The following is a 57,268-nucleotide window of genomic DNA, read 5'->3' as shown; positions in this document are numbered from 1 at the left end:
AGCCATTTACAGATAATTCTATCCTTACAGACCAACATATACGCTTTATTCCAGATTGTACTATGAGCGTTGCTGAGCATATTTTTTTGTAATTCCATTCCCAAAACAAATGCTTTATTAGGTATTCCTTCAATACTCTTATCATTCATTGAATCACCTTTGACCTCAAATGCCCTTAAGGTTTCTTCAGGTATAAAATCGATAATAAATCCCGTTTGAAAAATTTTCTCTTCTTTAATGTCACTGGTCAAAAACTCAATATAGTCTTTTTGGTATTCCATTAAGACCAATGGCAACATTACCGAAAATTTACCGTGATCTAGAGGGTAAAATACACTCCCCCTTTTCGTAAATGGTTTTCTTTTCGAATAACTTGCTTGGCTTTCGTTAACTTCTTGTAGGTATAGTTCAGCTATGCTTAAATCGAAATATGCCGCAATTCTTGAAAGATTTTTGATAGGAATATTGGCATCTCTTTTTTCATAAAGCTGTATGGTTCTAAGGCTAACACCAATTTCTTTGGCCAAATCTGATTGACTCATGTTTTTTTTACGTCGTAATTGTTTAATCGCGTACATATAATTACTATATTGTGTAAAATTTTTACGCATAAAAATTCTTGCGCAGCAAAAAATCACATTTCTGTAATTGAATTACAATCAAATATAGAAAATAGGATTTGACCCCATCAAAATAGTTTTAAAACGTAAACACATTTAAAATGGGTTCGATTAAAAATTTTGACTTTGTGATCAATAGTGAGAACATATTTTTGGATAAGGATTATGGAAAACCAATTAGCGAAAGGCTTTCTATAATTTTAAGAAGAAATACATCAAAGAAAGATTATGCTGATATTGCCATAAGAAGTAACGTCAGCTTTTCGACCATTCGTGATGTTATATATAGAACAAATAGCCTAACAAAAGTAAATGCAAAGGCAATTTCACTGTTAATTCATGCTGCGTACGAAAACTCTATTGCGCATAAATTGCAGGCCGAAGGTGATATACTTTTTTTGGACAATCTTTTAAAGGTCTAACCGCAATAACCAATCTGTTTGTTTATCCGTACCTACAAAAAAGGTGTGCGTACCAAATTTCCTGAAACCATGCTTTTGATAAAATCTGATTGCTGATTTATTATGTTCCCATACACCCAACCAAACATATTCTTTGTTATCTTTTTTGGCGAGTTCCAATACTGTTTTTAATATCCAAGTGCCTACAGACTTTCCCTGATATTTTTCTATAACATAAATACGTTCAAGTTCGATTGATTTAATATCCCTGATATCCGTCTGCGCCTTACTTTGATTTATTTTGAAATAGCCGACAAGCAGCTTCTCATCAAACACAAAATAAAATCTTGAATACTTATTGCTCAGTTCTTGGAGCAGCTTTTCTCTGTTGAAAGCGGATTCAACATAATTTTGAAAATCTTCAGCATTATTGTCTTTTTCAAAAGCGGTGGCAAAAGTGCTTTTGGAAATTTTTATCAGATTATCTAAATCCATGACTGTACACCTACGACAAGCAAGGGTCATTTCAAAATTTTACTTTGCTAAAAATATTGAAAAAAAAAAGAGCCCAACAATATTGCAGGCTCTTGAAAATCGTAATTTTTACTGAATTTAAAGCATAAACAGCTTTTTAATCAAAAACATAAATCCTGTAAAAAAGTCGTTTCTGTAAATTTGAACATTTTCGTCCAATGAAGTTTGGTTTGATTTGGGTGCCATGGTATAAATTTTTATGATGTTAACGGGGGTGACTGCGTAATTATGATACTAACTTACTTATATTTTATAGCTGGATAAAAAGTTTGTTGTGTAACCTTAATTTTCTGTTGTAAACAGACTCATCGGTATTTATCACAGTTTCATTTCTGGAATGTCACCATCTACTATCAAAGTTCCTTCAGTGGCATCAATTATTTCACTAACAGAAATTCCGGGAGCTCTTTCCAAAAGTGCAAACCCCTTTGGTGTAACTTCCATTACAGCGAGATTGGTCACTATCTTTTTAACACAGCCCACTCCAGTTAATGGCAAAGTACATTCTTTGAGCAATTTTGAAACTCCCGCTTTGTTCGTATGCATCATTGCAACAATTATATTCTCCGCAGATGCGACCAAATCCATTGCACCTCCCATTCCTTTGACCATTTTGCCAGGAATCTTCCAATTGGCGATATCTCCATTTTCTGAAACTTCCATAGCACCTAAAATGGTCAAGTCCACATGTTTTCCACGAATCATCCCAAAACTCATGGCCGAATCAAAAAAAGATGCTCCGGGAAGCGTGGTTATGGTTTGTTTTCCCGCGTTTATAATATCTGCATCTTCTTCACCTTCAAACGGAAATGGACCCATGCCCAATACACCGTTTTCACTTTGGAACTCAACACTTATATCGTCCCTTACAAAATTTGCCACAAGTGTAGGTATACCAATGCCCAAGTTTACATAGTAACCATCTTTGACTTCTTTTGCAATTCGCCTTGCTATTCCGTTTTTATCCAACATAATTTTAATGTAGCAATTTTTTAATTTGAAAATGTATCAATTCTTATCATTAAGGTTTTTCTTGCTGGTACTTACAATTTTGTACAAAATCAAACTTAGTTCTTCCGTTTCTTCAAAACATCTTCAAAAGGACAGTTTTTCCATTTTTCGCACAGAACCAACCATTATTTAGTTTCTTCAAGTTCTTTTAAAGCCACTTTAAGCTTGTGTATAAATCAATTCTACTTTCAGCATTTTGGGCTTCATGAATATTTGCGCCTACACTCGTTCCTGATTTTAATAATTGGTTAGCTGTTACAAACTTTCTTTTCTCTTCTAAAAGTTCACAGAATTCAATAATCGCCAATGGGAACCCAATTGATTTATCGCCTGCTACATCACCTTTTTTCATCATTGGTATATTGATTCATTCTCAAATTAAGAGCGAATGCGAACAGTACGCTGTTCAATTCTTTTTTCATAATTCTTGCCTTGAAAGATGCGCTGTACAAATATTCCGGGTATGTGAATTTCATTGGGGTCCAAACTACCTGCGGGGAGCAATTCCTCAACTTCGGCCACTGTGATTTTGGCAGCTCCGCACATAGATGGGTTAAAATTACGTGCCGTACCTTTAAATATAAGATTTCCGGCTTCATCGCCCTTCCATGCTTTTACAAATGAAAAGTCTGCTTCAAAGGCAGATTCCAACACATACATTTTTCCGTTAAATTCTCTTGTTTCCTTACCTTCGGCCACTTCGGTTCCGTATCCGGCAGGGGTATAAAATGCTGGAAAACCTGCTTGCGCAGCTCTGCACTTCTCGGCCAAGGTGCCTTGGGGGGTAAGTTCCACTTCTAGCTCACCACTTAACATCTGGCGTTCAAATTCATCGTTTTCTCCCACGTAGGAAGATATCATCTTTTTTATTTGGTGCTTTTGCAAGAGCAGTCCAAGACCAAAATCATCTACCCCAGCATTATTGGAAATACATGTTATATCTTTTATTCCCAATCTTACCAATTCTGAAATAGCATTTTCAGGAATGCCACATAAACCAAATCCGCCCAGCATAAATGTCATTCCATCGGCAACGCCATCAAGAGCTTTTTTTACATCAGGCACTATTTTTTTAATCATTTTTTTTGTTTCTGATTGTTTGAAATTACGATATAAATAAAAAATCCCCAAGGTATAAATACATCTTGGGGAAAAGTTTTTTGTTTAAATCTAAAAACTAGAAGCCCAGGTCTTTTAAGTCGTCCTCAGTATCCAAATCATCTTTTAGGTCTTGAAGTACTTTTGTACAATCAACGTTTATGGATAGATTTTCAGGCTCTTCAAAAGCTTCTTTTGAGACTCCTAATTCTTCGTTCTCATAATTCTTCTTCATATACATGGCCCAAATAGGCAAGGCCATAGAAGCTCCCTGACCATATGCAAGTCTATTAAAATGTATTGCCCTATCTTCTCCTCCTACCCAAACGCCTGTAACCAAATTAGGAACCATCCCCATAAACCAACCATCACTTTGGTTTTGAGTTGTCCCGGTCTTACCAGCGATTGGATTGGTAAGTTCGTATGGATAACCTGTTATTATTTCTTTGTAAACTGTTTGGTTTTTTGCAAATGAATGTCTAAGTCGGCCTCCTGAACCATATTGTGTAACTCCTTCCATTAAGTTTACGGTGGCATAGGCAACGTCTTTGCTGAGTACATCTTTTGTTTCGGGCGTATATTCAAATAGCACTGTGCCGTTTTTATCTTCTATCCGTGTTACCATAACAGGCTTTACATAAACACCCTGATTGGCAAAAGTTCCGTAGGCCCCAACCATTTCATATACATTCAATTCCGGTGTTCCCAGCGCGATAGCAGGTACTTCAAGAATATCCCTTGTCAATCCCATATTCTTGGCTATGGCCACAACAGATCCCGGCCCTACCTTATCTATCAATTGAGCAGTGACAGTATTGACAGAATTGGCCAACGCACTTTTTAACGTTAAATTTTCGCCAGAATACTTTCCGTCAGAATTCTTAGGGCACCAAGCCTCAATGTTTCCATGTTTTAAAGGTTCGATACAATATTGATTGTCCGGCAGTGAATCACAAGGGGAATAGCGCAACTGATCAATTGCAGCAGCGTATACAAATGGTTTAAAGGTAGATCCCGCCTGTCTTGCACCTTGAATTACGTTATCATATTGAAAATGTTTGTAATCCACACCGCCTACCCACGCTTTTACATGACCGGTCTGTGGTTCCATCGACATCATTGCGGTTCTTAAAAAGGTTTTATAATAACGAATTGAATCCATTGGAGTCAATATGGTATCTTTTTCATAAGAATTGCTGTTCCAGTCAAAAACCGTCATTTCGGTCTTCTCAAGAAATGAATTCCTAATCTCCTTCTCTGAAATCCCTTCTCGTTCCATGGTCTTCCATCTTGGGGAGTTCTTCATAGCACGTTCCATAATAATGTCGATTTCAGATGTTTCTAAATCCAAGAATGGGGCGGTTTTGTTTCTGTCCGGCGTATTTTGATGAAAAAATTCCGTCTGCAAATTTTTCATATGTGCCTCTACCGCATCCTCTGCATTTTTTTGCATCCTGGAGTCCACAGTGGTATATACTTTTAATCCATCTAAATAAATATTGTATTTCTCACCGTCCAGTTTGGGGTTTTCATCGACCCAATTTTTTAAGAATCGCTGTAGGTACATTCTAAAATATGTGGCCAATCCTTCTTTATGGGATTCTGGATTGAAATTGATATCCATTTTTAGCTTTTGAAGCGAATCCTTTTCTTCTTGAGTGATATAATCATATTTTGCCATCTGGCCCAAAACGGTATTTCTACGGTTCAGTACCAACTCTTCCCTTCTGATGGGATTGTACAATGATGAATTCTTGAGCATCCCTACCAAGACAGCAGATTCTTCTATTTTTAAATCCGAAGGTTCTTTTCCAAAATATATTCTGGCTGCGGATCTTATGCCATCTGCCGCATATCCAAAATCATAGATATTAAGATACATTGCCACAATTTCCTCTTTGGTGTAATTGCGCTCTAATCTTGTGGCTATGACCCATTCTTTTATTTTTTGAGTATAACGTTGCCACCCTCTTGCAGCTTGTCCGGTAAATAACTGTTTTGCCAATTGCTGTGAAATTGTGCTCGCCCCTCCTTTTGTGCCTAAAAAAGCTAAAGCACGTACTGTCCCCCTGGCATCAATCCCTGAGTGGTCATAATATCGGGCATCCTCGGTAGCCACCAATGCGTTCACCAGGTTCTCCGGTAGATTTTGATATGCTATTGGAGTTCTGTTATCGTTTAAATAAAGTTTTCCCAAGGTTTCTCCATCAGATGAAATAAATTCTGTGGCTAAATTTGTTTCAGGGTTTTCCAAACGCTCAAAGGTTGGCATTGTGCCAAAAGCACCCCAAGAGGCCAATAAGAAAATTAATATGACAAATAAAACACCTGATCCGAAGAGAATCCAAAACCATTTGATATACGGGAAAAAGCTCTTCTCCTTTTTTTGCTTCGCTTTAGCCATTTTATTGGGTACTTTTTTCAATTTCTAATCCAACATCGGTTATACCATCTAAAATATGGATGCCATCTACATCTCCGTTCTTTCGCATTGCGTGTACAATATTTACTTTATATACGCCTGTATCGCGAAAAACGATTTTTTCTTGATACCACAATTTGTTCTCCTTAATGCTACCAAAACCTTTTCCCAACCATTCGCCACTTGGTTTGGCCATCTTATACTCCAAAGTGTCTTTTGTTGTATTGCCATCTGGATATTCCAATTCGGTTATTAGAAAAAGATTGTTGAACTGAAATGTATTATCGTTCCTAATGTTGATGAACATATTATGGGGCTGAACGGAATCCAATTCTGAAAAATTAAAGGTTAGGGCATTGTCCATTGTCCATTGTCCATTGTCGATAGCTGTATAGTCAGAGAAGACCATAGTATTATTACATGAAATGAAAGTTATGGATAAAACTAAAGCAGTAAAGAGTTTATTGTGCATTGGAAGAAGCTTTGGGTTTATTTTTTCTTCGCTTTTTTTTGTTCCTGCCTCTTTTTTTGGGTCTATCAAATCTAGTAAGGCTATCTTGGCCTACAACGTTCTCAAAAACCATTTTTTCTTCATCTATAATATCTTGGGCGTAATCCTCAAGACTGGCTACTTTTTCATTTTTTCTGTTCATTGACAGAATTTCCAATACCTGTTCTTTTCCAAGTGCATGCCAATTGGCAGGTTCATTTTTATAGGAGAACCATAGTGTTTGCTTAAAAATATCGGCTTTTTGACAGAAAGCAATGCCTTTGTCCGTCAATAGTTTGCTGTCTTGTGGCGGAAAGTCTTTTAATGCTTCCAAATACATATCCAGTTCATAGTTTAAGCAACATTTGAGTTTTCCACATTGTCCTGCCAATTTCTGTGGATTCAGTGCTAGCTGTTGGTATCTAGCGGACGCTGTACTTACGGACCTAAAATCCGTTAACCATGTGGAACAACAAAGTTCGCGACCGCATGAGCCTATACCGCCCAAACGTTGTGCCTCTTGTCTATAGCCTATCTGGCGCATGTCTATGCGAATACCAAACGCTTTTGCCATGTCCTTGATCAATTGCCTGAAATCGACACGTTCTTCTGCGGTATAATAAAATGTAGCTTTGGAGCCATCGCCTTGAAACTCAACATCGCTTAGTTTCATTTGTAGTTTAAGCGAAATGGCTATTTCCCTGGAACGTTTTTGAATTTCCGCTTCTTTGTCCCGACATTTTTGCCAAACATCGATATCACGTTGTGAAGCTTTTCTATAAATTTTAGGAATAGTGCCATCGTCCGGTGCAACTTTCTTTTTCCTCATTTGCACCTTTACAAGCTCTCCGGTAAGAGTCACTATTCCAATATCGTGACCTGATTTAGCCTGTGTAGCTACAACATCTCCTATGGCCAAAGGAATGTCGTCCACATTCTTAAAAAACTCTTTTCTACTGTTCTTGAATCGTACCTCAATGCAATCAAAAGGTTTTTGACCGTTGGGTAGCGACATATTGGAAAGCCAATCGAAAACTGTTAGCTTATTACAACCATCTGTGCCGCAAGTACCATTGTTCTTGCACCCACGCGGTTGTCCATCCTTGCCGGTTGAACAACTGCTACATCCCATATTTTGTATCTTGATTTAAAGAAATGACAATCATTTCTTTAAAAAGGGTTCATAAATAACTAATTGTAAATATAGCACAATTTGTCACAGAAGCGAAATGCTACTTTTTGTACTTCAGCACTTGGGAGCGCCCTTTTTTAAAAATTTTATTGCTTGCTTTTTGGCCTTTTCGGAGCCGTTTTTGTTCTTCAAAAGGGAGATTATGTACTTTTTGGCATTCCAACGAACAACAATCGTTCATGGCTTCGGCACATGCTTTGCATTGAATAAAAAGTAAGTGACAGGCTTCGTTGGCGCAGTTGACGTGGTTGTCACAAGGTTTCCCACATTGGTGGCAGTTTGAAATGACATCATCTGATATTCTTTCACTTCTTCTATGATCAAATACAAAGTTCTTTCCCAAAAATTTGTTCTCAAGATTTTTGTCGTTTACCTGTCGGGTATATTCTATGATGCCCCCTTCCAATTGATAAACATTTTTAAACCCTTTGTGCTTGTAATATGCACTGGCTTTTTCGCACCGTATACCTCCGGTACAATACATTACCAATTTTTTATCTTCTTTATGATTTTTTAAATCTTGTTCAATGATGTCCAAGGAATCCCTAAAAGTGTCCACATCCGGCGTTATGGCATTTTTAAAATGCCCTATTTCGCTCTCATAATGGTTGCGCATATCGACCAGAACCACATTTGGGTCTTCAATAAGCTCATTGAACTTTTCTGCTCCAACATGAATGCCTTTATTGGTGACATCAAAGGTGGTATCGTTTAGACCATCTGCAACAATTTTCTCACGGACCTTGACCTTTAGCTTCAAAAATGACTTGTTATCTTGTTGAATGGCAATGTTAAGTCGAACATTTTTCAAAAAGGTTATGCTGTCCAGATGTTGTTTGAATTTTTTAAAATTGTCCGCAGGAACTGAAAGTTGGGCATTGATACCTTCATGGGCAACATAAATTCTACCGAGAACATCGAGCTCGTTCCAGGCAATAAACAAGTGGTTTCTGAAAACTTCAGGGTTTCCCAGGTGTGCGTATTTGTAGAAAGAGATGGTCAGTCGGTCCTTACCGGCATCCTCTATTAATTTCTCCCTTTCTTTCGCACTTAATGTATTGTACAGTTGCATGCTATACCAATAGTTAAGTTTAAAGAACAGTTTATTTGATAAAATTTGTGCAAAGGTAAAAAAATCCTCCCCCTCTAAAAGGAAAGGACTCCATATATATGGAGTCCTTTCAATCACATTTTCTTTTTCATAGCGCAAGTTATGTTTTTGCGCTGTGGTCGCAAGCCCATTGGAACAACTTGCCGTATATTCAATTGAGTCAGTATTTTTTAAGATACTGTATTTTAAAAAGGTTGCGTCCGCTTTGCGGCATGAAGAAAGAAATGGTAATTTAGCCTTCCTAATATTCAGAACAATGAGCAACGAAAAAGAAGCAAAATTAAAAGCCTTAAAACTTACACTTGATAAATTGGACAAAACTTATGGCAAAGGTGCTGTCATGAAAATGGGAGATAGTGTGGTCGAAGATGTTGAGGTCATACCTTCAGGGTCATTGGGACTTGATATTGCTTTAGGGGTAGGTGGTTATCCGCGGGGCAGGGTCATTGAAATATATGGTCCGGAATCATCGGGTAAAACAACATTGACCTTACATGCAATTGCTGAAGCTCAAAAAAATGGAGGTATCGCTGCTTTTATTGATGCTGAACATGCTTTTGACCGCTTTTATGCCAAGAAATTAGGGGTAGACATAGATAATCTAATTATATCACAACCTGATCATGGTGAACAGGCACTTGAAATCACGGAGAATCTTATCCGTTCTGGTGCAATTGACATTGTTATTGTTGATTCTGTTGCTGCACTTACTCCCAAAAGTGAAATAGAAGGGGAAATGGGGGATTCTAAAATGGGGCTGCATGCCCGTCTAATGTCACAAGCATTGCGAAAATTGACTTCTACCATAAGCAAGACCAATTGTACCGTAGTCTTTATTAACCAGTTGCGTGAAAAAATAGGTGTCATGTTTGGAAACCCAGAAACAACAACCGGTGGGAATGCCCTAAAATTTTATGCTTCCGTTCGGTTGGATATTAGGCGTTCAACCCAGATCAAAGACACTGATGGAGCTGTTTTGGGTAACAAAACAAGGGTTAAAGTTGTAAAAAACAAGGTTGCACCTCCATTTAAAACTGCGGAATTCGATATTATGTATGGAGAAGGAATCTCTAAAATAGGTGAGATTCTGGATTTAGGAGTTGCTTACGAAATCGTCAAGAAAAGTGGTTCTTGGTTCAGTTATGGAGATACCAAACTTGGTCAGGGCAGAGATGCTGTAAAAGCACTCCTTTCGGATAATCCAGAGCTTTCCGAAGAATTGGAGGCTAAAATAAGGGAAGCCATAGCGGCAGTCAATTCGTAGCTTACATTTATTCTCTATTTTTTTGGCACTAGGTTATGATAACCTAACGCAACCCTTGTCAATACTGTTCATCTAAGAGTAAAAAAACCTTATAAATGATGAAAAAGGGAATTGTACTACTGTTCTTTTCTTTGATGTGTACTTTGTTCTATTCCTGTGACTTGGATGATGACGATGCGCAGAACTTTCATTTTACGACTTTAACAGTATTGGAAGCTGATGTTCCGGAGTCTTTTGAATTAAACGAAACATATGATATTGAAGTTACCTATTTGAGACCAAATAGCTGTACTTTCTTTGAGGGATTTGATGTTACCAATACTGCGGAGACTGATCGCGACATTGTAGCAATCGGTTCTGTACTGACAGATGAAACTGCCTGTACACAAGCAGTTGAGGAAGTGGTAGCGATTTTTAAGTTCAACGTAATCTTCACTGGAGAATATACATTTCGGTTTTATGCCGGGAACGATGAAAATGATAACGCTTCGTATTTGGAATATACGATACCTGTGGTTACCGAAGAATCCACAAACTAATTATCAACAATCCAAAAATTAACCAACATTTGGATCTTGAAGAACTGATACATAATTGTAAAAAAGGGAAAAGAAAGGCACAGGCCGAACTGTACCGAAAGTACTCAGGTATCCTTTTTGGAATGTGTCTTAAGTACTCCCGCAATAAAACTGAAGCAGAAGACAATTTGCATGATAGTTTTATGACAATTTTCAATAAAATAGATCAGTTCAACTTTAATGGTTCTTTTGAAGGTTGGATTAAACGGATTACTGTCAATACGGTTCTTCAAAAATACCGAAAGGAACAGCATCTTAATGTGGTTTCTGAAAATACAGTTGAAGAAATGGATGTGGATACCGATCAAGTGGATGTTAGTTTGTCGACGCTGTTGGGTTACATTCAAGAGCTGCCAAATAAATATAGGCTAACCTTTAATCTATATGTTTTGGATGGTTATAGCCATAAAGAAATAAGTGAGATGTTGGGGACATCCGCTGGAACTTCAAAATCAAATTTGGCAAGGGCTAAAATGATTTTGAGGGAAAAAATTAAAAAAGAAAATATAAACATTGCTTAAATGGGGAAAAAGAATTTAGAGCAAGTGTTCAAAGAAACTTTTATAGATTTTCAGGATATTCCAGAAGATAAAGTCTGGCAATCCATTGAGGCTTCTTTGGACAAAAAGGAAAAGAAAAGAATACTTCCTATTTGGTGGAAATTGGGAGGTGTCGCTGCTGTATTGGCCATTCTATTCTATATCATCAATCCTTTTGGTGGTATAGATGATAATTCTCAGATAATTATAACAAATACAGAAACCAAAGATACTATTGAAAAAAAGGAAAGCACGGAAAAAGGAGGTCTCGAAAATGAGCTAAAGCTAGAGGTAAATAATGAGCAAGAACTGACCGAAATCAAAAAAGATGACAATAAAGGGGATCCTGTTGAAAATTCTTCATCAAATACTCAGAATGATGCAGCAAATTCATTGAACAAAAATCAAAGTATTAAGGTCAATGAGCAAATTACTGCGACCAGCACAAATCAAAAAAGACAGGGTTTCGAAAAAGATAATGCCCTAAAAAATAAAAAAGAGGGAGCTGTTGCTTTTACAAATAATCCAGACGTCAAGAAAACCAAAGTTGAGGAAAATCCTGCTGGTTTTACTCCCGATAAAAATAAATCCACGTCCATTGCATCTGTTGATGAAAGTGAAAAAAATGAATCTTCAAACGATATTCCGCAAAACAAAAAATTGAAATCAGGGGTATCTATTGAAAATACAACGCAAGAAGATGCTGTTGCGCAAGTTGAGGAAAAAGAAGAAAAAGGGAAAGAAGAAAAAGGGAAAGAAGAAAAAGAGATAGTGGAGAAAAAATCGATTTTTGATGTAATCGAGGAACAAGAACAAGAAGCCGTAGTTGAGAATACAAAGAGAAAGTGGTCCATAGGTCCTTCCGTTGCACCTGTATATTTTAGTGCAACTGGGGAAGGTTCGCCCATACATTCCAATTTTTCCTCCAATCCAAAATCCGGCAATGTCAATCTAAGCTATGGTTTGACCGTAGCTTACGATATTGGAAAAAAGCTAAAGGTGCGCTCAGGTATCCATAAAGTCGATTTTGGCTATGAAACCAACAACATTTCAGCTTCCTCTTCTTTAGAGGGTTCTACCAATGCACTAATCGATAACATTGATTATAATCTTACTTCAAGGAATTTAGTTTTGGACAACAAAAGTAGTGCAAGCAATTCTCTTGCGAGCAGAGATCCGATTGCTGCAGAATTTTCTGATAATGTTAATCCTGCCGTAGATGGCAGCCTTGTACAGCAACTAGGTTATATAGAAGTGCCTTTTGAGTTAAGCTACGCTATAGTGGATAAGAAGTTGGGCGTAAATATAATTGGCGGCGTCAGTTCCCTATTCCTTTTAGATGGCAATAACTCGATCTCGGTCGAAGCAGATAATTTAGTAACCGAAGTAGGAGAGGCAAATAATGCGAATTCCATAAACTTTAGTACAAATGTTGGAGTGGGCCTCAACTATGAATTTTCACCCAAAGTACAGTTTAATATTGAACCTGTTTTTAAATATCAATTAAACACATTTTCTGAAACTGCCGGAACATTCAGGCCTTTTGCTGTAGGTGTCTACAGTGGTATAAGTTTTAGATTCTAGTTATATAAAGGTGTTGGTTAGGAAGGTTGCCCCTTTTGGCAATCGATTGAGCGCCCCGTTATAGGCGGGGCGTTTTCTTATTAACAAAATATTCTAACGCTTCCTCTAATAACTCTGATTTCTTCCGAACCGTAATAATAAGTAAAAATTCATTAATTTGAGACGATACTTTATGTCCCATGGTCTCAAAAGACAATCATTTTGAAGATATTCTTATTTATTTTTCCAAATCTTTAATGGGAAAAAAGAACGAAGAAGACATTCTATGGGACTTAGCCAAAAACTGTATTTCAAAATTGGGCTTTGTAGATTGTGTTATTTACCTTATTGATCAAAATAGAAATCTTCTTATACAAAAGTCTGCCTATGGCCCTAAGAACCCTAAGGACAACAAGCTGTATAATCCTGTTGAAATTGCTCTAGGACAAGGAATTACAGGACATGTAGCCCTTTCTGGAAAGGCAGAAATAATAAATGATACTTCAAAAGACAACCGGTATATTGTAGATGATGATATAAGGCTATCTGAAATTTGTGTTCCTATTATATTTGAAAATATAGTTTACGGAGTTATAGATTGTGAACATCCCGAAAAAAGTTTTTTTACGGATCAGCACCTAAAGATGTTATCGGCAATTGCCTCTATTTGTGCCATAAAAATCAAAAGTGTAAGAGACAATAAAGCACTTTTGGAAAAACAAGAAAATCTTCTAAAAATAAAAGAAGAAATGGTAGAGCTGAAGCTCAAGGTTTTAAATTCACAGCTAAATCCGCATTTTCTGTTTAATGCTCTTAATGCCATTCAATATTTTGTAGCATCTGAAAAGAAGCAATCAGCATTGGAATATTTGTCTGTTTTTAGCAAGCTTATACGGTATTATTTAAAAAGTCTTAAAAGCGATACTGTAAGTCTTAAAGAAGAAGTACAAATGTTGCACAATTACTTAAAATTACAAAAACTCCGTTATCATAATAGATTTGAATATGTAATTACCATTAAAGATGATTTAAACAAAATAGATGCGGTAATCCCCGCATTTGTAATACAGACACTTTTTGAGAACATTATTGAATATGCTATGCTCAATCAACATAAAAACGAAAAATTAAACATTGTTTTTAATATGTTAAAAAATAGCGTGCTATTAAAAGTTGAATATCAATATAGTGAAGATTCTTCTGCTAATAAATACAAACCCGAATACCGACAACGTATTATTCAATGGGAGGATCAGATTAAGTTGCTTAATTCCATTAAAGATTATACTATAGAAAAAAAAGTTTCACTAAATATGAACGACAATGTACAATTTGGTGAAATAATATTAAAGCTTCCTGATTTATCATAAGCATGTATTCTTCGTTAAAGATTGTTTTGTTTCTTATTTCTTTCTTGTTAGGGTCATTGACCCAGGTACAGACAGAAAATAGGCTTTCTTACCTACAGAGGGGAATTAATTTTTCTATGTTAGAAAATCATTATAGAAGCTTACCAATCCAGAATGTTCTAAAAGTGCCATCGTACGGCTTTGAAGAAATTAAAGGATTTTCTGAAAAGGTTTACCTAGGTGACACTATTGCCTTTAAGGTTTTTGAATTGGAGGATGATAATCTGTCAATTAATGAAATATTAAAAAAATCCGAAGAATTTAAGCCAGCTTCATATTTTACAGGAAAAACAAACCCTAAGAATATTTATTGGATCGAACTTGATTTTCGAGATAATCTTGACTCCATAAAGAATAGTTCTATATTGAACCTAAAGTTTACTTCTTTTGATTATGGGATTCTTTTTCTTAAAAAAAAGGAAGCAATTGAAATGACAGCAATTGGTCTTTTCAACAAACAATCTACGAGTAAAAGAATTATGTTAAAAAATTACCTTTCACAGAGAGAAATAGTGAAAGGGAACCTAATAAATAATCAATATTTATATTTAAAGGTAAAGCGTGTAACCTTTAATGAAAAAATCCATAACTGGAAGTTCAGCTTTACACCAAACGTAATTCCGAATGGATATACCATAAATGATTTTAAGAATCTTTTCCCGTACTATTTTTTTGCAGGCCTTTGTTTATTGATGTGGCTTTCGACACTAAGTTCTTTCTTCTTTTTAAGAAAAAAAGAGTTCTTATTCTATTCTTTTTATGTTTTTACTCTCTTTATTTATGTTACAGGAGATATTTTTGGGATATATGATTATTTCTTTAGTGGGTATGGTATAGTTCAGCACTGGTTCTCACAAAGTTTTATACTTTTTGCCAATATTGCATATGCTTTTTTCTTTATGCACTACATACGAACTAAAAAGGATTATCCGTTGCTTCATTTTCTAATGAAGACAATAATAGCACTGCATATTTTAGTATTGGGAATTATGTTCATTTTCTATTCTCAATCCTATTTAGATGGTCTGAATTATATAGTAGGTACTTTAATGAAGATTGTTTATTTTTTATCCATAATTGTTATGGTGTACATTATCGTGAAAGCTAAAAATCCTTTGGCATATTTTGTGGGCTTCGCATCAATAGCTTTCCTGATAGGCACTTTGGCACACGTATATTTGGCAAGTCCGGATGACGGATTGCTACTCAATAGCCGATATTTTTTATTAATAGGTTGTTCTGTTGAAATAATAATATTTGCCTTTGGCCTAAATTATAAAGTTAATTTGGAGTTTCAGGAAAACCTATCATTGCAGAAAAAAGCTTCAATTGAAAAAGCAAAAGCATTAAGAGCACAATTGAATCCCCACTTTATTTTTAATTCATTGAATGCAATTCAACATTTAGTGACTTTAAATGACAAAAAATCCACGCTTAAATACATTTCCAAATTTGGCAACCTTATTCGTAGTGTTCTTGAGAGTTCGATAGAAACGAACGCCATGCTCAACGAGGAAATAAAAATGATAGAAGATTATTTGGAACTCGAATCCCTTCGTTTTGACAATGCTTTTTCCTATAAAATCAACATCGACGAAAATTTGGATTTGAATACTATTGAAATCCCCTTTATGATTTTACAACCTTTTGTGGAAAATGCCATAATCCACGGCTTATTGCCCAAAAAGAACGGTCCCAAGCAACTTATCATAAATTTTAAAGAGGAAAACGGTTTTGTAGTATGTGAGATCGATGATAATGGAGTAGGAAGACGACACGTAAAAAAAGAAAAAAGAAGCTATCAAAAAGAAAAAAAATCCAGAGGCTTGGAAATTACCAAACAGCGCTTGGCCTCCTTGAACAAACACCAAGATGCGATCAAAATCTTGGACAAATATATAGATGGTAAATCATCCGGCACTAAGGTCACAATTAAAATTCCTTTGTAGTCATTCAATGCATTAGAGGCCCGGAATTTTAAGGTATTTTTAGCTAGTAAGATTTTTATAGATAATCTTTCTAACCTCCTCGCGAAGTGTAGATTTGTCCTCCTCTGCCAAAATACCAGTCTCAAAAAATTGATGTACCGTAGCGCGCACTCTTCCAGGTCCACCACTTAAAAAAGTAAAGGAAAATCGTTTCTTATTATCGTGAAAGGTGATGGGAACTATTGGGATCTTGTGCGCAATCGCCATTTTAAACGCTCCATCCTTAAATTCATCAAGGATAATATTCTCTTCTGGCACACCTCCTTCCGGAAAAATACAAATACTTAGGCCCTGATCCAATCTTCTTTGTGCTCTCCTGTAAACTCCCGTTCTACTTTTTATATTTTCCCTATCAACCAAAATACAAACACGCTTATAAAAAAATCCAAAAATAGGAATCTTCACCAACTCTTTTTTACCTACAAATACAAACGGATTACTGCTTACCATAAGCATCAACATAATATCCAACATACTGGTATGGTTGGCGACCAACATATAGCTCTTTCCCTTTATCAATTGCTGTTCCCTGGTTATTTTTGGAAAACAGCCCATACCGTACAGTATTGTCCTTGCCCAGATGTTCCTGGCCAACCAAAAAAATTGGGGATAGGTTTTTTCAGAAAGGGTGGTCAATAAGAGAAAGGGGAAGAAAATTAAAATAGGTACTGTTACAAGTATATAAAACCAAATTCTATACAGAATATACCCCAGTTTCCGAAGTAATTTTAGCATAACTTCAAAAGTAAGAATTTGCACTTGTATTTTTTTAATTCTTTTACCTTTGCGTTTCTATATAAATACAGCATGGCAAGAATTCTTACTGGCATTCAAAGTACGGGAACCCCGCATCTGGGAAATATACTGGGGGCAATTATTCCTGCTATTAAGATGGCTCAAGATCCAGACAATGAGTCCTTTTTGTTCATTGCGGATATGCATTCCCTGACCCAAATCAAAAATGGCCAGGAATTAAGAAATAACACTTATGCCACAGCGGCCACTTGGCTTGCCTTTGGACTGGATATTGAAAAAACTATTTTTTATCGCCAAAGCGATGTCCCCCAAGTTACCGAACTTGCTTGGTACCTCAGCTGTTTTTTCCCTTATCAAAGACTGACACTGGCACATTCTTTTAAGGACAAAGCAGAGAGGCTGGAAGATGTTAATTCTGGTCTATTTACCTATCCCATGCTCATGGCTGCGGATATTTTGCTGTACGACGCACAAATAGTTCCTGTAGGGAAAGATCAACTGCAGCATTTGGAAATGACAAGGGACGTTGCCGCTAGATTTCATCACCAATTTGGAGAAACCTTCGTACTCCCTGAAGCAAAAGTCCAAGAAGAGACCATGTATGTTCCGGGAACGGACGGAGAAAAAATGAGCAAAAGCAAGGGGAACATTATCAACCTCTTCCAACCTGATAAAAAATTACGTAAACAACTTATGGGTATCGTTACGGACAGTACACCCATGGAAGACCCAAAAGACCCATCTAACGACAATGTCTTTTCCCTGTACAAAATTCTTGCATCTGAAGAGCAAATAGAGGAAATGAGTGCAAATTATTTAGCTGGAAACTATGGCTACGGACATGCGAAACAGGCCTTACATGAAGTTATCCTGAATAAGTTTGATGAACCTCGTGAAAAGTTTGAATACTACATGAACCACCTCAACGAAGTGGATGAAGCATTGGCAGTTGGAGCGGAAAAGGCCAAACAAGTCGCCAATGAGGTTTTGGATAGGGTACGGCGTAAATTGGGATACTAAAAATGTCGCCAATAAAAGGTTAAAAACGACAGAGTTATTTCAATTGAATGCTAAATATTGTAACTTTTAGATTAAGGTATAAAAGTTGCGAATGGGCAGAAATGGTTTTTTCTTTATTTTCATTATGTTTCTTGTTTCATCAGTTGATGCACAAGAAAACCCTAGATTCAAAAACATCATTAATAAACTATCCTCTTACACTACAAAACACGGCCCCGAAAAAGTTTATGCACATATAGATAAGGAGTTTTACAACCAAGGAGATACTATTTGGTTCAAAATTTATTTGGTTGACGGCATTTCACATCTCTCAAGTGATAAAAGTAATGTGGTTTATGTTGAGCTTTTAGATTCAGAGGACAACATAGTTGTTCAACGAAAGCTTTTTGTAGAAGATATGGATGCTAACGGTGATATTGTGATTCCCGAGACCTTGAAAGATGGTAAGTATAAGCTTCGTGCCTACTCTAAATATATGCTCAACGAAAATGAGCCTATTTTGTTTTCAAAACATATTCTTATTGCCAATATTGAAAATGATTCTGAGATAAAAAACGTATCCCCAAAAGCACAGGAGAAACCTATTGTCCAGTTTTTCCCGGAAGGAGGGAATCTTGTGTCAGGAATAAATACAAATTTGGCCATAAAAACTACAAATACAGAAGGTGTTGGAATCCCTATTAAGGGAAAAATTTTAAATCAAAACAATAAGGTAATATCTCTTTTTGAAAGTTCCGATTATGGCCTGGGCTCTTTATCTTTCAAACCAGAATTAGGAGAAACCTATTATGCGTATGTTACTGTAGATGGCAAAGAACATGAATTTTCGATTCCAATACCACTAAAAGAGGGTTATGTCCTAAATGCTAAAAACAATGGTGAGCATTTGTTGTTAAAAATCAGCACAAATCATAAAATAGGACTTAAGGGGGCCTTATTGATAGGTCACTTAAGAGGTCAAACCTTTTTCAAAAGAATTCTGGAATCCAACGAGGCGACCTATTCTGTTAAAATACTTACAGAAAACATTGAGGACGGTGTCGCCCACTTCACCCTCTTTACGCCAGAAGCTGAACCTGTTTGCGAAAGACTTCTCTTTATAAACCATCCCAAAAATGATGCTGTATTGTCAGTCAAAACAAATTCCAAAACATATGCTTTTCGGGAAAAAATTGAAGTTGAGTTAGATTTAAAAGATAAAGAAGGAAATCCTTTGTATGGAAATCTTTCTTCAAGTATTAGCAGGAACACAAATCAATCTTTGAGACAAAATACAAATATTACGAGCTGGTTGTTATTAAACTCAGAAATAGGAAATACCTTTTTAGATACAGATCAGTTACTCAAAGATATCAATACCTCCAAAAAACACCTTTTGGACCTATTAATGTTAACAAATGGTTGGCGAAGATTTGTTTGGAAAGAACTTTTAAAAAATAAAGTTAGCAAAGAACTATCCTACAAGCCCGAAAAAGGACTAATGATAACGGGCAAGACCACCAGTTTTACTAATAAATACAACTCTAAAGCATCGTCGGTTACTCTCAGTATTTTTGAGGATCCTTTTTTTCAAGGAGAAAATTCTACCAATTTACAAGGGCAATTTAGTTTTGGACCTTTCATTTTTTATGATACTATAAACGCATTTGTTGAGGCAAAGCCATTAAAGCATTCTAGAAAAACAAAAGATAATGAACTTGCCATTCAGCTTGACCGAACGTATCAAAAAATCCAATTAAAAGAAAAATTCTTACCTAAGAATGAACAATCTACCAAAGAAGAGGAGGTACAGTTGTTGAATGAATATAGACAAAGTGCTCCCCAATTTGAACTTAGCTCTAAAATAACACGGCTTAAGGAAGTAACGGTAAAGGCCAAGAAAAAAACCAGAAAAGAGATTATTGATGAAAAAATAAGGAAATTCACAATTTACGCAAGTCCGGACAACCGCGTTTTTAAAGATTCAATGTTTGGGATAGGGGCATTGAACATTTTTGATTTACTAATAAATGTTCCTGGAATAAGAGTAATCGGTTATTTTCCAAATCAAGAAATACAAGTAAGAAATGCATATAGCGTTGGTGGCGGGAATGCTAATGGTGGGGATGAAGGAACTGATGAAAGTAATACTGGTTCTGAAAGAAAAGGCCCTCTTTATCTTTTGGATGGCTTTCAAGTTAGTCTTGCACTTATCCAAACCTTTAATCCTGCTGAGGTTGAGTTTATTGATGTTTTAAAAGGTCCCAGTGCTGCAATTTATGGTGTTCGCGGGAGTAATGGAGTTATCGCCGTTTACACCCGGGGCAGATTAAATACTAATTTAGAAAACGAAGAAAACGAACAACCAGATGTTTTAAGTGTGAAAATAAATGGGTTTTATAAAGCCCGAGAATTTTTTAGCCCCAACTATCGTATTTCCAAACCTGCACATAAACAAAAAGATTATAGAACCACGTTACACTGGGAACCAAATATCGAAACAAATAATGAAGGGAAATCTACTTTTGATTTTTTTACAGGAGATATTCCAGGGGCCTATACCATTACAACCGAAGGTATTTCTTTTGATGGGAGGCCTGTAAGCGTTTCCCATAGCTTTAAGGTAGATATTGGTTTTTAAATATAATCACATTTATTAAACCACCTCAAACATCTTTCCAGGCAATGGTCGTATTACCCCTTTCATTTCCATATTGAAAAGAGTGGAAGATACTTTGTGGATAGGTAAACTACAATCCATTGCAATGCTATCGATGAGTTGTTTTCCATTTTCCTGTAAGTATGAATAAATTGTTTGTTCCATTTCATCCAATTCTATAAACAATTGTTTTTGAATCGTAGATTTTTGCTCTTTTTTATCCAATTCCCATCCCAAAAGGTAAATCAATTCTGCAGCAGAGGTCAACATATGTGCTTTTTGTTTTTTAATTAAATCGTTGCATCCTTTACTGAATTTGTCAGTTCGCCTACCTGGTACTGCAAATACTTCACGGTTGTAGCCATTGGCCAAATCGGCAGTGACCAAGCTGCCTCCCTTTTCTGCAGATTCAACGACTATGGTAGCTTCACTCATTCCCGCTATAATTCTGTTACGCTTCAAGAAATTCTCCCTATCCGGATTACTGGTGCTCCAAAATTCTGTGATAAAGCCACCATTTTTCTCAATCCTTGAAACAAATTTTTTATGGTTTTTAGGATAGGTTTGGTTCAATCCATGGGCCATACAACCAATGGTCTGCAACCCCTTGTCCATAGCTGCATTTTGAATGGTAATATCCACGCCATAAGCAAAACCACTCACGATAATAGGATCTAAAGGGGCAATTTCCTCTATAAATTCCTCACAGAAAGCAGTACCATAACTTGTGATGTTACGAGTGCCCACTACGCTGATTATTTTTTTGTTCTGCAAATCAATATTCCCGCTTTTAAAAAGTAAAATGGGGCCATCCAAACAATGTTGCAAATAGTAGGGATACTCTTGGTCCATATAATAGCATAGATCAATATGTTCTCTGCGAATATAATCGTACTCCGCTTCAGCTTCTTCAATATGAATTGAATCAAAAAGCCCTTTTAAGGTAAGTTGGCCTATTCCTTCAATCTTTAGAAGATTACGCATTTTATCTTTGAAAATTGCAGATGGACTTCCACAATGGGCAATCAATTTTTTTGCGCTTACATTGCCAATATTTGGAATAGCTTGAAGACGAAGTACAGCAAGAATTTCAGTCTCGGTCATTTGATAAATAGGTTAAGTTGTTCACAAAATACCGAATTTCAAATGTTAATAAAAAGTAATGTGGTCTATTTTGTCCTCCCGGTTTTTTTACAATATTTGTGCTTATGCGGATTGATTATTTTATAAGGGAGCTTTTACATGAGTACAACTGTGTTGTTGTCCCTACCTTTGGGGCTTTTTTGGCACACGGAAAATCCGCTGAACTCAATTCCATTACCAATACTTTTACACCCCCGGCCAAAACAATTTCTTTCAATGCGCAATTAACTGACAACGATGGCCTCTTGGTATCCCATATTGCCAAAGAGAAAAAGTTGGGTTACGACGAGTTGTTGCAAGAAGTTATGAATGAGGCAGATTCATGGAAGAAAAAATTAGAACAAGGAGAGTATATTGAACTTTTTGGTATTGGTAAACTTCTGTTGAACCATGAACAAAAAATTCAATTTCAACCTGAAGATAGCATCAATTATCTTTCTTCTTCTTTTGGACTATCCACTTTTTCGGTTACACCTATACAGAGAGAAGTCTTAAAAGAAGAAATCGAAGAACTGGAAGAAAAAATTCCTTTTATCATTACCCCAGAAAAAAGAGAGCAATCCAATTTTAGACCTTTATTAAAATATGCTGCAGTTTTTTTATTGGCTGTTTCATTGGGTGTAACTTCTTATAGGACTTATGGAGACGTTCAGCGAAAGCAAGTAGCGGCCCAACAAGATGCGCAAAAACAAGTGTCAAGACTTATCCAAGAAGCTACTTTTTTTGAAAGCGCCCCTTTAGAGCTCCCTCCTATAAATATAGAAGTCAATAAAAGGCAGTTGGGTAAACACCATGTTATAGCCGGCGCTTTCAGATTCGAAAAAAATGCCGAAAAACAGGTAACTGTTCTAAAAGAAAAAGGGTACGATGCCTTTTATCTTGGAACCAACAAGTTCGGCTTGCACCAAGTTGCATATGATAGTTTTGAAAACCCAAAAGAAGCCTTAAGTTTTTTAAAAAAAATAAAAAGAACCGTTTCTTCGGACGCTTGGTTATTATCCGAAAAATAGCATTGGTTTCTTTAAAACCAAATTACACTTCAATACCTTTGCGCAAAAATAATTAGCATGCGCGCAAAGAATCCCAAAGAATCAAGAACCGTAATGACCGATATGGTATTGCCCAGTGAGACCAACCCGCTGAACAATCTTTTTGGGGGGGAACTATTGGCCAGAATGGATAGGGCAGCCAGTATTTCAGCAAGAAGGCATAGCCGAAGAATCACTGTTACGGCTTCCGTAAACCACGTGGCATTCAACCGATCGGTTCCTTTAGGCAGTGTGGTTACTGTAGAGGCTTCCGTATCTAGAGCTTTTAAAACATCTATGGAAATATTTATCGATGTTTGGATGGAAGATAGGTTTACTGGAGAACGTACCAAGGCCAATGAGGCCATTTATACCTTTGTTGCGGTAGATGAAACGGGAATACCTACCGAGGTTCCACCACTTAAACCTGAAACCGACTTAGAAAAGGAACGTTTTGCCGCGGCACTAAGAAGGAAACAGTTAAGCTTGGTATTGGCAGGAAAGATGGATCCATCAGCAGCTACGGAGCTTAAGGCTTTGTTCACCTAATTGTTAAAAATCAAAATTATCTGGGTCTGGACCAAATCTATGCCCTTTGTCAAGATTGTCCAGTAGTCTCATATCTTCTTCTGAAAGTTCAAAATTAAAAATGTCGGCATTTGCGATAATTCTTTCTTTTTTGGATGATTTTGGAATGGTTACCACACCTTTCTGTAAATCCCATCGAAGCACAACCTGTGCTGCCGTTTTATGATACTTTTCAGCCAAAATAGTAAATTCATTCATCTCAAAGATTTTTCCCTGCATTATAGGAGACCACGCTTCGTATTGAATTTTATGTTGGTTACAGAAATCAATTAGATTCTGCTGTACCAAATAGGGATGAAACTCCATTTGATTTACCATTGGCACTATCTCTGACTCTGCTATCAAGTCCTCTAAATGATGTTGTAGAAAATTACTGACCCCAATAGCCCTGACCTTCTTTTCCTTATAAAGACGTTCCATGGCTTTCCATGTTTCTTTGGACAATTGACCTTTTGGCCAGTGTATCAGATAGAGGTCTAAATAATCTGTCCCCAACCGTTCCAAACTTTTATCAAAAGCCTTGAGTGTTGAATCGTAGCCCTGCTCATCGTTCCAGACTTTACTAACTAAGAAAACATCTTTTCTATTAACATTACTCTCTTTGATTCCTTCACCTACGCCATTTTCATTCTTGTAAATAGCTGCGGTATCAATATGCCGATAGCCATGGTTTAGGGCTTCCTGTATAGCGCTAATTACCTCATCCCCGTCTTTTGACAAATAAACTCCTAAACCGAAGTATGGCATTTGCACCCCATTATGAAGTTCAAAAGTGCCTTGCAAATCCGTTATTTTTCCCATGTCACAATTGATATATCCAATCTTCTGGATTGAGTCGATTAGAATCTTGATATAAATAAAATTTTAACTTTGTAGTACCGTCAAAACGATTGGTATAAATATCTCCCAATGTTTCTTTCACTGTGACTTTATCACCTTTCTTAACGTATACTGTAGATAAATTATAATATGTACTAATGTAATTTCCGTGTTTGATCTGCACGCCTCTGCTGCCACCCGGAACAGATAGAATGGCTATTACCTCGCCTTCAAAAATAGCCCGTGCCTTGCTGCCTTTGTCGGTCGCTATGGTAACACCATTGTTTCTATGTTTTATTCCAGGATAAAGTTTATCATTGTATACTCCATAACCTTGACTTTTAATACCTTTTTCTACTGGCCATATTAGCTTTCCTTTGTTTGATGAAAAGTTACTTGCCACCAATTTTGCCTCTGGCGTTAGTACAAACTTTGTACTACTTGACTTTCCTGCTTTTTTATTTGTATTTACGATAGCACTTTTGATGAGCCTTTCTATTTCTCTATCTATCTTTCGTGCTTCTTTCTGCTTTTTTGCTATTGCTGCCGTATATTTTGTTTCGTTTTGTTGTATGCTCCGCAACAAGTTTTTCTGGGATTCTATTTCATTGAAAAGTTCATTCTTGACTTTTTTGTTTTCGGCCAAAAGTTGTTCTTTGGTTTTTCGTTGTTCGACCAAATCCCTGTTCAAGACTGCCAGTTCATCCGTTTTTTTTATAATACCTTCTCCCTGTTTTTTTCTATGCTTTGCGTATTGCTCCATATATTGAAGTCGTTTAAAAGCTTGGTAAAAATTTTCAGAGGACAATAAAAACATCAACCTGTTGCTCTGTGCCTTGTTCTGATATGACTTTTGTATCAAATTGGCATAATCGGTCTTTAAAATTTTTAAATCCTCCCTAAGTTTACTGATATTTCTAATGTTTACGTTTATCTGCCTATTGAGTAAATTGGATTGTTGATTGGTTACGCGAATAAGTTCTTGTCTCACATTGATTCGCTTATCCAAAGCTTCCATTTGGTCCAATACAGTCCCTTTCTCTTTTTTCTCGGCAAAGAGCAATCTATTGATTTCCTTTATTTCTTTTTGCAATCTTTCCCGTTTGGCCTCCAAGGCTTTTTGTTCACTTGTTTGAGAAAGTAATCCTGTTGAAAAAAATAATGCAACCAACAGAAAATAAATATGATATGATAATTTACTTCCCATATTTCTTTAATACTATTTTATCCAGCCCTTTTGGAATTTTATATGGAAAATTTAATGTTTTGTTCAGTTCAATGTTTTTAAAGCTCAAATCAATGTTTGTTTTATCGGCTCCTTTTTGAGCCATAATTTGGATTTCATTCGGTAGAACTTTTCCAAAAATATCTTGATAGGTATATTTTGCAGATAAGTGTCTTTCCTCCTCCAATTGAAAAACTTCCTGTGCTTTTACCTTAAAGTTTTTAGGTTCTATCTTAAAGAGCACTTTATATAAGTCATTAAAGTTTCGCTTCGGCTTTAATTGATAACTGTCTTGATCTATGACTGAAGTATATTTTCCTTTTCTCAAATCAAGAATTGCATTGCCCAATAGCAGGTTCTGTACCTTATCAAAATCCAGTTCCGTGCCCAATAGGTCGCTGAGATAACTAAAGTCACCATCAAAATATTCCCCTTGTAACTTATTATAAAAAGAGACCCGTTCTGGGGTGATATGTGCTTTAACAACCCCCAAAGGGGCACTTATCCAAATTACTTTGTCTTTTTCTATTCTTAAGCTTACGTTCACCCCTTGGCTTGAATCTCCATTTGAATAATCAATCTTAATACGTCCGCTGAGTGTTATAAAATTGGACTGGTTTGCGTAGTGATTTGTTATGATGCGCTTTGTGGATATTCCGTCATCTACATTACCGCCCGTTATCGTTTTTGTTGACTTACAGGCACCAAAAAATAATATCAGAAAAAATAATACAACCGATCGTATTTTTAAATGGTTTAAAATCAATTTCATTATAGTCCCGATTTTATTTTATTGGAATACTCATTGGCTTTTGAAGTATTGCCGATTGCCGTATATGCTTTGGACAGCTCTATATATATTTTATTGGTAAGGTCAGTATCGTCTAATATATAATCCAATGCGCTTTCTAAAACTTCTGTGGCTTTTAAGGATTTAGAAACGCCATTGAGTGCTTTTCCATATGCGAAATAAAAATAAGGTTGCAAGGGGTATGAATCCAGAGCTTCTTTTGAGACCTGTTCCATCTGCTTGTAATCTCTTTTTTCCAACAACGCTTCAATCTTCAATTTATAGTGCAAAAGAGGGTCGTCTTCTTTTTTTGAAGGTTTTACTTCATGAGAAAGAACTGTTGTTTGGGTTTTAGTTCTTTTTTGAATCGAGTCACTTATTTTCTGTGCCAAGTCTGTTGCAAACTGCGAGTTTTCAAAATCTTCTAAAACTTTTAAAGCATCCTTATATTTTTTTCTTTTAAAATAAATAATGGCCAAATTTTCCTGTAACTTATTATTTAAGAAAGGAATGTTCTGTTTTATGGTATTGACATTACTTCCTTGTTTTTCCAAAATATTCAGAAGAAGTTCCAAGTGCCAATAATCTGTTGGTTGGGCATTTAAGGCTTCAACGGCGTATTGTTGTGCACGAATATATTGTTTGTCCAAAAAATTTACTTTCGCTAATTCATAATCTACTACGCTATTTGTTGGTTCCAAATGTTTGCATTCCAGAAATAAGCTGATGGCCCTATCATAATTCTGAATACCTTTTTGTTTTAGTGCCTCAAAAAAATTTTCTTGAAACTCATCGGTATATTCTTCTAGGAATACTTCTGCGCTTTGTTCAACATCAATCTTCTCTTCTTCTTGGGCATAGGTTTTCTGTATCATCAGAAATGATAATGAAGAAAACATCCAAAGAGAAAATCTTTTTTTCATAAAGTTTCAATAAGGCAAATACCTTTTATTAGCATCATTCCGGACCTGTTTTAAAATCTTAAAATTTGGTCAATCAAAAAAAATACCATGAGACGCTGAAATAAATTCCGGGTAACCTGTGTAAACATAAACGGATATTTCAAAAAATTATGCTTATTCCATAACCGAGTAATCCCCTATGCTTATCGTTTCAAAATTACCATCAAAAACGACATGGTTTCCTATCATCGCATTATCCAAGTTAGCATTTTTGATTGTGCTATGGGCCTGGATTAAACTATTTTTAACGGTAGAGTTTTCGATGGTCGTATGATTGCCTATGGAAACATAAGGTCCTACTGTAGTATTTTTGAGCACTACATTTTCCCCAATGTAGCATGGCTCAATAATGTTTGCATTTTGTAGGTAAAGAGAATCGGACACCAATCCTTCCCCATCTTTTTCCAAAAAGCCGAGCATCCGCTGATTGGTTTCCACAGTAACATCCTTGTTTCCACAATCCATCCATTCGTCTACTTTTCCCGGAACAAACTTCATTCCCTTTTCCATCATTCGTTTGATCCCATCATTTATCTGATACTCCCCACCATTGATGATATTGTTATCCAAAACGTATTGAAGCTCGTTTTTGAGCACACCCACATCCTTGAAGTAATAAATTCCTATCACTGCCAGGTCCGAAACAAATTCCTGTGGCTTTTCCACCAACTCCACAATCTCGTTTTGATCGCTCAGTTTTACAACACCAAAAGCCTCGGGTTTGTCCACCTGTTTTACCCAAATAACACTATCCGCAGATTTATCCAGATCAAAATCGGCACGTATCAACGTATCAGCATATGCAATAACCGCAGGACCGCTTAGGGATTCCTTGGCACTCATGATAGCATGCCCTGTACCCAAAGGTTCATCTTGTCTATAAATAGAACCTTTGGCACCTAGTTCCTTTGGCAATTGCATTAAACTCTCGACCACATCGTCTCCAAAAAAAGCCGGGTCGCCCAATATGAAAGCAACTTCTTCAATCTGTTCGCCCAAAACTTTGGCAATATCGGTTACCAATCTGTGTACAATCGGTTTTCCTGCAACGGGAATCAGTGGTTTGGGCACTGTTAATGTATGTGGACGTAATCTTGAGCCGCGACCGGCCATGGGTACAATGATTTTCATATAATTGCTAGTAAGCGAAGTTTCTTTAAATTAAACTTCTATATAATTAGTTTTATTGTCATTAAAAAGAGTCTTCCGGTGCAAGAGGCTATTTTACTCCCGTGCTACCAAATCCTCCTGAACCACGTTCCGTATCAGAAAGAGAATCTACTTCAGTCCATTCCGCGCGTTCATGTTTTGCAATGATCATTTGGGCAATACGCTCTCCATTTTCAATGACAAAATCTTGATTGGAAAGGTTAACCAAAATAACACCAACTTCCCCACGATAATCTGCGTCTATAGTTCCAGGGGCGTTTAAGACTGAAATCCCTTTTTTTGCAGCCAATCCGCTACGTGGTCTGACCTGTGCCTCAAAACCCATTGGGAGCTCAATAAAAATACCTGTTGGAACAATTCTTCTTTCCAACGGTTTCAAGATTACGGGTTCATCAATATTTGCCCTTAAGTCCATTCCTGCAGATGCAGATGTTTCATAATTTGGTAATTGATGTGACGATGTATTGACAATCTTAATTTTCACGCTTTAAAAATATGGTCTTTAATTTATCTCCTTCAAGTTTGTAAACTGCAATCAAAAATACTAAAAGTAGTAAGCCTCCTGCTATTAAATTTCGGTTAAAAACATAAAAGGACAGTATTGAAAAAACAATTGAAACGGAAAGATAAAATGTTATTTTCCGCATGTTATAAGGAACTGGATAATATTTCCTGCCAAAGAAATAGGACAACAGCATCATACTGGCATAAGCGGCCAAAGTAGCTAAAGCGGAAGCCATATATCCAATTCTAGGAATAAAAGCAATATTGATGGCAAGTGTAATAAGTGCTCCTACAGAAGATATGTATGCCCCAAACCTAGTTTGGTCAGTTACCTTGTACCAAACGGACAAGTTATGATATATTCCCAAGCAAAAACTTCCCAGCAATATTATGGGCACAACATCGAGTGCTTCCCAGTAGGTTGTATTGCGAATCAGAAGCCTTCCCAATACATCTATAAAAACTACAACTCCCAATAAAATTACACTTCCAAGAATTACAAAATAACTGGTTATCTGCGCATATGTTTTTTGAGGTTTTTCCGTTTTGGCATGACTAAAGAAAAATGGCTCTACACCCATTCTGAACGCAGTTCCAAAAAGCGTCATAAATAAAGCCAATTTATAACAAGCCCCGTATTTTCCAACTTCTGCCTCTGCAACATTTGCCGGCAATAATTCGGTCAATAAAATCTTATCCACTACTTCATTTATGGTAAATGCAAAACCGGCAACCATTATTGGCCCAGAGTATCCCAACATCTTTTTCCAAAGAATTGAATCGAATTTATAGGAGATTTTAAAATAAGTAGGCAATAATATCAGTAGTGTTATTCCACTCGCTATAATATTGGATATAAAAATATATTGAATCTCCCAATTGGCTTTATAGATATTATTAAAAAAGTCATCTGTGTTTTCCTGCGCCAATTTTGGCAAAATGAGCAGGAAAAAAATATTAAATGCAAGGTTTATAATAACATTGATGCTCTTTAGAACAGCATATCTCATTGGCTTTTCGTTTGCCCTTAGTAAGGCAAAAGGTATAATGACCAATGCATCCAAAACCAATATATAAGCAGTGAACTTTATGTAATTAGGGTCTATGTTCGTAAGGCTCGACAGATTTTCTTTTACAACAAGTGCAACAATCAAAAATAAAATGGATGAGACCAATAATGATATTAATGAAGTAGAAATAACAATACTTTTATTTTCTTGCTTATGATAGAATCGGAAAAATGCCGTCTCCATACCATAGGCCAAAAAAACATTGAAAATGGCGATCCATGCATATATATTCACATACTGGCCGTAACCAGAGGCATTTTCAAAAACAGAAGTGTACAATGGGAGCAGAAAAAAAGAAATGACCCTAGGCAACACTGTTGCAAGGCCATAAATAAAAGTCTGCTTAAAAAGTTTTTTTAGTGGGTTCAATAGGAATCCATTCTTTAGAAAAACCTTGATAAAGGTAGGCGCAAGTTACATAAAACACCTAAGTTATTACCCTAAACAAAATCCTATATTGCAAATCATGATTTTCATAAGAGTAATGGCTTAGTGGAAAGTCTGAAAAGAATCTAGTATAGTTCTAGTCAAAATCATCTTGCTTCAATACTTTGGCCATCAGTAGCGTAAAAGACAAATAGTTTATATCTTTCGGATAAACGCATCAACTTATGAAAATCTCAGTAAAACAATTCTATATTGGCGTTCTTGTGTTCTCTTTTATTTCTTGTGCTGAAAAGAAAAAAGAAGTTGAAAATACAGTTTACGAAAAACCCAATATCATTTTCATCATGTCAGATGATCATGCCTATCAAGCCATTAGTGCATATAGCGACCGATTAATTACAACTCCCAATATAGACCGCATTGGTAAGGAAGGTATTGTTTTTACCAATGCCAGTGTTACCAATTCTATTTGTGCGCCTTCGCGGGCCACGATTTTAACTGGAAAGCATACCCATATCAACGGTAAGGTAGACAATCAAATGCCTTTTGATACTACACAGGTTACCTTTCCACAAATTTTTCAACAGGCGGGTTACGAAACTGCCATGTTTGGCAAACTTCATTTTGGCAATAACCCTAAAGGTGTTGATGAGTTTATGATTTTGCCCGGTCAGGGCTCGTACATTAATCCAGATTTTATTACCAAAACTGGCGATACCACCCGAATTGAAGGTTATGTTACTGACATTATCACGGACTTGACCCTAAATTGGTTGGACAAAAAAAGGGATACATTAAAGCCATTTATGTTAATGTATCTTCATAAAGCTCCACATAGGCCTTGGTGGCCAAGACCTGACAAGTTCAAGAAATTTTTAGGCAAGAAATTTCCAGAACCGGAATCCTTGTTTGATGATTATAAGAACAGGGGCACAGCTGCCAAAACTGCAGAGATGAATTTACTGTACGATATGATGTACAATCATGACAGCAAGATCAGACCCGAGGTTACCAAGCGTATGAAAAACCTGAGCCCGAACGTTCCTGAATATGAAGGCGGTTTTCAGACACCCTACACTGACCGTATCAACGAAGAGCAAAGAGCGCTTTACGAACCTATCTTGGATGAGATTAATAAAGATTTTGAAGAAAACTGGCCTTCAATGACCGATGAGGAAAAAATGAAATGGAAATATCAGCGATACATGCAAGATTATTTGGCCTGTGTTTCTTCTGTGGATGATAATGTAGGGCGATTGCTTGAATATTTGGATGAAAGCAAGTTGTCCGATAATACCATGGTAGTGTATACTTCGGACCAAGGCTTCTATTTGGGGGAACATGGTTGGTTCGATAAACGCTTTATATATGATGAGTCTTTTAGAACTCCATTGCTCATTCGATGGCCAAATCAAATCAAACCGGGGATAACCAGTGAAGAGATGGTACAAAACCTAGATTTTGCACAAACCTTTTTGGAAGCTGCCCAAATTGAAGCACCATCCGACATGCAAGGTGAGAGCTTAATGCCACTTTTAACATCCAACGAAGGTAATTGGACCAGAGATGCTGTTTACTACCATTATTATGAATACCCTGCCGTACATCAAGTAAAAAGACATTATGGGATTGTAACCATAGATTATAAACTCGCCCATTTTTATTATGATGTGGATGAATGGGAACTTTACGACCGCAAAAAAGACCCGCAGGAATTGAAGAATGTTTACAATGATCCAGCGTATGCCGATATCGTTGTGGAATTGAAGAAAAAATTAGAAGAGCTGCGTTTACAGTACAAGGATTCCGATGAGCTCAACCAAAAGTACATTGATATTCATCATGCCAATAGTATTGATTCGCCTTTAAACAAAAAGGGGTAATATTTTTCTTAACTGTGCTCGAACCGAACTTAAGTAGAAAAAGCCACTTTTAAAGAAGTGGCTTTTTTATTATTTGTGTTTGTCCTTTTTAATCATTCAATGCTTCAGCGCCACCAACAATCTCAAGAATCTCGTTGGTAATGGCGGCTTGTCTTGCCTTATTGTAGGTCAACTTTAACTGATCTCTGAGTTCGGTAGCATTGTCCGTTGCTTTGTGCATTGCCGTCATACGAGCGCCATGTTCACTGGCAAAAGAATCCCGTACCGCTTTGTATAATTGTGTTTTCAAGGATTTTGGAATCAATTGTTCCACAATTTCAGGCTTGGAAGGTTCAAATATGTAATCAGCAGAAGAGGAAGTATTTCCCTCAATGGGAGCCAAGGGCAAAAACTGTTCCGTCATCACAATTTGTGTTGCCGCATTTTTGAACTTGTTGTACACCAATTCAATTTTATCATAGTTTCCTTCAGTAAAATGCTCCATTAGATTTTGGGCAATTTCGGCTACATTGTCAAAACTTAAATCATCATATACTTGGCTATGATTTGCAATAACAGTACCTCTCTTTCCCAGTAAGTCATTCCCTTTTTTTCCAATAGCCAAAAAATCAACCTGTTTTCCTGCATAAGTATGTTTGTACAAAAATGTGGATTGTTTGATAATATTGGTATTAAAAGCCCCGCACAAACCCCTATTGGATGTGATTGCAACAATCAACACTTTATGAACTGCTCGGTTATCCGTAAACTTACTTCCAGCATCACCATCCATACTTGCACTAAGATTCTGCAACAACTCGGTAAGCTTATTTGCATAGGGACGCATTGCGGTAATAGCATCTTGTGCCTTTTTCAACTTAGCAGCAGAAACCATCTTCATGGCACTGGTAATCTGCATGGTTGATGATACCGTAACTATCCTATTTCTTATTTCCTTTAAATTGGCCATTTACTTATAGTATTTAGCAGTTAGTAATTAGTAGTTAGATTTTCATCAATTCTACTTCATACCATATACTGTTTACTCAATACTCAATACTAACCTCTATATTTTCCTGATAAATCCTTACAAACAGCAGTCAATGTATCTGTCACCTCGTCCGTCAGTTTTCCTGCTTTTAGGGTATCCAATATATTTCTGTGTTTTGCATTCAAGAATTCCAAGAAATCACGTTCAAATTCTTTTACTTTATCTACAGGAACTTCCCTCAACAAATTTTTAGACCCTGCAAAGATAATGGCAATCTGATCTTCAACAGTATATGGGTCATTTTGAGCTTGCTTTAAAATCTCAACATTCCTACGCCCTTTCTCGATTACGTTCAAAGTAGCTGCGTCCAAATCAGAACCAAACTTGGCAAAAGCTTCAAGTTCACGGAACTGGGCTTGGTCAAGCTTTAAGGTACCTGCAACTTTTTTCATTGCCTTGATCTGGGCATTACCCCCAACACGAGATACTGAGATACCCACGTTAATTGCCGGTCTTACCCCTTGGTTAAATAAATCTTGTTCCAAGAAAATCTGGCCATCAGTAATAGAAATTACATTGGTAGGGATGTATGCTGATACGTCACCTGCTTGTGTTTCAATAATTGGCAATGCAGTCAAAGAACCACCACCTTTTACCATTGGCTTCAATACATCTGGAAGGTCATTCATGTCTTTTGCAATAGTATCATCATTGATCACTTTTGCGGAACGTTCCAATAATCTTGAGTGAAGGTAGAACACATCACCAGGATATGCCTCGCGTCCTGGAGGTCTTCTCAATAACAAAGATACTTCACGATAGGCAACTGCTTGTTTTGAAAGATCATCATAGATAATCAAAGCTGGTCTACCTGTATCTCTAAAGTATTCCCCAATCGCTGCACCTGCAAATGGAGCATAAACCTGCATTGGAGCAGGATCGGATGCGTTTGCCGCAACTATGGTTGTATATGCTAAAGCTCCTTTGTCTTCTAAGACCTGAGCAATAGCTGCAACTGTAGACGCCTTTTGTCCAATAGCAACATAGATACAATATACAGGCTCCCCTGCATCGTAAAATTCTTTTTGATTCAATATGGTGTCAATACAAACCGTAGTCTTCCCTGTTTGACGGTCACCAATAACCAACTCACGTTGGCCTCTACCTACAGGAATCATGGCATCAATTGCCTTAATACCGGTTTGTAATGGCTCGGTTACCGGCTCACGGAAGATAACTCCAGGTGCTTTACGCTCCAATGGCATTTCAAAAGTTTCACCTGAAATAGGACCTTTACCATCAATGGGAACACCTAAAGTATTTACCACGCGACCAACAATACCTTCACCAACATTAATAGAAGCAATTGTTTGAGTACGTTTTACTACTGAACCTTCTTTTACATCACGTGAAGGGCTCAATAGTACGACACCAACATTATCTTCTTCCAAGTTCAAAACGATACCTTTTAGTCCGCCATCAAACTCAACCAATTCTCCATACTGTACATTGGATAAGCCGTATACGCGTGCAATACCATCACCTACTTGCAATACTGTACCTACTTCGTCCAAAGAAGCGGTAGCTTCAAATCCTGATAACTGTTTCTTTAAAATTGCTGATACCTCAGCGGCTTTTACTCCTGCCATTTTATTTAGATAAAAGATATAAGAACCTAGATGTTGGACATTTAGGTTCGCTTTATTTATAGACTATTTGCAAATTCTTTTTTTAATCCGTTCAGTTTGTTTGCAATACTGGCATCATATTGTAAATCACCAACACGCAAAACAAATCCTCCGATGATACTTTCATCGATATTATTTTCCAAAGTAATCTTGTTTCCTGTCATTTTGGTCACCTCCACCAGAATCTTTTTCTCCAAATCTTTGGTCAATGGAGCGGCAGTGGTAACGAAGGCTACATCTTCCCCTTTTAATTTTTCATGAAGAATCACGTACTTGAAAGCTACATCGTGTAACAATGCTATTCTTTTATTGTCCACCAAGGTAGTTATAAGACCCTTGGTAATCTCTTGGGATTTATCAAAGATTTCGTACAATGAGTCCTTTTTCACCTCACCTTTAATCACTGGGCTCTCCAAAAGATTTTGAAGCTCCAAATTCTCCGTGATTACAGCTGCTATTTCTCGCATATCCTTTTCAACAGCCTCTGCTGCTTTCTTTTCGATTGCGAAATCCAAAGTTGCCTTTGCATAGCGTATGGCCGCTCTACTCTCTTTCATCCCCTTCTAGTTGAGTTTGATATCATCCAACATTTCATCTACCAGCTTCTGATGTTTCTTGTTGTCGGACAGTTCTTCTTTTATGACTTTTTCGGCAATCTCTATGGAGAGATCAGCTACTTGCGCTTTGATATCCGCAATGGCGGCTTTCTTTTCACTTTCAATGGTTGCCTGGGCCTGTTTTACCAATTTGTTTCCTTCTACTTGAGCTTGTTCTTTAGCATCGGATACTATTTTATCCTTTATCTCACGAGCTTCTTTAAGCATTGCTTCTCTTTCCGCCCTAGCTTCCTTTAGCAATTTTTCGCTATCGGCAGTAACGTTCTGCATTTCTTTTTTTGCATCCTCTGCAGCGGCCAAAGCGTCCTTTATACCATCCTCACGGTCATTTACCGCTTTTAATATAGGTTTCCAAGCGAACTTCCAAAGTAGGAACAGCAGCAACCCAAACAATAGGGTTTGCCAAAAAAACAGTCCCAACGAAAACTCTTCCAATAACTTTTCCATATTCTATGCTTTATTCCTTTTAACTGTTAAACCAAACAAAAGCTGCAACCAACCGTTACAGCTCTTGTTTTAGAGTCTTTGGTTACACTGCAAAAAGTGCAGCAAAACCAATTCCTTCAATCAACGCTGCTGCAATCAACATCGCTGTTTGGATTTTTCCGTAAGCTTCAGGCTGACGTGCTATGGCATCCATTGCAGAACCACCGATTCTACCAATACCCATACCAACACCAATAACTACTAAACCTGCACCTACCATTACTGGAATTTCCATATCTATCTAGTTTAAAAATTAAAAATTCAATATTTACTTCGGCTACGCTAAGTAACCGAGACGTCCTTACCTATGGTTTCGACTTAGCTCAACCACCGCCAAGGATATCTGTTTACAGATGTGCCAACTCTGGCTCATCATCATGACCATGATCATGCTCCTCGGATGCAAATCCAAAATACAGTGCACTCAACATGGTGAAAATATAAGCTTGCAGCAATGCTACCAAAATTTCTATCAATGAAATGGCGAAAGCCAATCCGAATGACAACGGGCTTCCTATCCAACTTTTAAAGATGAACATCAACCCGATCAAGCTCATCAAAACAATATGGCCTGCCTGCATGTTTGCATACAAACGAATCAATAGCGAAAATGGCTTAATGAACAGTCCCAATATTTCAATAGGCACCAAAATAATATACAATGGAATCTTTGCGTACCATGGCATGGAATCACCGAGTGGATTAAACTGGTGCATCCAGTAGTCTTTTGTTCCCGTAAAATTGGTGATTAAAAAGACCATCAGTGCCAAAGCAAAAGTGATTGCTATATTGCCTGTTACATTAACTCCTAGGGGAGTCATTCCAAACATGTTCAAGAACCAAATAAAGAAAAATATGGTCAGCAAGAACGGCATGTATTTTTTATAACGCTTTTCGCCAATATTAGGTCTTGCAATGTCATCTCTAATATATAGTACGATAGGTTCAAAAAAACGTCCCGCACCAGTTGGCACACCATTATTTTTTGCATAGGACCTTGCTAAACTTGTGAAGAGCCACAGCATCAATGCACCAGTGATAATGATCATGACCACATTTTTGGTAATGGAAAAATCTAAAGGTTTCACGTTGGTTGGGTGATGATCCCTATCATAATTGATGGTACCTTCGGCATCTGTTCTATAAATTTTGCTATGGTATAATTTATAGAAGTTTCCGTCTACTTCTGCCAAAGTTTCGCCATGGTGGAATTTTGATGATGAAAAAACCTTTAGCCCCTCATCCCATAGAATGACAGGCAATGGAAAACCAACATATTTATGTTCTCCGTTTTCCTTTGTATAGGAAAACAAAGAAAAATCATGTGCATCTTGAAGGTGATGGGATATATATTCCTTTATTTCGGATTTAAGGCTCTTACCATTTTCTTCAGCTTCTGTATCCTTTTCACTTGCAAAGGAGAGTTGACCTAAAAGAAGTGTTGGAACCAGAAGAAATTTCGTAAAAAAAGTTTTTCGCATTTCGCTCAAAATATCAGTCTCTCAAAATCGGTGCAAATGTAAGTCTTTCTTACAAAAAGAAAAAAGCTTTCAAACTTTTATTTTTGAGCGTTTTGGGCCATTGATTATTCCGACGATTCTTCTAGATTTTTGAGCATTTTGGAGGTGTAGAAAGTCTCTAAAAACAGCCCGACAGCATAGGGAACAAAAAATGAGGCAAATTCTAGACCCGACATATCTCCATCGCTCTTGTACGAGGGGTAAAATAACAGAAAGAAAAAGATAAACTTTAAGAAACTGCCTCCCATGAATAAAAATCCTATCTGATTTTTTAATCTTTCCCGAAACTGGTAGAGCGCGCTGAAGATAAAAGCCGCCAAAATTCCATTCACCAAATAGGAACGTACAATTAGATTCTCCAACACGGGTAAACTTTTAGTGGAAAGAACAAAGATGTGGATTCCAAAAGAAAGAAATAGCAGGAAGACAAGAAGCAAAAAAAACTGAATAGGCAGATTGAGTTTTGGCATCAATATTTAATACGTTTCAATTGCTGCAAAACTACCCAAATAGAAATTGCCACTCCCAATAAAGTGGCAATTACCGTAAAAATATTCTTTTCGTTTTCATAATGGGTGTCCAACCAATTTCCACCCTTTACGGCCAAAAATATGATAGCCCCCATCTCAAAAGCGATACCTGAAAGCATCACCGCATTCTTAAGGTTGTTCTTCTTAGGAGATTTTTGCTGGTTCATTTGTCTTGGTGGACTGCTGCAATCTGTTTGGCGTAGGTGTTGTAGCGACAGCTCCTTTGCCCATTGTGCAAGAAGCATTGAACGTAGCTCCTGGCTCAACGGCCAATTTAGCAACTGTTACGTTTCCTTCTATAAATGCCGAAGCTTTAAGGGAAAGTAAATCCTTAACGATAAGCTCTCCATTAAATTTTCCTTCAATATCAGCATTTACACATTCCACTTTACCGTTGATGTAACCATCTTTTCCAATGACTACTTTTCCTGATGTCTTTACGTTGCCTTCCAATTTTCCGTCGATTCTAAAATCAGCTTCGGAAGTAATGTCACCTTTAATTTTAGTGTTCTTCTCAATTCTGTTGGGTTGTCCTCCAAATTCTGTCATAGGGCGAGGTTTTTTGTTGTCTGAAAACATTGTTTTCTAGGGTTTTGGGGTTAATATATGTTCTTTGTATGATTCTAGATTTTTATGTACTTGGATAATCTTGTAATTATCGGATAAAACTACAAAATTCTCATCTTTAATGCGGTAGTCCTTATTCTTTTTTAAAAGTTCGGTATAACCCAATGCAAAATCTTTCGATTTAAAACCATGTACTACCACAAACTGGTCTTCGAGACTATAAATGTCCTTGGAAACAATGTTTTTATAATTTAAGTCCTTAATTGATTCTTCCAATCGTTCTTTAAGTTCAAGGGCTTTTTCATTGTCTTGAATCTTGAAAGGGAAAACCACTTTCCAATTTCCCGCTCCTGTACTTCCGGTTTCCAGTGAAAAATCTTTTGCTTGCAATTTTGGCAGCTGACTTGCAATGATCTGTTCAGCTTTTTTCCCTTCCAGATTGTTGGGATACGTCAATGCTACATAGTTTAAAGCTTCTTTAAAAGATTCAAAGCCTTCTAGCCGACCGATTGCGTTCGCTTTTAACATTTCAAATTTAGGCACTATAGGGTCTCCCGTAAATCTATTGATGTAAAGTTGGGATTTCGTTATTACTTCTAAATATTCCTGTTGTTGGTACTGTTTGTACAAAGCGGCATACCTAGCATCTGGGCTATCCGTGTTTCCTTCAAGAACAGCTTGGGGATTTAAAAGAATTTCGGCATAGCGCGTATTCGGGTGGTTTATTATGATGTCTTGTTTAGCATTTAGTGCCAGAGGACTGCCCGTCTCTTCGTAAATTTTGAACAAATTATATTTTGAAGGTAAAATCAATCGTTCCTCGGGATTTGAGGCGAGCACTTTTTCAAGCTTTTCAGCCGCCAACATGTTATCCTTAAATTTCTCCTTATAGATCAGGCCCAATTGATAGTTGGCAAAGTTCCTTTCTGCACTTAGGCTATCGATAATTGCAACATCTTTGGGAACTTGTTCCAAATAAAAGTCCAGCGAGTATTTTTGTTCTTCCGTTATTTCTTGCGCGGCTTGACCATTGGCCAAAATTTCTTGTGCCGTCGCCTCAGAAGGCAGTGCCCTATTTTTGTTACTCCATCGCCAATCATCTTCAAGTTCACGATTTCCCCATCTGGTCTTGAAATCGTTCTTGCCATAGCCAAGACTCGTTACATTGTAAAAATAGAATTTGCCTTTGTTCTCTTTGCCCCCTTTAGATTCCGCAAAAGCTGCAAAGCCTGCCGTAGTCCTTTTTAATTCTTTTTCCGCTGCAGCTTCTTCCTGTCTTTTTAATTCAGCTATATATTCTTCAAAATAAGAGGTTCTTTCTGCTTCGGGCATTTCATAAATAGTTATTACGCTATCTGTATATTGAACAATGTCCTCATATTTGATTACGTCTTCAAGATTGTCCAACTTTTTTTTAATTCTCCGGTATTTTAAAGTATTCTCTTTGAGGTTGGTCAATGTGCTATCATAGTAGGCTCCCGAGACTTTATATTGATCTTGGTCAAAATTGTAGTCAGCTAAACTTTGGTAATTGAGTGCGCTTAATTTACGCTCGCCCAGGTTTGCTCTAAGTGATTTATTATAGTAAACTATTGCCAAACTATCTGCTCCATTGGCCAAATGGTATTGCGCAATTTCCCTGTATATCTTATCTAAAAAAGGTCTGTTTTCCCTATTCTCTTCCAAGTCTGTTAGATACTCCAGTAATTCTTCTTTGTTGGAATCGGTAATTTCGGTGTTTTGGATTTTCTTTAAATGCGAATTTATCATATAGACCCTTGGCGATTTTCTATTTAGTGCAATTACTTTGTCAAAAGCGTAATTTGCACTGTCCTTGAAGCCCAATTGGTTGTACAATTGTCCTATAATAAATAGATAACGCCCCCTTTCTGGATTTTTCTTGGTGTAGGCCTGCGCTATTTTCAGTTTTTGGATCGCGGTATCCAAAACTTTCAAATTAATAAAGCTTTGGGCCAGAACAGCATTGGCATCTGCATATTCTTGGTCTTTAAGCGTTTCAAACTTAAAAAGCCTTTTTAGGTTTTTAATTGCCAATTCTGGATTGTCCAAACGCATATTGGTTTTTTCCCTCCAAATGGTAGCTTCGTTCAGTTTGTTGCTCTCGGTATATTTTCTAAGAATGTAATTGAAAGATTCCAGGGCGGGAATGTACCGTTGATCAAAATATCGTGCTTTTCCTAATAAAAGAAAGGCCTCGTCGGTTTGGGGATTTCGTTCCTCATCCTCAATATCCATACTGTGCTTCTGGATAGCCTTTGTGGCTTTTTCCTCCGCTATTATAAAGTTCGGGTTATTATCCTCAGAGTCCAGCTTTATCTGTTCCGTTACTTCCAAACGTTCTACGGGCAGCACTTCCCAATAGTCATCCCTGTAACTTGTGTTCAACTCCTCACGACCTGCTTCAAAAGCTATATTGCCATTATACAAGGTGTTGTATTTGGTATTTAACGCATGCCAATTGCGATTGATGAACTTGTCCTTTTTGGTGGAGCATGAATTAAATGCCAGGCCTAAAAAAACAAATACTGTAATAAGAGTGTATTGAAGCTTCAAAGTTCTAGGTAATCATGTTTATTCTTAACTTAAAAACAGTCAGAATATTATACAGTTCATCGGTAAAATGCAATAATTTTTCCAAGCTTCAAAATCATTAACACAAAAGTGGTTCTACCATGCAGTAGGGCGTTCAAAATTTACCCTGCTCCGATTGTATTTTGACTTATAGGCCACTGGAGAAATCCCAGCATATTTTTTGAACACCGTTCTAAAGGCTTTTTGGTCCATATACCCAACTTGGTACATTACCTCATTTACATTTTGTTCTGTAGATTCCAAACTACGCTTTGCAGCTTCTATCTTTACTCTCTGAATGTACTCTGAGGGCGTGTTTTGGGTAGCCTTTTTAAACCTGCGCACAAAGTTTCTGCTACTTATGGCATATTTTTTTGCCAATTTTTCCACAGATATCCTTTCTTTGATATTGTGCTCTATATATTTCTGTACTTCCTTTATAGTAGCATCATCATGATCTTTTTGTCCTTGAAAAATAGCAAACTGATTCTGATTCTCACGATCAATATCTATTTCAAAAAACTTTGAGATATAAATAGCTGTGGGTCTACCACAATGCTTTTCCACCAAATGAAGCATTAGATTTAAAAAAGAGTACGCTCCACCGCTCGAATAGACCCCATCTTGGTCCGTAACTATTCTATTAGAGACTAAATTGACCTGGGGAAACATCATTCTGAACATATCCATTGCCGCCCAATGGGTCGCGCACTGCTTTCTGTCCACAAGCCCTGTTTGGGCAAGTACAAACGCCCCAATGCACATGCTACCGACTTCCGCTCCATATTGGTTTCTTTGTCGAAGAATCCAAGGTACAAAATCCATGTTTTGCTCTAAGTCCTCTACCAATTTGTCTGGTCTAAGCGCTGGTATTAAGATCAGATCGGTTTTTTCTATATCATGAATAGTGTCGCTACAATGAACACTGAACAAACCATTGTATAGCGAACAGTTCTTTTTCAAACCTACTAAATGAATTTCAAAAAAATCTTCGCCTACCATCCCCGTATGCTTTAAATAGCTATTTGCGGCCATTAATACTTTAAGAGGACCGACTATGCTGCTCAGAATTGCATCTCCTCTGGGAACCAAAATACTTACATGTTTCATTTTCAATACCTTTAAATATGGTAAATGTACTTGTAAAACTTGGCGCAATCAACCCTTAAAAGTGTCTTATCCGCCCTCTTTTTGGGTTTGCTCCTTTTGTAGCTTTGAATTATGGAGTTTGATAAGTTCAAAGAAATCAGGAATCACCTATGTTCTAAACATCTACATGTGACCGAAGGAAAAATGATGAGTTCCCCCGCAATCCACTATAACAATAAGGTTTTTGCTTTTTTTTCCAGAAAGCATAAAATGGTATTTAAATTGGGGAAGCACTTTAAGGTCGATCAAATCAATGTTGAACTTAGGGAATTTAATCCTTTTAAAAATAAAGGTCCTTTATCCGGTTGGTATGAAGTGGATTTTGCGGAAAAAGAGGCTTGGGAGGAATTAGCCGAACTGGCGTTGAGCATAGCCAAGGAAAATTCTTGAAGATTTTGTCCAAATAAAATCAATTGAATCGTCTTACAAAAAATAAACCTTAAAATTTACTGAATGATTAGCGAAGCATATAGTTCTTTTTTCGTGGAATTAGCCAAAAACAACAACAAAGAATGGTTTCATGCCAACAAAAAAAGATATGAAAATGATGTTAAAATCCCATTCTTGAGGCTTTTGGACGCTATACTCCCTACACTAAAGCAATGGGAAAATAAAATTGATGAGGATTCAAAAAAAGCTTTGTTTCGTATCAATAGGGACATTCGGTTTTCCAAGGATAAATCATTATATAATACAATAATGAAAGCTGGGTTTTCGTCAGGGGGCAAGAAATCAGAATTACCTGGGTTTTATTTAGGCATTGATGCTGAAAACGTTCATGTAGGTGGAGGGCTTTTTATGGTAGGTACGCCAGAATTAAAAAGGATTAGATATAAGATTGCAGAGAAACCTGAAGCTTTGTTGGCTATTGTACAAGAACATGATTTTGTCCAAAACTTCGGAAAATTAAAAGGAGACAAAGCTAAGCGATTAGATAAGGAATTAATGGTCGCAGCTAAAAAGACGGATTTGGTATTTAACAAGCAATTCTATGCAATGGCAGAATTTCCTTTGGCCTCTTTTTACGATTCTGAAAATCTGGTAGAAGAAGTTTTAGATCATTTTAGAGTCATTCGACCTTTGAACACCTATTTAAACCAGGCGTTAGCCTAGTAAAGTTTATTTATTAATCACAAAAAACAAACACATGACAACACAAGAAGTAGCAGACAAATTGGTAAGCCTTTGCAGGGAAGGTAAGTACAATGAAGCTTATGGCCTTTATGCTAAAGATGCGGTAAGCCTTGAAATGCCCGGTGTGCCAAACGAAAAAACCGAAGGATTGGATAACATTTTAAAAGGTTTTGAACAATGGGCAAACAATATCCAAGAGGCCCATGGGGGTACTGTTGGTGAACCCGTGGTAATGGGCAATCATTTTGTGGTACCCATGACCAGCGATGTCACATTTAAACAAGGTGGCAGGGTGAATATGGAAGAACTATCCATGTATCAGGTAGAAAATGGAAAAATTAAAAAAGCACAGTTCTTTTATGATCCTTCAGTAATGTCTTAGATGTCTTGATATCAATTCAATAATTAGAGGCTGTTTAAATAGTACGTACTGATTGAGATTGAGCCTATTGAAATTTTAACCGATAGATGCTCGATGTTCATTTTGTTGGGGTCAACCTTACAAATCCAACAACTGTATAATTTTTAGATAGCCTCTTTTACCCCCCAAAGAAAGTTTCCAGTTCTTCAAGTGTTTCAGTGGAGGTTTTAATGTCCTTTACGATCTCCCCTTTGTTCAACACCACGATACGCTCGCAAACTTCGGTGACATGGATCAAATCGTGGCTTGAGACCAATACGGTTACATTCTCCTTGGTTGCCAATTCCTTAATGATACTCTTTAAGCGTATTTGGGTCGTGGGGTCCAAATTTGCAAAAGGCTCATCTAAAATTACCACTTCTGGATTTCCAATAAAGGAAGCAATAATACCCGCTTTTTTCTGGTTTCCTTTGGATAGGTCTCTCAGGTACTTTTTTTGCCCTAAGATCTCACCGTGAAAAAAATCTTCAAAACTGGCCAGCAAAGCATCAACATCAGCCTTGTTTCTGCCCCGTAACTCTCCAATAAAATAGAAATATTCTTCTGGGGTCAAATATCCTATCAGAAATGTTTCATCAATAAAGGCAGAGGTAAAAGGTTTCCAGTCTTCACTAGTATTAACCTGTACCTCATTATTTATGATATGGCCCGTAGTTGGCTGAATCAAATCCAAGAGGAGGCTAAAAAAAGTGGTCTTCCCTGCACCGTTGTTTCCCACCAAACCAAAACTTTGTCCTTTCGGGATTTCCAACGCTTCAATTTTTAGAACGGTCTGGCTACCGTAAGTTTTTGAGAGAGTATTTACTGTTATCATATATTGTAATTTGAATGGTCATTTTAACTATAGAAAGGTCATTTCAGCTATGCTCAATGACCCTATTGTAAAAATGATTTGATTATCCTTTTTGTTTGTACGCCGCAAGTGTTTTATATTTTTCCTTTTTGTAAATTCTTTCGATCAGTTCAAAAACCTTATTCTTAAATACAAAGCCCAAAATTCCTGAGAGTGCGACCAAAAGATAACCGGTGATCGGATTCACCAAGTAGTATCCTATCGCAAAAATGATAAGGGGCAAAACCAATTTAGGTATGGTCAATAGCAGTGTTTTGGCATTGAACGCCTGCTTGTCCCCAAAGGCTTTCTTGTTTGATGTCAGATCAATGGGTGTTTTAATGTAGGCCCCTCCCCAAAGGACCAAATATGAGTTGACACCAATATTATAAATAGCCCCGACAATAATTGCCAAATAGGCCTGCCAACCTGCTATAAAAATGTAAAAAGCACAAAGTATGGTACTAACTAAGGTCGCTATAATGATTAGGTACCATTTTGAATCGAGATATTCGCGGTATCGGATATTCTGGCTCATCATCAGTGGATAGTAAGAGCTGTCCCAACTTGGCACAAACTGCCCAAAACTGAATAAAAATCCTCCCGAACAAAAAATGCCGGCGAAAATGCCCCAAACCGGACCTTGATAGGTCTCTACTGCTCCCGTAAAAAACAATAGCCCATAGAACATAAAGGCAAAACTCATAATAACCGAAGTTTTGGAACGTTTATTTCGTTTGATCAACTTGATGTCATTTTTGAGGAAAGTTCCAAGATTACCAAATCGGTTCAGCCAATCCAGGTTTTCTGTTTTAGCTTCTGATTTTTTTGTGGCCAGACCCGCATCCAAGTACATATTCTTTTTAAAATAATTGAAAGAGAATCCAAAGAGGCCCAACAACAATGCCCATGGGATTATGGCCGACACAGGAATATCATACAACTTATCGAACAATGGGCCTGTATACGCGGTAATATCAAACCACCCATTGTATTGTGAAGCACCTAAAACAAAGAAAATTCCAGCAATGAAATAGAATATATTATTTTTATTGTTGACCAATACGTTGATAAAGTTATTGCAGTAAATCAATGCCATAAGTCCTAAATGCCATCCCAAAATATTTGTAATGCCATAATCTTTTGTCAACAATACAATGCTAAAGGGTACAAAAAAGAAAGCATGCGACCAGTTGAAAAAGGATACTATGGTTTTTCCCAAGGAATAATATACCACTTGACTTTTTTTAAAAGGTAAGTACAGCAATGGTTTAATGTTGGTTACAGGCATTTTCTGCAACATATATCTAAAAACCATATCAAAAGCCAAATAATAAATCATAAACTGATTGACCACCCGTAACGGATCTCCCAAACCTAAATCTTCGATAATAAAATAGGAACCTACTCCCAGACTTAAAAAAACACCGATAAAATATAATGCCCCAAAGGCCATTAAAATTTTAAACCAGATTTCTGTTTTGAAGGAAGCGGACCTAAAAAAGGATTTCCACTGAAGGTTGATGAAGTGTTTGAACATATAGTTGGCTTTTGTTCGCTTGGTTAGTAACTAAAGTAATCGTTTTGTTACAAATCAAGTGCTTTTTTTAAAATTCAACCTTCAAAATCGATCGAATCCGTAATTTTGCAAAAAAATTGATAGTTCATGAGTGATTTTCACGCATTAAAAATTGCCGCGGTTGATTCCCTAACACCAAATTCAGTAGCACTCACTTTAGAAATTCCAGAAAATCTAAAAGACACATTTGTCTTTACCGCTGGGCAGTATATTACACTCAAACATCAAGTAAACGGTGAAGAAGTACGTAGGGCATACTCTATATCCTCCGCGCCATCATCGGGAAAACTTACGGTAGGAATAAAGAAAGTACCAAAAGGTACATTCTCCGTTTATGCCAATGAACACATGACCAGTGGCGATGTCATAGAGGTAATGCCGCCCGAAGGCCGCTTTATTTTTGAAAAATCCGAAACTACAGAGCACGTTATGGCATTTGCTGCGGGTAGCGGGATCACTCCTATCATGAGCATTGCCCAAACAGTATTGGAAAGTAATGCTAAAAACACTTTTGTTCTTGTTTTTGGAAATCAAACTCCAGACGAGACCATGTATCGTAATGCTTTATTGCAATTACAGGAAAAATATGCCGAACGGTTTTTTATTCAATGGGTTTACAGTCGTTCTTCTGAACCGGATTGTCTATTTGGCCGTATAGAGACTTCAACGGTCAACCTTATCACTAAAAATAAATTTAAGGATATAACTTTTAATGCATTTTACCTGTGCGGGCCCGAAGAGATGATTGCCGCAGTATCCGATACGTTGAAAAACAATGGCATATCCGAAGAAAAAATCTTTTTTGAGCTTTTTACAAGTACCGAAGCTGAAGATACGTTGGCCGAAGATTTAGAGGGAAAAACCAAAGTTGAGGTTCTGGTCGATGATGAAACTTTTTCCATAGTCATGGACAAAAAAGAATTGGTCCTTGATGCCGTTCTCGAGGAAAATATAGATGCTCCCTATTCATGCCAAGGCGGTGTTTGCAGTAGTTGTATTGCGAGGGTGACGGAAGGTAAAGCGGAAATGGTCAAAAATCAGATTTTGACGGATGGTGAAGTGGCCGAAGGATTGATCTTAACTTGTCAAGCACATCCAACTACTTCTACCTTAAAGATAGATTATGATGATGTCTGATTCTTAATTGAAATATATAAATGGAAGATTAAAAACGGGAATACTACAATTTTCATTTCAACTTTTCCATTTTCAATTCTTTTTCAATAGCCATACTACCGGCATCATAACCGATGGTATAAGCTTTTTCAATACCTTTTTTGTCAAAAACACCAATAGATTCCAGTTCTTTTGGTTCAATGGTTAAATCGCAAGTATTTATTTTTTTATGGTTAGTAGCATAAATCATTAATCCAGTAACCCTTCCAGCTAACTGAAAGGAGTTTTTTAAGTGTTTTTTTTCAAGTACCCCAGCTATGGAAACATTACTGCCAATAATAAAATCCGCTTCGGTATCCACATATTCCTTGGGGAAATTGTTCATGATACCTCCATCGGCATAAAGGGTTCCCATTATTTCAACGGGACTAAAGACGGGTGTCAATGCAGCGGAAGCTAAAAGCGGTTTAATCAATTCTCCTTTGGAAAACGCTTTTTCCCTACCTTCTAGCAAATCGGTGGCGACCACATGTAGTGGTTTTTCCAAACTTTCAAAAGAATTTTTGGGAAAATAGCTTTTGAAGAGGTTAAAGTATCGTTCCGTATCTATAAATCCAGGTTTCCTTATTGCGAAAAAATTATATTGAAACAGTGGCGTCTGCTTAAAGAACTCCAACATGTCTCTTTCAGAATTTCCGTTGGCATATAGAGCGCCAACCAGAGCACCTACACTTGACCCTGCAATAACACTTGCCTCCATATCAAATTCTCGCATTGCTTTTATAAGGCCTATATGTGCCATACCACGGATTCCGCCTCCTGAAAGTACCAAACCAATACGTTTTGCCCCAGCAATGTCAATTCCCATGATTTATAGCGATTTAAAGCATCGTAAAATTAGTTCCTTATGGCCAAAGCTAGCAATTTTAGCGTGTTTTTTTAGACAATATTACCGACTGCCCGGTCTGTAACACATTCGGATGGGAGAAATTTTTACCATACAACGAACACTTATTATTTTTAATCTATGAAATTGTAACGTATTGATTTTCAAAACCGACCAAGCAGTCGGATTGTTAACAATGAAGATTATCCATAAAAGATGTAATCAATAATACCGGTCTTCGACCTAACTTAGTAGACATTTATGTTGTATGTTTATAGTATAGGCGATAAATCTTGAAGAATACTTTCCAAAGAGAAACAGCAGTTTTGATATTCGCGAATTCCGCTGAAGTGGATTGTCGCGAAAAAGTGACTATTGCGAATTTGGATGTATTCAATGCCCTCACCGAACATACGCTTAGGATCGTTAAGGATTCGCGATTACCTTTTTTTCATTATACCGAAAAAGAACAACAGGGAACTTCATTCGGCGAACGTTTTTCAAATGCCATTAAAGCGATATTTGAAAAAGGGTATGAAAATATCATAACTGTCGGCAATGATAGTCCACAGCTGAAAACCTCCCATATTCTTGAAGCCGAACAACAGTTACAATTAGGAAAAACCGTTCTTGGGCCTACGCTGGATGGCGGATTTTACTTAATGGGACTTCATTGTTCCAATTTTGACCCTCATCTTTTTAAAAAATTACCTTGGCAACGTTTCGGTCTCTTCAATAAAATATCAAAACTAATCGCCTGCCAAGATTCCCATTTGTTCAGGCTTCCCATATTGCACGACCTTGATAATCGAGAGGATGTAAGAACTTTGTTGAAGTTTTCCAAAACGCTTACCAGCTCCTTTCTTAAAATTGCAAGGGAGATGCTCAAGGAACATGTCCGTATTGCATCAAACTGCATTGAATTTTTTAGGACATATACTATCCCTGTTTTTTATAACAAAGGCTCACCTTTTTCATTTTCCCGAGCATAGCTTAAGGGTTATAAAAGCAACTTATATAAATACCTATAAGTATTTTTACTGTCTGTTCTTGTTTATCCTTAAGATAAGAGCTATTCCTTTAAATGCATACTCTTCAGACATAGCTAATCTTCTATGTTGAATAGCCTACTATAGAAATACCAAAGCAATACACACAAAACAACTTAAAAACAACAAAATGGCGGATTCATATTATGACCCAAAAGATTTAAGAAAATTTGGAAAAATTACTGAATGGAGCGAAGAGCTCGGAACAAAATTCTTCGATTATTATGGTAAGGTTTTCGAGGAAGGTGCACTAAGTGCCAGAGAAAAGTCTTTAATCGCACTGGCCGTAGCACATGTAGTAAAATGTCCTTATTGTATAGACGCCTATACCAAGGACGGGCTACAAAAGGGCGTTACCAAAGAAGAAATGATGGAGGCCGTTCATGTTGGCGCCGCTATTGAAAGTGGTGCTACTTTGGTGCATGGCGTACAGATGATGAACAAGTATGATAAATTGTCGATGTGATCGATAGAACGCTGCGCTCTTAGATTTAAGACCGCTTCGCTATTAAATGTTAGATTAGAGTGCAGTATAGAGTTTATAGTTGCAGCTGGCAATTTTTAAAACCCAACCAAAACTGATGCTGAATGCGTAATGTACAAAAGAGAAAATCAATTTAATTGTTGTTCATAGCAAGTTGGCGGGAAATACCTGGCAACAAGCAACGAACAACGAACAACAAAAAAATGGCTACGAAATCATTAAAAGCTAAAGGGGAGGATTTAGCACAAGTAAACAAACAACTGGAAATCCTAAATGGTGGAATTTTTGCCGATGGGGAACTTCCATTTTTTAAGGATAAAATTGCCGAGATAGGGCATTTTCCGCTTAGGCCCAAGAAATTGGAGATTCTACAGATCAACGTTGGCTATATGTGCAACCAGGTCTGTGAACATTGCCATGTGGATGCAGGGCCGGACCGCAAGGAAATAATGACGCGGGAAACCATTATACAATGCCTTGAGGTCATCAAAAATACAGGAGCGCATACGTTGGATCTTACCGGCGGTGCTCCGGAGATGAACCCGGATTTTCGCTGGTTTGTGGAGGAAGCGGCCAAGGCAGGCATCAAGGATTTTATAGTCCGTTCCAATTTGACCATCATCCGTGCGAACAAAAAATATTACGATCTGCCCGATTTCTTTAAAAAATATAATATACATGTGATTTCATCCATGCCACACTATACGCGGGGCAAAACGGATAAGCAACGTGGGGACGGAGTTTTTGATAAGTCCATAAAAGCATTGCAAGAACTCAATGCGAGAGGCTACGGAATGCCCTGTAGTAATTTACGTTTAGATCTGGTCTATAATCCTTCCGGAGCTTACTTGCCCGGAGATCAAATGGCTATGGAAAAAGATTTTAAAAAGGCATTGTACGAAGATTTTGGGATTCAGTTCCATAATCTCTTTGCCATTACAAACTTGCCCATTGCACGTTTTCTGGACTATCTTATCGCCTCTGAAAATTATGAGGATTATATGTATGCCTTGGTGGAAGCCTATAATCCTGCTGCGGTAGCCAATGTCATGTGTACCAATACCATTTCCATTAGTTGGGACGGCTGGTTGTACGATTGCGATTTTAACCAAATGCTCGACCTAAAGGTCGCCAGCAAGGTAAAGCACATAAAGGATTATAACGAGGACATTCTAAACGATAGGGATATCATTATTTCACAGCATTGTTACGGTTGTACCGCTGGAGCGGGAAGTAGTTGTCAGGGGACGGTGGCATAGTTTGTAAAAGTAATTTAGAAATTAGGGTTGCACTTATCGATTAGGATATGCTCCGTCTCAATGAAGTGTCGTCCGATACTGAAACAAGTTAAGCACGGGTAAGTGAAGTTCGGGAATTTTGGTTAAAACGAAAGGGTATTGATTTGAATAGCCTTGTAGGAGTTACAAACTCCTGCCAGCGATGGGATGTAGACAATAGACTTTACTTTTGTATATAATTGACTTAATCGTCAGCTGGTGTGTGTTTTGTTATATTTCAATGATTGCTTCAATTTCAAAACCTAGTGGTTAAGTGACCTCTTAAGTAATCTAATTCTTGTCTGGATTTCTAGCAAACCCTCAAACTGGGTTTCAAGACTTTTAGTCATTGAGAGTATGGTACTTTTTGTTAGTTCTGGATTTCTAATTTTATCAAACAACTTATCTGATAAGTTTACAACGTGGGCTTCTTTGATTTCTGTTAAAAAGTTTTGGAAAGTGACATCTTGAAATATGAAGTCATTTGCTGCATTAGCCTTATTAATGTAATCTTCTAATTCCCGTTGTACCTCCTGAGACAGTTTTTGGTTAGACTTAAATTGTAATTTTAAATGGTTTAGTTCCTCGGTTGGCTTCGAGAAAAAGGTGTATTTAAAAGTAAGGCATGCTATTGCTAGTCCTAAAACTCCAATGATTATTTCCATTCAATATTTTTTTGGAAGTTCTTTCAACGGCTAGGGATTCTTATTCATTAAAACGAATCATTTATGAAGTTCGGAAATTTAATATAATAGCTACTCTTTATTCTTATCATTTATCAACTTTATTGCCAATTGGTGTTTTCCCTGTTATACTTCAATGGCATCAGAATTTTGGTTAAAACGAAAGGGTATTGGTTGGAATAGCCTTTCACGAGTTACAAACTTCCGCCAGCGGGGGTATGCTAATTTAATTACCTATACTATTAAATCGACAATCTTTTTTTACACATGTTCTTAATCCTATAAATCAGTCCTTTAAACCGACCACTAAGTCGGTTAGCAGTTTGGTTCAGCTAATTTTCGGCTGGTTTTATACTTTTCACCGATTTTTATCACAACTACGACCTTAATTCTATAGGTAGCCCAAATTCCGTAAGATCTTTGTAACAGACTTAACGGTCTCTTTAACCCAAAACCAAATCTTATGGAACAGAACCTCAGAAAACGTGAAACCATGCATCGTCTATGCGCAAAAGGCCTAGAGATATTCCACAAAAAAGGATATTATAATACAAGTTTGGATGATATATTAAAGGAATTGTCGTTATCAAAAGGTGCATTTTACCATCATTTTAAATCCAAAGAAGATTTCTTCATATATATTCTTCAAAATCTAATTGTTCAAAAAGTCTATGTGCTTTTAGTAGAGCCTTTAAATACCCAAGAAAATCCTTTGCCCGTTATTTTGGATAGTTTGGAAAACGCTTTGGAATCCGGTAAAAGCAATGAAATGGTATACGGCTTTATGCTGAATGATTTTTTAACGGAGTTCAATAAACGTAATGCTGAGATAAGCTCATACCTAAAAGATATACTTAAGGTTTGGGAGGTCAATCTGGTTTCTGTATTAAAAAGAGGCAAGATCGATGGTTATATTGGACGTCACGTAGACTGCGAAGGTGTTGCCACATATATTATTGCATCTTACATGGGAATGCGCACTTTACTGATTGAAAACACCAATAGACAATTGAAGTATCAATATATTCAACAGCTTAGACATTATTTCAATTCAATTGAAGAAAGAACCGTGATGGCCTAATGGCAAAGTATTTCGTTTATTTTTTTGAGCACCTTTAAAGGTGTTATCGTTTCCATAGCTTTTTCATACCCCTTTGGAAATTTATTCCCGTATACGGAAGTTGGTATCCATGGATATTTTGCTCTATCGGACAAAAGTGCGTTTTCAGCTGGTTGGTTAAAAGGGTAAAATCCTGCATACGGATGTGTTACTCCCCAAAGGGTAAGTACCTGGATTCCATAGTTGGCGGCTAGATGTGCATTCCCACTATCCATGGACACCATCAAATCAAGATTGGAAATCAACTCCAACTCTTCGGCCAGATTAAGCTTTCCCGCTACGCTAATAACATCCTTAAATTTAGTTTCAAGAGTTTCCAGTTTTTTAATCTCCCCTACACCCCCTCCAAACAAAATTATTTTATACCTATCAGTATTACTCAATTCCTTTATTACTTCTTCCATTAAATGAAGAGGATACGTTTTCCCCACGAAAGCAGCAAAAGGGGCAATCCCAATCCATTTTTTGGAATCCTGTTCAACGAAATCAAGAGTTTTTTGGGATAATGGTAGTCTCCCCATTGGTTTAGCTTGTGAAATATCAATGGGAAATCCAAGGTTTTCAAAAACATCCGCGTAGCGCTGATGTGTTGGCCTTAATTGTTTGAGGATTTTGTTGGATGTTCTGGTAAGTGCTTTTTTCTCCGCTCTGCCTTTATCCAATTGTACAAAAGGAATTCTACCTAGCGTAAAATACTTTTTTAGTATTTGGCTTCGTAAAACGTTGTGTAAATCTGCAACGTAGTCGATTTGCAATATTTTCAATTCTCGGTACAGACGCCATAAGCCCAACAAACCCTTATGTCTGTTTTTAATATCGGCAACGTAAACGGATGTATTTTTTAATTCAGAAAATAATGGTACAAATTGTTTTTTGGTAAGTACTGTAAGTTTTATCTTGGAATAATTTGCTACAACTTCGCCCAGAACTGGAACTGTCATTGCAACATCTCCCATTGCTGAAAGCCTAATGACCAAAATATGGGTATCCTTACCCTTTTTGTCCACGTAGAACAGGATTTAGTTCTTCATCATTGTACATCTTCATTTGTTTATAGACTTTCATGTACTTGTTACCTTTCTCTATATCTTCCAATAATTGGTCAATAGCCGTGGAGAGGTCTTCCCGTTGTTCCAAGAGAACGGCTAACTTAGCACTACATTTTTGGGTGTGTTCCGGAGATGCGTCGGTACGGTCCACCTCTTCTTGCATATGATAGATTTTGAGTGCAAGTATGGAAAGCCTGTCTATGGCCCATGCAGGACTCTCTGTGTTGATCTTAGCATCTTCCTTTATATGTACCGCTTGGTATTTTTTTAAAAAATATCCATCAATATATTCTACAAGGTCTGTACGGTCTTGATTACTGGCGTCTATTTTTCGTTTAAGGGATAAGGCATCTTTTGGATTAATCCCAGGATCTCTTATAATATCTTCATAGTGCCATTGCACTGTATCGATCCAGTTTTTTCTATAAAGAAGATATTCTATTTTATCTTTTGGAAAAGGATTTATGAAATCTTGGTAGACATCATCCTTTATATGATAGGCTTCTATGCTTTCTTGAAAGATTTTTAAGGCAAAAGAACTGAACATAAGCTGTATGTTTACTACAAAGATATTGCTTTATCAATTACCATAAACCTCAACGGCATAAACTGAAAAAGATAAAACGATAAAAACGATAAAAGCAATTTCCCGTAAACGCATTTTTTTTATTGTCTCCAGATAATTTGTGAGAAATACCGCAGTAGGGAAAAATGTAAATATAACAGGGTGATTATCTGAGGATTTAAAAAAACTTACAATAACACCTAATATGAATGTAGAAAAAACTATCTGTAGTAAAACTTGTTTGCCCCCACCCTTTTTCTGCAACCTAATAAAAACAAGGAGCATCAATAAAACGATTACAATCGAATAAATTATCAACTTAATGGTCACACCTTGTTTATAGAATCCTTCCGTGAGCAAATCCATAGTGAAAGTGTAATGTTCTATAAAGAAGGAAATATTATCATCAACCTTTAAAACGGTAAATACCAAGATGGCAATTGTTAGAACCGAAACTATGGGGACCATCCAATTTTTAATCGTCTTTTTATCATATATATTGATGACTAGAAAGACAAGAATCAGAAAAACCAGTGCCCAATCGTAAAAGAGACTTGCCAAACATATTAAGAGGGAAGCATCAAAAACCTTGTGCTTTACATTTTTAATGGACTTTATGGCCAGTAATCGCCAAATTGCAAGCAGTAAAAAGAAATTGCAAAAAATAGCGTCATTGTCCAAAAGCACATCTGAAAAAACAACGAACAGGAGAACAAAAAACAGTATGGCATAAGAGCTAAAATCCGTTACTTTTTCAATACGAACAATTCTATTTATGATATAGATGGAAAGTAGAAGCACCCCTAGCGTCAAAACCTGAAAGGGAATTTTATCTATGTCTATTTTTTGCCCAGCTTCTATGTACACATGAAAACAGTAAAAAAGAAACATAAAAACCGATAGAACAATATAGTTTATTGGTTTAGTTTTTCCGAAAAAGCTTGAAATCATGTTTGGTTTTACTACTTTTGCAGAGTAAATATAGCTAAGATGAGCAAGTTTTTTTACGGCATTGAAGACTTATTTGTGAATGTTCTTTTTGCGCCATATGATTTTTTCCGTTTCTTGGAAAGCTGGTGGGCTTCCAATACCATTAATTGGATTTTCTTCGTTGTAGGCTTTATTGCCATGATATATTGGATGGGGCAACTCAAGATTTTCAATGATAATAACGAGGAAGACAAGACCATAAGTTCCCACTCCTACTTATAGGTCAAATCCTAAATCCTTTCTGTAGTACATCCCATCGAAATGTAATTTTTCCATATTTTGATAGGATTTTTGCAGTGCTTCTTGGAAATCTTTTCCGTAGGAAGTTATTGCGATTACACGACCTCCATTCGTGAGTATTTTTCCATTATTGGATTTTGTTCCCGCATGGAAGACCAAAGAATCCTCAATATTCTCGATTCCCAAGATTTCCTTTCCCTTTTCATAGGCTTCAGGGTAACCTCCAGATACCGCCATAACAGTGGTTGCCGCTCTTTTATCTATTTTTAAATCAATTTTATCAAGCTTTCCTTTGGCCATTGCTAGGAGAATTTCCACTAAATCATTTTTTATTCTTGGAATGACCACTTCTGTTTCGGGGTCACCCATACGCACATTGTATTCGATTACCTTTGGTTTGTCCCCAACTTTTATCAACCCAATAAAAATAAAGCCTACATAAGGAAGGTTATCCTTTTTAAGACCCTCCACCGTAGGCTTTACGATTTGTTGCTCAACTGCCTGCAAAAAAGCATCATCCGCAAAGGGAACAGGGGAAATAGCACCCATTCCGCCAGTATTCAGTCCTGTATCGCCTTCTCCTATACGTTTGTAATCTTTTGCAGTGGGCAGAATTTTATAATTGGTCCCGTCGGTCAATACAAAACAGCTTAATTCTATTCCGTAAAGGAATTCCTCGATTACTACGGTAGCACTTGCCGAACCGAATTTTGAATCTACCAGCATCGATTTGAGCTCTGCTTTGGCTTTATCCAAATCTTGAAGGATTAAAACTCCTTTACCTGCCGCCAGACCATCGGCTTTGAGTACGTAGGGTGGTTTTAAGGTTTCCAAAAAAGCATAGCCTTCTTCTAAATTGTTTGAAGTAAAACTTTGGTAAGCCGCTGTTGGAATATTATGACGCATCATAAACTTCTTAGCAAATTCCTTGCTGCCTTCAAGCTCTGCTGCTGCTTTTTGAGGGCCAATGACAGAAACGCTCTTTAATTCTTCGTCTTCCAGGAAAAAATCATGAACTCCTTTTACGAGCGGATCTTCGGGACCGACCACCACCAAATTGATATTCTTCTCTAAAACCGTTTTTTTAATTGCATCAAAATCATTTACGCCAATAGCTATGTTAGTGGCGATTTCTGATGTGCCAGCGTTACCGGGAGCTACAAAAAGTCGATTTATTTTAGAGCTTTCGGCAATTTTATAAGCAATAGCATGTTCGCGACCGCCCGAGCCAAGAATTAGAATGTTCATCAATAGGAAATTTCCGCAAAAATACGTTTTGGCACCAAGTTGTTTACTTAATTGCTGAAAAATTTCTGTGGTTTCCGCTCAATTCTTCTGGAGATAAGCTTTTGAAGTAATCATATGCTTTTTTCAATCCTTCTGAACGATGGACCTGTGGCTCCCAGCCCAAGACTTCTTTAGCTCTGCTAATATCAGGTTGCCGTTGTAGAGGATCATCTTGAGGCAATGGTCTATAGACAATTTTTTGGTCTGTTCCCGTAAGCTTTATAATTTCTTGGG

Annotated in this window: 59 protein-coding genes (2 of these 59 only partly in view); 21 read left to right on the top strand and 38 right to left on the bottom strand. The window is 37.0% G+C overall.

Translation table 11 applies throughout. The features are described 5' to 3' along the window. Window positions 1-578, bottom strand: the 5' portion of a protein-coding gene (locus tag HME9304_RS07910) for a helix-turn-helix transcriptional regulator (protein ID WP_262510371.1). 130 nt of this gene lie to the left of the window's left edge; only the first 578 of its 708 coding nucleotides appear in the window; the start codon lies at window positions 576-578; its stop codon lies off the left edge, out of view. Between the two features lie 143 nt (window positions 579-721). Here HME9304_RS07910 and HME9304_RS07905 point away from each other — a divergent pair, with 143 nt between their 5' ends. Next, window positions 722-1,042, top strand: a complete 321-nt coding sequence (locus HME9304_RS07905; RefSeq protein WP_112378071.1) for a hypothetical protein — start codon at window positions 722-724, stop codon at window positions 1,040-1,042. Here HME9304_RS07905 and HME9304_RS07900 read toward each other — a convergent pair. The 8 genes from HME9304_RS07900 to trhO all read right to left on the bottom strand — a co-directional run bounded on the left by HME9304_RS07900 (window position 1,031) and on the right by trhO (window position 8,840). After that, window positions 1,031-1,546 (bottom strand): GNAT family N-acetyltransferase, encoded by a 516-nt coding sequence (locus HME9304_RS07900; protein WP_112378070.1) that lies wholly within the window; start codon window positions 1,544-1,546, stop codon window positions 1,031-1,033. The genes HME9304_RS07905 and HME9304_RS07900 overlap by 12 nt on opposite strands. A gap of 327 nt (window positions 1,547-1,873) precedes the next feature. Further along, window positions 1,874-2,527 carry a 3-oxoacid CoA-transferase subunit B gene (locus HME9304_RS07895; protein WP_112378069.1) on the bottom strand — a complete coding sequence of 218 codons (654 nt, stop codon included), beginning with the start codon at window positions 2,525-2,527 and terminating at the stop codon, window positions 1,874-1,876. A gap of 187 nt (window positions 2,528-2,714) precedes the next feature. Continuing rightward, complete coding sequence (locus HME9304_RS07890) at window positions 2,715-2,921, bottom strand: four helix bundle protein (RefSeq protein ID WP_239023417.1); 207 nt, start codon at window positions 2,919-2,921, stop codon at window positions 2,715-2,717. 23 nt (window positions 2,922-2,944) lie between these two features. Further along, the gene (locus tag HME9304_RS07885; protein ID WP_112379765.1) at window positions 2,945-3,646 is read right to left on the bottom strand and encodes a CoA transferase subunit A; all 702 of its coding nucleotides are present in this window, start codon (window positions 3,644-3,646) and stop codon (window positions 2,945-2,947) included. A 97-nt stretch (window positions 3,647-3,743) separates the two neighbouring features. Continuing rightward, complete coding sequence (locus HME9304_RS07880; RefSeq protein WP_112379764.1) at window positions 3,744-6,068, bottom strand: penicillin-binding protein 1A; 2,325 nt, start codon at window positions 6,066-6,068, stop codon at window positions 3,744-3,746. A 1-nt stretch (window position 6,069) separates the two neighbouring features. Then, window positions 6,070-6,558, bottom strand: a complete 489-nt coding sequence (locus HME9304_RS07875) for a gliding motility lipoprotein GldH (protein ID WP_112379763.1) — start codon at window positions 6,556-6,558, stop codon at window positions 6,070-6,072. Beyond that, window positions 6,548-7,708 carry a PSP1 domain-containing protein gene (locus HME9304_RS07870; protein ID WP_112378068.1) on the bottom strand — a complete coding sequence of 387 codons (1,161 nt, stop codon included), beginning with the start codon at window positions 7,706-7,708 and terminating at the stop codon, window positions 6,548-6,550. Before HME9304_RS07870 ends, HME9304_RS07875 begins: the two co-directional genes overlap by 11 nt. Before the next feature lie 100 nt (window positions 7,709-7,808). Next, window positions 7,809-8,840 (bottom strand): oxygen-dependent tRNA uridine(34) hydroxylase TrhO, encoded by a 1,032-nt coding sequence (trhO, locus tag HME9304_RS07865; RefSeq protein WP_112379762.1) that lies wholly within the window; start codon window positions 8,838-8,840, stop codon window positions 7,809-7,811. A gap of 295 nt (window positions 8,841-9,135) precedes the next feature. On the opposite strand from trhO, the gene recA reads away from it, so the two are divergent. From recA to HME9304_RS07835, 6 genes are all read left to right on the top strand, one after another. Continuing rightward, window positions 9,136-10,143 (top strand): recombinase RecA, encoded by a 1,008-nt coding sequence (gene recA, locus HME9304_RS07860; RefSeq protein ID WP_112378067.1) that lies wholly within the window; start codon window positions 9,136-9,138, stop codon window positions 10,141-10,143. A 95-nt stretch (window positions 10,144-10,238) separates the two neighbouring features. Then, complete coding sequence (locus tag HME9304_RS07855) at window positions 10,239-10,682, top strand: hypothetical protein (RefSeq protein WP_239023416.1); 444 nt, start codon at window positions 10,239-10,241, stop codon at window positions 10,680-10,682. A 29-nt stretch (window positions 10,683-10,711) separates the two neighbouring features. Then, entirely contained in the window at window positions 10,712-11,242 is a 531-nt protein-coding gene (locus tag HME9304_RS07850) for an RNA polymerase sigma factor (RefSeq protein WP_112378065.1), read from the top strand. After that, the gene (locus tag HME9304_RS07845) at window positions 11,243-12,844 is read left to right on the top strand and encodes an outer membrane beta-barrel protein (protein WP_112378064.1); all 1,602 of its coding nucleotides are present in this window, start codon (window positions 11,243-11,245) and stop codon (window positions 12,842-12,844) included. Between the two features lie 179 nt (window positions 12,845-13,023). Then, window positions 13,024-14,193 carry a histidine kinase gene (locus HME9304_RS07840; protein ID WP_112378063.1) on the top strand — a complete coding sequence of 390 codons (1,170 nt, stop codon included), beginning with the start codon at window positions 13,024-13,026 and terminating at the stop codon, window positions 14,191-14,193. A gap of 116 nt (window positions 14,194-14,309) precedes the next feature. Beyond that, on the top strand, window positions 14,310-16,181 hold the full coding sequence (locus HME9304_RS07835; protein ID WP_164674803.1) for a sensor histidine kinase: 1,872 nt from the start codon (window positions 14,310-14,312) through the stop codon (window positions 16,179-16,181). Window positions 16,182-16,220: 39 nt separating this feature from the next. On the opposite strand, the gene HME9304_RS07830 is transcribed toward HME9304_RS07835, so the two are convergent. Continuing rightward, a complete protein-coding gene (locus tag HME9304_RS07830) occupies window positions 16,221-16,955 on the bottom strand; it encodes a lysophospholipid acyltransferase family protein (protein ID WP_112378061.1) in 735 nt (244 codons plus the stop codon). 72 nt (window positions 16,956-17,027) lie between these two features. Between HME9304_RS07830 and trpS the strand changes: the two genes are divergently transcribed. Then, window positions 17,028-17,996, top strand: a complete 969-nt coding sequence (gene trpS / locus HME9304_RS07825) for a tryptophan--tRNA ligase (RefSeq protein WP_112378060.1) — start codon at window positions 17,028-17,030, stop codon at window positions 17,994-17,996. A 91-nt stretch (window positions 17,997-18,087) separates the two neighbouring features. Next, window positions 18,088-20,616 carry a TonB-dependent receptor plug domain-containing protein gene (locus HME9304_RS07820; RefSeq protein WP_112378059.1) on the top strand — a complete coding sequence of 843 codons (2,529 nt, stop codon included), beginning with the start codon at window positions 18,088-18,090 and terminating at the stop codon, window positions 20,614-20,616. A gap of 15 nt (window positions 20,617-20,631) precedes the next feature. On the opposite strand, the gene dprA is transcribed toward HME9304_RS07820, so the two are convergent. Next, window positions 20,632-21,738, bottom strand: coding sequence for a DNA-processing protein DprA (gene dprA, locus HME9304_RS07815; protein ID WP_112378058.1), 1,107 nt, complete (start codon window positions 21,736-21,738; stop codon window positions 20,632-20,634). A gap of 104 nt (window positions 21,739-21,842) precedes the next feature. Here dprA and HME9304_RS07810 point away from each other — a divergent pair, with 104 nt between their 5' ends. Together HME9304_RS07810 and HME9304_RS07805 are read left to right on the top strand one after the other, a co-directional pair. Next, entirely contained in the window at window positions 21,843-22,787 is a 945-nt protein-coding gene (locus HME9304_RS07810; RefSeq protein WP_112378057.1) for an HU domain-containing protein, read from the top strand. Between the two features lie 57 nt (window positions 22,788-22,844). Then, window positions 22,845-23,354 (top strand): acyl-CoA thioesterase, encoded by a 510-nt coding sequence (locus HME9304_RS07805; RefSeq protein WP_112378056.1) that lies wholly within the window; start codon window positions 22,845-22,847, stop codon window positions 23,352-23,354. Between the two features lie 3 nt (window positions 23,355-23,357). On the opposite strand, the gene HME9304_RS07800 is transcribed toward HME9304_RS07805, so the two are convergent. The 7 genes from HME9304_RS07800 to HME9304_RS07770 form a co-directional block, all read right to left on the bottom strand. Next, window positions 23,358-24,194 carry an aldo/keto reductase gene (locus tag HME9304_RS07800; RefSeq protein ID WP_112378055.1) on the bottom strand — a complete coding sequence of 279 codons (837 nt, stop codon included), beginning with the start codon at window positions 24,192-24,194 and terminating at the stop codon, window positions 23,358-23,360. A 1-nt stretch (window position 24,195) separates the two neighbouring features. After that, window positions 24,196-25,419, bottom strand: coding sequence for a murein hydrolase activator EnvC family protein (locus HME9304_RS07795; RefSeq protein WP_112378054.1), 1,224 nt, complete (start codon window positions 25,417-25,419; stop codon window positions 24,196-24,198). Next, on the bottom strand, window positions 25,409-26,209 hold the full coding sequence (gene lolB1 / locus HME9304_RS07790; protein ID WP_112378053.1) for a lipoprotein insertase outer membrane protein LolB1: 801 nt from the start codon (window positions 26,207-26,209) through the stop codon (window positions 25,409-25,411). The genes HME9304_RS07795 and lolB1 overlap by 11 nt, the downstream gene beginning before the upstream one ends. Next, a complete protein-coding gene (locus HME9304_RS07785; RefSeq protein ID WP_112378052.1) occupies window positions 26,209-27,150 on the bottom strand; it encodes a tetratricopeptide repeat protein in 942 nt (313 codons plus the stop codon). The genes lolB1 and HME9304_RS07785 overlap by 1 nt, the downstream gene beginning before the upstream one ends. Window positions 27,151-27,303: 153 nt before the next feature. Beyond that, a complete protein-coding gene (locus HME9304_RS07780) occupies window positions 27,304-28,320 on the bottom strand; it encodes a sugar phosphate nucleotidyltransferase (protein WP_112378051.1) in 1,017 nt (338 codons plus the stop codon). Between the two features lie 88 nt (window positions 28,321-28,408). Beyond that, entirely contained in the window at window positions 28,409-28,843 is a 435-nt protein-coding gene (dut, locus tag HME9304_RS07775; RefSeq protein ID WP_112378050.1) for a dUTP diphosphatase, read from the bottom strand. Beyond that, entirely contained in the window at window positions 28,833-30,302 is a 1,470-nt protein-coding gene (locus HME9304_RS07770) for a lipopolysaccharide biosynthesis protein (protein WP_112378049.1), read from the bottom strand. Before HME9304_RS07770 ends, dut begins: the two co-directional genes overlap by 11 nt. 242 nt (window positions 30,303-30,544) lie before the next feature. On the opposite strand from HME9304_RS07770, the gene HME9304_RS07765 reads away from it, so the two are divergent. After that, a complete protein-coding gene (locus HME9304_RS07765) occupies window positions 30,545-32,203 on the top strand; it encodes a sulfatase family protein (RefSeq protein WP_112378048.1) in 1,659 nt (552 codons plus the stop codon). An 88-nt stretch (window positions 32,204-32,291) separates the two neighbouring features. On the opposite strand, the gene atpG is transcribed toward HME9304_RS07765, so the two are convergent. The 11 genes from atpG to HME9304_RS07710 all read right to left on the bottom strand — a co-directional run bounded on the left by atpG (window position 32,292) and on the right by HME9304_RS07710 (window position 42,283). Then, window positions 32,292-33,152, bottom strand: a complete 861-nt coding sequence (gene atpG / locus HME9304_RS07760; RefSeq protein WP_112378047.1) for an ATP synthase F1 subunit gamma — start codon at window positions 33,150-33,152, stop codon at window positions 32,292-32,294. Window positions 33,153-33,241: 89 nt separating this feature from the next. Beyond that, window positions 33,242-34,822: a F0F1 ATP synthase subunit alpha gene (atpA, locus tag HME9304_RS07755; RefSeq protein ID WP_112378046.1), complete on the bottom strand. Its 1,581-nt coding sequence runs from the start codon at window positions 34,820-34,822 to the stop codon at window positions 33,242-33,244. A gap of 56 nt (window positions 34,823-34,878) precedes the next feature. Then, window positions 34,879-35,418: an ATP synthase F1 subunit delta gene (gene atpH, locus HME9304_RS07750; protein WP_112378045.1), complete on the bottom strand. Its 540-nt coding sequence runs from the start codon at window positions 35,416-35,418 to the stop codon at window positions 34,879-34,881. A gap of 6 nt (window positions 35,419-35,424) precedes the next feature. After that, window positions 35,425-35,925, bottom strand: a complete 501-nt coding sequence (locus tag HME9304_RS07745) for a F0F1 ATP synthase subunit B (RefSeq protein ID WP_112378044.1) — start codon at window positions 35,923-35,925, stop codon at window positions 35,425-35,427. An 82-nt stretch (window positions 35,926-36,007) separates the two neighbouring features. Beyond that, window positions 36,008-36,199, bottom strand: coding sequence for an ATP synthase F0 subunit C (atpE, locus tag HME9304_RS07740; protein WP_112378043.1), 192 nt, complete (start codon window positions 36,197-36,199; stop codon window positions 36,008-36,010). Between the two features lie 112 nt (window positions 36,200-36,311). Beyond that, window positions 36,312-37,445: a F0F1 ATP synthase subunit A gene (gene atpB, locus HME9304_RS07735; RefSeq protein ID WP_112378042.1), complete on the bottom strand. Its 1,134-nt coding sequence runs from the start codon at window positions 37,443-37,445 to the stop codon at window positions 36,312-36,314. A gap of 104 nt (window positions 37,446-37,549) precedes the next feature. After that, on the bottom strand, window positions 37,550-37,954 hold the full coding sequence (locus tag HME9304_RS07730; protein ID WP_112378041.1) for a DUF6168 family protein: 405 nt from the start codon (window positions 37,952-37,954) through the stop codon (window positions 37,550-37,552). Next, window positions 37,954-38,181, bottom strand: a complete 228-nt coding sequence (locus HME9304_RS07725; protein ID WP_112378040.1) for an AtpZ/AtpI family protein — start codon at window positions 38,179-38,181, stop codon at window positions 37,954-37,956. Before HME9304_RS07725 ends, HME9304_RS07730 begins: the two co-directional genes overlap by 1 nt. After that, window positions 38,159-38,593, bottom strand: coding sequence for a bactofilin family protein (locus tag HME9304_RS07720; protein WP_112378039.1), 435 nt, complete (start codon window positions 38,591-38,593; stop codon window positions 38,159-38,161). Before HME9304_RS07720 ends, HME9304_RS07725 begins: the two co-directional genes overlap by 23 nt. A gap of 6 nt (window positions 38,594-38,599) precedes the next feature. Then, entirely contained in the window at window positions 38,600-41,155 is a 2,556-nt protein-coding gene (gene porW, locus HME9304_RS07715; protein WP_112378038.1) for a type IX secretion system periplasmic lipoprotein PorW/SprE, read from the bottom strand. A 114-nt stretch (window positions 41,156-41,269) separates the two neighbouring features. Beyond that, window positions 41,270-42,283 carry a GlxA family transcriptional regulator gene (locus HME9304_RS07710; RefSeq protein ID WP_112378037.1) on the bottom strand — a complete coding sequence of 338 codons (1,014 nt, stop codon included), beginning with the start codon at window positions 42,281-42,283 and terminating at the stop codon, window positions 41,270-41,272. Window positions 42,284-42,394: 111 nt separating this feature from the next. Here HME9304_RS07710 and HME9304_RS07705 point away from each other — a divergent pair, with 111 nt between their 5' ends. From HME9304_RS07705 to HME9304_RS07695, 3 genes are all read left to right on the top strand, one after another. Beyond that, window positions 42,395-42,712: a hypothetical protein gene (locus tag HME9304_RS07705; RefSeq protein WP_112378036.1), complete on the top strand. Its 318-nt coding sequence runs from the start codon at window positions 42,395-42,397 to the stop codon at window positions 42,710-42,712. A gap of 63 nt (window positions 42,713-42,775) precedes the next feature. Beyond that, window positions 42,776-43,435: a DUF2461 domain-containing protein gene (locus tag HME9304_RS07700; protein ID WP_112378035.1), complete on the top strand. Its 660-nt coding sequence runs from the start codon at window positions 42,776-42,778 to the stop codon at window positions 43,433-43,435. A 34-nt stretch (window positions 43,436-43,469) separates the two neighbouring features. Beyond that, the gene (locus tag HME9304_RS07695) at window positions 43,470-43,838 is read left to right on the top strand and encodes a nuclear transport factor 2 family protein (RefSeq protein ID WP_112378034.1); all 369 of its coding nucleotides are present in this window, start codon (window positions 43,470-43,472) and stop codon (window positions 43,836-43,838) included. Window positions 43,839-43,995: 157 nt separating this feature from the next. On the opposite strand, the gene HME9304_RS07690 is transcribed toward HME9304_RS07695, so the two are convergent. Continuing rightward, entirely contained in the window at window positions 43,996-44,691 is a 696-nt protein-coding gene (locus HME9304_RS07690; RefSeq protein WP_112378033.1) for an ABC transporter ATP-binding protein, read from the bottom strand. Between the two features lie 82 nt (window positions 44,692-44,773). Next, window positions 44,774-46,249, bottom strand: coding sequence for a DUF5687 family protein (locus HME9304_RS07685; protein WP_112378032.1), 1,476 nt, complete (start codon window positions 46,247-46,249; stop codon window positions 44,774-44,776). A 126-nt stretch (window positions 46,250-46,375) separates the two neighbouring features. On the opposite strand from HME9304_RS07685, the gene HME9304_RS07680 reads away from it, so the two are divergent. Further along, on the top strand, window positions 46,376-47,425 hold the full coding sequence (locus tag HME9304_RS07680) for a ferredoxin--NADP reductase (protein ID WP_112378031.1): 1,050 nt from the start codon (window positions 46,376-46,378) through the stop codon (window positions 47,423-47,425). A gap of 52 nt (window positions 47,426-47,477) precedes the next feature. Here the strand turns inward: HME9304_RS07680 and HME9304_RS07675 are convergent, their stop codons facing one another. Next, window positions 47,478-48,272: a patatin-like phospholipase family protein gene (locus HME9304_RS07675; RefSeq protein WP_112378030.1), complete on the bottom strand. Its 795-nt coding sequence runs from the start codon at window positions 48,270-48,272 to the stop codon at window positions 47,478-47,480. Between the two features lie 311 nt (window positions 48,273-48,583). On the opposite strand from HME9304_RS07675, the gene HME9304_RS07670 reads away from it, so the two are divergent. The 3 genes from HME9304_RS07670 to arsS all read left to right on the top strand — a co-directional run bounded on the left by HME9304_RS07670 (window position 48,584) and on the right by arsS (window position 51,082). Beyond that, the gene (locus tag HME9304_RS07670) at window positions 48,584-49,282 is read left to right on the top strand and encodes a TIGR04282 family arsenosugar biosynthesis glycosyltransferase (RefSeq protein WP_164674802.1); all 699 of its coding nucleotides are present in this window, start codon (window positions 48,584-48,586) and stop codon (window positions 49,280-49,282) included. Window positions 49,283-49,469: 187 nt separating this feature from the next. Then, window positions 49,470-49,805 (top strand): arsenosugar biosynthesis-associated peroxidase-like protein, encoded by a 336-nt coding sequence (locus tag HME9304_RS07665; RefSeq protein WP_112378028.1) that lies wholly within the window; start codon window positions 49,470-49,472, stop codon window positions 49,803-49,805. 221 nt (window positions 49,806-50,026) lie between these two features. After that, window positions 50,027-51,082 carry an arsenosugar biosynthesis radical SAM (seleno)protein ArsS gene (gene arsS / locus HME9304_RS07660; RefSeq protein WP_112379761.1) on the top strand — a complete coding sequence of 352 codons (1,056 nt, stop codon included), beginning with the start codon at window positions 50,027-50,029 and terminating at the stop codon, window positions 51,080-51,082. Window positions 51,083-51,363: 281 nt separating this feature from the next. Here the strand turns inward: arsS and HME9304_RS07655 are convergent, their stop codons facing one another. After that, the gene (locus HME9304_RS07655; RefSeq protein WP_112378027.1) at window positions 51,364-51,765 is read right to left on the bottom strand and encodes a hypothetical protein; all 402 of its coding nucleotides are present in this window, start codon (window positions 51,763-51,765) and stop codon (window positions 51,364-51,366) included. Between the two features lie 481 nt (window positions 51,766-52,246). On the opposite strand from HME9304_RS07655, the gene HME9304_RS07650 reads away from it, so the two are divergent. After that, on the top strand, window positions 52,247-52,864 hold the full coding sequence (locus HME9304_RS07650; protein ID WP_112378026.1) for a TetR/AcrR family transcriptional regulator: 618 nt from the start codon (window positions 52,247-52,249) through the stop codon (window positions 52,862-52,864). Here the strand turns inward: HME9304_RS07650 and HME9304_RS07645 are convergent. From HME9304_RS07645 to HME9304_RS07635, 3 genes are read right to left on the bottom strand one after another with little or no spacing between them, the layout of a single operon-like run. Beyond that, on the bottom strand, window positions 52,861-53,910 hold the full coding sequence (locus tag HME9304_RS07645; RefSeq protein WP_313790006.1) for a glycosyltransferase family 9 protein: 1,050 nt from the start codon (window positions 53,908-53,910) through the stop codon (window positions 52,861-52,863). The two genes, HME9304_RS07650 and HME9304_RS07645, sit on opposite strands and share 4 nt — an antisense overlap. Then, on the bottom strand, window positions 53,894-54,499 hold the full coding sequence (locus tag HME9304_RS07640; RefSeq protein ID WP_112378024.1) for a DUF4254 domain-containing protein: 606 nt from the start codon (window positions 54,497-54,499) through the stop codon (window positions 53,894-53,896). The genes HME9304_RS07645 and HME9304_RS07640 overlap by 17 nt, the downstream gene beginning before the upstream one ends. 33 nt (window positions 54,500-54,532) lie before the next feature. Beyond that, window positions 54,533-55,408: a DUF6427 family protein gene (locus HME9304_RS07635; RefSeq protein ID WP_123877408.1), complete on the bottom strand. Its 876-nt coding sequence runs from the start codon at window positions 55,406-55,408 to the stop codon at window positions 54,533-54,535. Between the two features lie 99 nt (window positions 55,409-55,507). Here HME9304_RS07635 and HME9304_RS07630 point away from each other — a divergent pair, with 99 nt between their 5' ends. Continuing rightward, window positions 55,508-55,729, top strand: a complete 222-nt coding sequence (locus HME9304_RS07630; protein WP_112378022.1) for a DUF6341 family protein — start codon at window positions 55,508-55,510, stop codon at window positions 55,727-55,729. Here the strand turns inward: HME9304_RS07630 and purD are convergent. Together purD and HME9304_RS07620 are read right to left on the bottom strand one after the other, a co-directional pair. Continuing rightward, window positions 55,724-56,995 (bottom strand): phosphoribosylamine--glycine ligase, encoded by a 1,272-nt coding sequence (purD, locus tag HME9304_RS07625; protein ID WP_112378021.1) that lies wholly within the window; start codon window positions 56,993-56,995, stop codon window positions 55,724-55,726. The two genes, HME9304_RS07630 and purD, sit on opposite strands and share 6 nt — an antisense overlap. Window positions 56,996-57,038: 43 nt before the next feature. After that, window positions 57,039-57,268, bottom strand: partial view of a UDP-glucuronic acid decarboxylase family protein gene (locus HME9304_RS07620; RefSeq protein WP_112378020.1) — the end only. 748 nt of this gene lie beyond the right edge of the window; 230 of the gene's 978 nt are visible here — the last part of the coding sequence; its start codon lies off the right edge, out of view — the gene reads right to left on this strand; the stop codon is at window positions 57,039-57,041.

It is taken from the genome of Flagellimonas maritima, assembly GCF_003269425.1.
In the GTDB taxonomy this organism is placed as follows: Bacteria; Bacteroidota; Bacteroidia; order Flavobacteriales; family Flavobacteriaceae; genus Flagellimonas; species Flagellimonas maritima.
Note: the sequence above shows the minus strand (reverse complement) of the source record. Positions and strands in the feature narration are given on the sequence as shown.

What these genes read in the sequence shown, in the direction of transcription:
- atpB (WP_112378042.1), bottom strand. Translation starts at nt 37,445, where the DNA reads ATGCGAAAAACTTTTTTTACGAAATTTCTTCTGGTTCCAACACTTCTT.
- HME9304_RS07875 (WP_112379763.1), bottom strand. Translation starts at nt 6,558, where the DNA reads ATGCACAATAAACTCTTTACTGCTTTAGTTTTATCCATAACTTTCATT.
- HME9304_RS07730 (WP_112378041.1), bottom strand. Translation starts at nt 37,954, where the DNA reads ATGCCAAAACTCAATCTGCCTATTCAGTTTTTTTTGCTTCTTGTCTTC.
- HME9304_RS07885 (WP_112379765.1), bottom strand. Translation starts at nt 3,646, where the DNA reads ATGATTAAAAAAATAGTGCCTGATGTAAAAAAAGCTCTTGATGGCGTT.
- HME9304_RS07840 (WP_112378063.1), top strand. Translation starts at nt 13,024, where the DNA reads ATGGTCTCAAAAGACAATCATTTTGAAGATATTCTTATTTATTTTTCC.
- HME9304_RS07745 (WP_112378044.1), bottom strand. Translation starts at nt 35,925, where the DNA reads ATGGAAAAGTTATTGGAAGAGTTTTCGTTGGGACTGTTTTTTTGGCAA.
- trhO (WP_112379762.1), bottom strand. Translation starts at nt 8,840, where the DNA reads ATGCAACTGTACAATACATTAAGTGCGAAAGAAAGGGAGAAATTAATA.
- HME9304_RS07665 (WP_112378028.1), top strand. Translation starts at nt 49,470, where the DNA reads ATGGCGGATTCATATTATGACCCAAAAGATTTAAGAAAATTTGGAAAA.
- HME9304_RS07810 (WP_112378057.1), top strand. Translation starts at nt 21,843, where the DNA reads ATGCGGATTGATTATTTTATAAGGGAGCTTTTACATGAGTACAACTGT.
- HME9304_RS07835 (WP_164674803.1), top strand. Translation starts at nt 14,310, where the DNA reads ATGTTAGAAAATCATTATAGAAGCTTACCAATCCAGAATGTTCTAAAA.
- HME9304_RS07900 (WP_112378070.1), bottom strand. Translation starts at nt 1,546, where the DNA reads ATGACCCTTGCTTGTCGTAGGTGTACAGTCATGGATTTAGATAATCTG.
- trpS (WP_112378060.1), top strand. Translation starts at nt 17,028, where the DNA reads ATGGCAAGAATTCTTACTGGCATTCAAAGTACGGGAACCCCGCATCTG.
- HME9304_RS07845 (WP_112378064.1), top strand. Translation starts at nt 11,243, where the DNA reads ATGGGGAAAAAGAATTTAGAGCAAGTGTTCAAAGAAACTTTTATAGAT.
- HME9304_RS07640 (WP_112378024.1), bottom strand. Translation starts at nt 54,499, where the DNA reads ATGTTCAGTTCTTTTGCCTTAAAAATCTTTCAAGAAAGCATAGAAGCC.
- HME9304_RS07675 (WP_112378030.1), bottom strand. Translation starts at nt 48,272, where the DNA reads ATGGGAATTGACATTGCTGGGGCAAAACGTATTGGTTTGGTACTTTCA.
- HME9304_RS07765 (WP_112378048.1), top strand. Translation starts at nt 30,545, where the DNA reads ATGAAAATCTCAGTAAAACAATTCTATATTGGCGTTCTTGTGTTCTCT.
- HME9304_RS07700 (WP_112378035.1), top strand. Translation starts at nt 42,776, where the DNA reads ATGATTAGCGAAGCATATAGTTCTTTTTTCGTGGAATTAGCCAAAAAC.
- HME9304_RS07830 (WP_112378061.1), bottom strand. Translation starts at nt 16,955, where the DNA reads ATGCTAAAATTACTTCGGAAACTGGGGTATATTCTGTATAGAATTTGG.
- atpH (WP_112378045.1), bottom strand. Translation starts at nt 35,418, where the DNA reads ATGAAAGAGAGTAGAGCGGCCATACGCTATGCAAAGGCAACTTTGGAT.
- HME9304_RS07890 (WP_239023417.1), bottom strand. Translation starts at nt 2,921, where the DNA reads ATGATGAAAAAAGGTGATGTAGCAGGCGATAAATCAATTGGGTTCCCA.
- HME9304_RS07705 (WP_112378036.1), top strand. Translation starts at nt 42,395, where the DNA reads ATGGAGTTTGATAAGTTCAAAGAAATCAGGAATCACCTATGTTCTAAA.
- HME9304_RS07635 (WP_123877408.1), bottom strand. Translation starts at nt 55,408, where the DNA reads ATGTTTCTTTTTTACTGTTTTCATGTGTACATAGAAGCTGGGCAAAAA.
- HME9304_RS07685 (WP_112378032.1), bottom strand. Translation starts at nt 46,249, where the DNA reads ATGTTCAAACACTTCATCAACCTTCAGTGGAAATCCTTTTTTAGGTCC.
- HME9304_RS07725 (WP_112378040.1), bottom strand. Translation starts at nt 38,181, where the DNA reads ATGAACCAGCAAAAATCTCCTAAGAAGAACAACCTTAAGAATGCGGTG.
- arsS (WP_112379761.1), top strand. Translation starts at nt 50,027, where the DNA reads ATGGCTACGAAATCATTAAAAGCTAAAGGGGAGGATTTAGCACAAGTA.
- lolB1 (WP_112378053.1), bottom strand. Translation starts at nt 26,209, where the DNA reads ATGAAATTGATTTTAAACCATTTAAAAATACGATCGGTTGTATTATTT.
- HME9304_RS07795 (WP_112378054.1), bottom strand. Translation starts at nt 25,419, where the DNA reads ATGGGAAGTAAATTATCATATCATATTTATTTTCTGTTGGTTGCATTA.
- HME9304_RS07880 (WP_112379764.1), bottom strand. Translation starts at nt 6,068, where the DNA reads ATGGCTAAAGCGAAGCAAAAAAAGGAGAAGAGCTTTTTCCCGTATATC.
- HME9304_RS07855 (WP_239023416.1), top strand. Translation starts at nt 10,239, where the DNA reads ATGATGAAAAAGGGAATTGTACTACTGTTCTTTTCTTTGATGTGTACT.
- atpE (WP_112378043.1), bottom strand. Translation starts at nt 36,199, where the DNA reads ATGGAAATTCCAGTAATGGTAGGTGCAGGTTTAGTAGTTATTGGTGTT.
- HME9304_RS07680 (WP_112378031.1), top strand. Translation starts at nt 46,376, where the DNA reads ATGAGTGATTTTCACGCATTAAAAATTGCCGCGGTTGATTCCCTAACA.
- atpG (WP_112378047.1), bottom strand. Translation starts at nt 33,152, where the DNA reads ATGGCCAATTTAAAGGAAATAAGAAATAGGATAGTTACGGTATCATCA.
- HME9304_RS07630 (WP_112378022.1), top strand. Translation starts at nt 55,508, where the DNA reads ATGAGCAAGTTTTTTTACGGCATTGAAGACTTATTTGTGAATGTTCTT.
- HME9304_RS07650 (WP_112378026.1), top strand. Translation starts at nt 52,247, where the DNA reads ATGGAACAGAACCTCAGAAAACGTGAAACCATGCATCGTCTATGCGCA.
- HME9304_RS07690 (WP_112378033.1), bottom strand. Translation starts at nt 44,691, where the DNA reads ATGATAACAGTAAATACTCTCTCAAAAACTTACGGTAGCCAGACCGTT.
- HME9304_RS07710 (WP_112378037.1), bottom strand. Translation starts at nt 42,283, where the DNA reads ATGAAACATGTAAGTATTTTGGTTCCCAGAGGAGATGCAATTCTGAGC.
- purD (WP_112378021.1), bottom strand. Translation starts at nt 56,995, where the DNA reads ATGAACATTCTAATTCTTGGCTCGGGCGGTCGCGAACATGCTATTGCT.
- HME9304_RS07905 (WP_112378071.1), top strand. Translation starts at nt 722, where the DNA reads ATGGGTTCGATTAAAAATTTTGACTTTGTGATCAATAGTGAGAACATA.
- HME9304_RS07695 (WP_112378034.1), top strand. Translation starts at nt 43,470, where the DNA reads ATGACAACACAAGAAGTAGCAGACAAATTGGTAAGCCTTTGCAGGGAA.
- HME9304_RS07870 (WP_112378068.1), bottom strand. Translation starts at nt 7,708, where the DNA reads ATGGGATGTAGCAGTTGTTCAACCGGCAAGGATGGACAACCGCGTGGG.
- HME9304_RS07785 (WP_112378052.1), bottom strand. Translation starts at nt 27,150, where the DNA reads ATGAAAAAAAGATTTTCTCTTTGGATGTTTTCTTCATTATCATTTCTG.
- atpA (WP_112378046.1), bottom strand. Translation starts at nt 34,822, where the DNA reads ATGGCAGGAGTAAAAGCCGCTGAGGTATCAGCAATTTTAAAGAAACAG.
- HME9304_RS07895 (WP_112378069.1), bottom strand. Translation starts at nt 2,527, where the DNA reads ATGTTGGATAAAAACGGAATAGCAAGGCGAATTGCAAAAGAAGTCAAA.
- HME9304_RS07780 (WP_112378051.1), bottom strand. Translation starts at nt 28,320, where the DNA reads ATGAAAATCATTGTACCCATGGCCGGTCGCGGCTCAAGATTACGTCCA.
- HME9304_RS07800 (WP_112378055.1), bottom strand. Translation starts at nt 24,194, where the DNA reads ATGGGAAAAATAACGGATTTGCAAGGCACTTTTGAACTTCATAATGGG.
- HME9304_RS07805 (WP_112378056.1), top strand. Translation starts at nt 22,845, where the DNA reads ATGCGCGCAAAGAATCCCAAAGAATCAAGAACCGTAATGACCGATATG.
- HME9304_RS07655 (WP_112378027.1), bottom strand. Translation starts at nt 51,765, where the DNA reads ATGGAAATAATCATTGGAGTTTTAGGACTAGCAATAGCATGCCTTACT.
- HME9304_RS07720 (WP_112378039.1), bottom strand. Translation starts at nt 38,593, where the DNA reads ATGTTTTCAGACAACAAAAAACCTCGCCCTATGACAGAATTTGGAGGA.
- HME9304_RS07820 (WP_112378059.1), top strand. Translation starts at nt 18,088, where the DNA reads ATGGGCAGAAATGGTTTTTTCTTTATTTTCATTATGTTTCTTGTTTCA.
- dprA (WP_112378058.1), bottom strand. Translation starts at nt 21,738, where the DNA reads ATGACCGAGACTGAAATTCTTGCTGTACTTCGTCTTCAAGCTATTCCA.
- recA (WP_112378067.1), top strand. Translation starts at nt 9,136, where the DNA reads ATGAGCAACGAAAAAGAAGCAAAATTAAAAGCCTTAAAACTTACACTT.